We start from the raw sequence: 44,187 nt of genomic DNA, 5'->3' as shown, positions 1-44,187 counted from the left end.
GGTAACTGAAACCACGAATCTTGACATCCGGTGCCTGAAACCACGAAGCTCAGGCATGGACACTGAAAGCACGAATCGTCAGGCGCAGCTGATCCCCGACCGTCACCCGCAGCATGACTTGTTCATCTGCGACGTGTCCGATGCCGTGCTGAAGGACGTGATGCAGCACATGGAGCACCCGTTCTATTCGTTGTCGAAGAAGCCGGAGACCAGCGTCCGCCGCTACGAGCACAACGGCCACTGGCTCGAGATCACGCCGAGCGTGAAGGGGCTGGCGACGATCTACGACAAGGACATCCTGATCTACTGCATCTCCCAGATCATGCAGAAGCTGAAGCAGGGCGAGCCGGTCTCGCAGCGGGTGCGGATCAACAGCCGCGACCTGCTGGTCTTCTGCAACCGTGGAACTTCGGGCCGCGACTACATGGCGCTCATCGAGGCCCTGGACCGGCTGGAAGGGACGCGCATCCGCACGAACGTCGTGACCGGGGACGAGGAGCAGATCGACGGCTTCGGCCTGATCGATGCCTCGTCGATCAGGCGCAAGCACGGTCTCGACGGGCGGCTCCTGTGGTGCGAGGTCAAGCTCTCAGACTGGGTCTTCAGCGCCATCCGCGCGCAGGAGGTGCTGACCCTCCACCGGGACTACTTCCGGCTCCGCAAGCCGCTCGAGCGCCGGGTCTATGAGATCGCCCGCAAGCATTGCGGGCAGCAGGACAGCTGGAAGATCGGCCTCTCGCTCCTGCTCAAGAAGACCGGGTCACAGAGCCCGGAGAAGCGGTTCCGGCAGATGATCCGCCACCTGGCGCATCATGATCATCTGCCCGACTACCATGTCGAATTCGACGGCGAGCGCGACCTGGTGATCTTCACCAATCGCGGCACGATGAAACTCCCGGGCGACGCCCCTGCCCTAGCGCCGTGGTCGGGCCGGCTGAGTGGCGATGTTCATGCCGAGGCGCGCGCGGTTGCCCCCGGCTGGGACGTGTATGTCCTCGAGCAGGAATGGCGCCTGTGGCTCGCAGACAACGAGATCACGCCCAACCATCCCGAGAAGCACTTCCTGAAGTTCTGCGCGAGCTGGTACGCCAAGCGCGGCCGTCCGTAAGGGCTCAGGCCTTCGGGCCATACTCCCGCTCGAGCAGGGCCACAGCATGCTCAAGCGTCTCGCCAAGCCCCCAGCCTTGCCCGTCGGCGACCGCGCAGAAGGCCGCGATGGTCTCAGGGCGGGCCTTCAGGTTGAACTGCGTGTTCCGGCCGGTGCGCCGCCTGCGGGGCGCGCTACCCCCCTCCCCTGCCCTCTCCGGCACCCGAGCTTCGCGGCTCCTGAATCCCGAGGCCTCGGCGATCATCCGGCTGGCCGCCTGCTCCGGCTTCGACCGGGCCGGCTTGTCCAGCTTCGGCTGCCACTCTGCCGGATCGAATTCCTCCAAGGCATCTGAAAAGCCTAGATCCGCGCGCTCCTTTGCCATGTCAGGCCACCCTTGTGGCGGCGCTGCTGTCCCTGAGCTTCGCGATCACCTCGCCCGCGAACTCACCGGCATTCTCCCGCGCCCGTCCGATGTTGCTGACCTGATCGGCCGTGAGGTCGGAGAGCAGCCCGCCGTAGTCGAAGATGTCCCGGTACGCCGCCCGCTCCACGATCGACGTCGAGAACACCTCGATGCCAGCCTTGTCGAGCTGCTCGCGCACGTTTTTGAGCGACCGCGAGGTGACCGCGGCGCTTGTGCGGGTTAGCAGAACTCCATGCAGGATCGGTCGACGAGCCATCCGCTCCTGGTTGCGGATCAGCCTGATTGTCTTGGCGGCGCCCTTGGCATCCATCGATGCCCCCTGTGTCGGGATCACCACGAGATCGGACATGCCGATCGCGTTGGCGACCATGAGGCTGGCGGTCCCTTCGAGATCGACGATGACGAACTGCGCTTCGGCCGCGGCGGCCTCGATCTGGTCGACGATCGAGTCCTCGGTCACGTCGCTGATGATGGTGAGGTTGTCGGGCTTGCCGTCGAGCCTGCCCCACTGCGAGATCCATTTCTCCGGGTCGGCGTCGATGATGGTGATCTGCGCGCCGCGGCTGGCCAGTTCGGAGGCGAGCAGAAGCGCCGAGGTGGTCTTCCCGGCTCCACCCTTGGGGTTGGCAAACGAGATGGTCGGCATGGGGCGCTCCGATAAACCTTTCCCCTCCTATGCTACCAGATAGCTAGTAGATAGCGCAACGGGTTGTAGGCGATAGATGGTAGCTACTGGATAACCTATCGGCCTTCCGTCAGATAGCTGGTAGCTATGCGATAGCTATCCATATGACAGCACAACGAACAAAGCTTGGAGCGCTGCCCTCGTGTCCGAGGGGCGTCGCGTCCCACGCCGCGCGAACGACGTGGGACGCGACGCCCTAACCCGCCGGCAGGAGCAGCCGGCCAGGCCCGGAAGGATCGCAGGATGCGCCGCCTGGATTCGACGCCCAGAGGGCGCCCAAGCCGATGACTGCTGCGGGTCTGCACCACCATTGGAGGCCGCCGATCAACGGCGGTTGCACGAACACACGACAGCCGACTCTGATCTGGCCATCGGGCGATCGGAGCCATAAGGGTCCCGCAGGCCGCCGCGGTCGGCCTGCGAGGAGCACGGACTAAAAAGACCTTGAGCAGTAATAACTACGTTCTACGCCCGTGCATGAGTGACCTAGCACACAATCCAGACGCGTGCCTTCCTGTCGGTTTGGACAGGTCAGGACGGCAGCTCGACGAGGGGGCGCGAAGGCGGTTGTGGATTGACGCCCGAAGGACGCGGCTGGAAGCCATTGAAGTGTCAAAGGGAACCGCTTGATACGCGGTTCATTGGCTCGGACAAACCATGTTGCAGAGGCCGGGATCATGGCTACGCTGACCGAGATAATCCAGGCAGTTGCACCGCTCGACGGTCGGGACAAGGCCACGCTGGCCCGACATGGTCGAGCCCTGTGCCAAGCGGGCCTGATCCCAGTGGCTCCTGCGCAAATGACCGTGCGTCATGCGGCAGTCGTATTGCTGGGAATCTACGGCAGCCCGGTTCCCGAGGAAGCGCCCGTCGCGGTGGATCGTCTCGGCGATCTGCGGCACCAATTCACGGATGGGCCGCTTCGCGAAGGGTTCGACGGCCTCGTCGAAGGCACGCTGGTGGAGACGCTGGCAAACATGATCGACCGGGCGCCGAAAATCATCGGGTGGATCCTTCAGGCCGTGACCAGCACGCCGGATTGGGATCACGTCCATTTGAATGAGCAGCTTGAGCAGATGCGGCAAGGCACCGCCCTTATTGATCTCCATGTCGAGATCAGCAGCCTTGCGGCAGAGATCACGGCTGGCTGGGGCAGCGTCGAACTCCTGAGATGCATCTTCATGGTTGACGCACAGCGCTTCCAGCGCGGCGATTACAACCGCCGCGTGATGGCGGACCGCAGAGTGACGGTTGGCTTTACCCTTCGCACCATCCTGGCGCTCCATGAGGCGGTGACCGGCGCCCCCATGGAAGGGCGCGACCTCGGTGCGTCACACAGCCAGGGGGCCTTATACGACGGCGACGAGCGGTCAGCCGGGGTAGGGCAGGGGGCACACTCCTGACACGGCTGGCGCGCTTCTGGTCAGGGCAAGCCGACACGGCCATTCCGCTGTAGCCAGGCAAGTGCGCCGAGTCCCGCGATCCCCGCCATGCAAACAAGGACGATCAACCATTCCCCGTCTGGAACGTTGATCACGATGATCCCGAAAAGCGCCCAGCTGACGGCGGCCTGGTAGGCCCAGTTGTCGGGCCGTCTGGCCGATATGGACAGCGCGACCGCAAGAACTGCGACGATCATCAGGAGGGCGGCCATCCGCGCGTCAACCACGCCGTAGCCGGTCAACACGACCGACACCGCCACGCCCGAGGCGGCCGTCAGCCAGCCTCCGTAAAGACCTAGCGGAACTCCCTCGCGCCAGCCGGGTCCGGCCCTCTGCATTGCCAGAACCGCGCCTGCGGCCATTGAAAAAATCATTGCGGTGGAGACGGCGGGCGCGGATCTTGCCACCTCGATCCACGGTATCCCGACTGCGAGGCTGATCCCCAGCGGCCAGGCGCCGCGGTCCCACCCCGGCATCTCAGCGGGTCGCACGAAGGCCCAGCCCGAGGCGAGGATCAGGCTCAGATAGATCACGCCCCAGATCGAGAATGCCCAGCCGACAGGCTGCATGGGCCATCTCTCCACCTGCACCGGAAAGCTCTCCGGGTTGAACCCGCCAAAGCCGCGCGACAGCAGCGGTGACAAGGCAAAGGCAATCGAGAGCAACAAGACGGCAAGGCGTCGGACCTGGCTGTTCATGCAGTCTCCTATGCGCCGACCGGATCACGGCAAGAGTCCTGGGGGAATGCGTGCCTTCGGAGAGCGCCATCTGGGCAGGGCAGGGGGGGGCGTGCCGCACCTCGCCGACCCAGACCAACCTTTTGGAATAGCCGGCGCCGTTGTCGGCACCGGCCATCTTGATCTTCAGCCCTCCGGGGGCAGCAGCACCTGGTCGATGACATGGATCACGCCGTTGCTGGCGGCCACGTCGGTCGCGGTCACGCTGGCCTCGTTCACCTTAACCGCGCTGCCATCGACCTGAACGTCGATCATCTTGCCATTGACGGTGGGCGCCTCGTCGAGGCCGACCACGTCGGCCGCGGTCACCGCGCCCGGCACCACATGGTAGGTGAGGATGTCGATCAGCTGCTGCTTGTTCTCGGGCTTCAGCAGCTCCTCCACAGTGCCGGCCGGAAGCGCGGCGAAGGCGGCGTCGGTCGGGGCGAATACCGTGAACGGCCCTTCGCCCTTCAGGGTCGTCACCAGGTCGGCTGCCTGGAGAGCGGCGGCGAGCGTGTTGAAGTCACCCGCGGCGACCGCGGTGTCGACGATGTCCTTGTCTGCGGCCTGTGCCGGAAGGGCAGCGGCAAGGCCGATCAGGGCGGCAGCAAAAGCGCGCGTCAGTCTCATTGGGGGTTCTCCTCGATGAAGCATTCCGGCGTCACCTTGACCGGATAGACTTTCATGATACGCAAATTGTTTTTAGCGCTACTCAAGTTGTCGTGATGATGGAGTAGTTTTGATTGACAGTTAAAAACGTTCCTCAACAATGTCCCACCGCGAAAAGGAGTTGGTTCTGTGCTCTCGGAAACGCTGACGACAGAACTTGAGAGGTACCGGATCGGGCCGCGAATCAGGGCCCTGCGGAAGAAGAAGAAGCTCGGGTTGGTGCAGCTCAGCGAGCACACCGGACTCTCGCCGGCCATGCTCTCCAAGATCGAGCGCGGGCAGCTGTTCCCGACGCTCCCGACCCTTGTCAGGATTGCCCTCGTGTTTGGCGTGGACCTCGGTCACTTCTTCAACAAGGAAGGCCCCCGCATCGCGGTAACCCGCAGGGGTGAGCGCGTGCGCCTGCCGATCCCGGCAGGCGACGCACGGCCGTCCTATTTCCTGGAGAGCCTCGACTATCCCCTTGCCGAGCGGCGGATGGAGGCCTTCCTGGCAGACTTCCCGAGCGACGCCGTCGCGTCGGCGCCGCATCAGCATGGTGCGCAGGAGTTCGTCTATGTGCTCAGCGGCACGCTCCGCGTGGACGTCGATGGCGAGCAAACGACGCTTGGCGAGGGTGATGCCATCGCCTTCGACTCGGACGCCACCCACAGCTACCAGCGAGACGGCACGGACAGTTGCCGCGCGATCGTGGTGACCCTGACCTGACCACTCGGCCGTCCTACGACCGGACGCCTCCTGCGGCTCAGGAGGTGTCAGGGGCGATCCAGGGCTTTCGCCTTGGACGAACCCTGCCGACGATGCTCGCGCGGCGATGTCCTCCGGGCTCAGCGAGGACGCCCCCTCCCGTGAGCCACGGCAAAGATACGGGCTGCCAGAGCCCCGTTGCGTCGATGGGGCAGGAGCCGGTCCTCAGTAACGAGCCAAGGGCAGGGGGGTGATGGGCTGGCATGGCCTGGTCCTCCATCCACCGGCGCAACAGGGCGCTTGCGCCCGATCGCGCCGGTGGGCAGCGGCAGGCTGGCGTCGCCACGTTCACGAACTGGCCGGCCTCGCCCTTCTTCACCGCCTCGTCCCAGATCTCCTTGCGTGGCAATCCTAGGCTCCGAAGCAGGGCTCCTGGTCTGGGGGGCACGTTGGCCGAAGCTCGGTGTGAAAGCACGAAGGCATCGACCTTTCCTGAAACCCTGAGCCGGCGTATGTGTTCAGATGTACACATACTGGGGAGTCGATGATGAGCGTTGCCAGCACTACGATGACGATCCGGCTTGATCCGCAGTTGAAAGCAAAGCTGGGGAGACTGGCGGAGGGGACCCGGCGCAGCCGGTCCTTTCTCGCCGCCGAGGCGGTGGAGACCTACGTGGACCGCGAGCTGGCCATCATCGAGGGTATCCAGCGAGGGGTGGCGGATGTGGCCGCTGGCCGCACCGTCAGCCATGAGGAAGCGATGGCGGCCGTGCAGCGGGCCATCGACGCGGCATCGGGCGAGCCCGCGTGAGCCGACCGGTTCGCTGGTCCAGCGATGCGGTGAAAGATCTTGCCGACCAGATCGCCTGGATCGCGGCCGACAACCCTGCGGCGGCCCGGCGTGTGGTCGCGGTCCTTGATCGGACTGCCCTGGCCCTTGGCGACATGCCCACAGGCCGCCCCGGACGGGTGACAGGCACCTACGAGAAGGTGGTGACCGGGCTGCCCTACATCCTCGCCTATGTGATCGCCGGAACGGGCGAGCAGGAGGAAGTGGCTATCGTCCGGGTGATCCACACCTCCCGAGACTGGCCGGCGGAAGGGTGGCCGTCCTGATCCGGGTCATTTCCGCACTTGCGAAGGGTGCTTGATCCAGAAGGCGCAGTACGAGCTGCCATCATCGTTGGTCACCACCGTGCCGCCCGCCGCCTTGCAAAAGACCCCCGGACACTCCCCCGAAGGCGCGTGCATGGGCGCGCCAACCGCGGCTTCAGCGACAGCCGGGTGATCAGGTTGGTCGCCATCGCCATGATGCTGCGGACCCAGTCATCGACCGAGCCCCACTGCAGCTCGGCCACCTTGGGCGGCTTCATCTTCCCCAGGGTCTCGCGCAGATCGGTGTCCACCTGAGCCAGAGCCATGAACGACGCCAGCAGATCGGTGCGGTGCGCAGACCCTTCGCTCCGGCCAGTCTCGCCCTTCTTCCGCTCGCCATCCCAGATCTGCTTCAGGGTCTGCACCAGCGTGGTGTTGATCTCGTCGGAGATGTTCTCCTCGACGATCCGCCCGGCCCAGACCCCGAGCATGCGCCCCAGATGCGTGTCCTTCGGCAGCTTCGCCAGCTGCGCCGGATCCATCGGCCGCTCGTAGGCCACCACCTCGCCGTTCTCGTCGAGGATCGGCAGCAGGTGCATGGCGGGATCCTGTCCGTCATGGTTCCCCGGGTGGCGGTCGATCTCACGCGCCAGACGCGCCGCACCGGCGCCGAGGAACAGCCCCGCGGTCTTCCCCGGCAGGGACTGCCCGGTCCGGGCATCGACCCCCTGCCAGCTCTCGTGCACGGTCTGGGCGATGCCCTGGCGGTAGGCCGCCTTGCCGGCCACCGAGCTCATGTAATAGCCCCGCGGCGCCCGGCTGTTCTCGTTCGGATCGGAGGGATAATCCCCGACCCGGACGAAGCCCTTGCGGATGTAGTCTTCCGCATCCGCGTCCTTGATCACGATCAGGGCCGAGCCCTGCTGGGTCAGCGACGGCACATAGCCCTTCCAGCCGTTGTTGCGCGCCACCCTGTTGGTCTGGCCGTGCCGGTCACCGCCTGCATGACCCCTGCGCCTCAAGCAGGTTCTGACGGAGTTCAGCCTTAAAGACTGGAAGTTGAACAAGTTCAGCAGTTCCAGACGGATGTGGCGTTGCTGGACCTGAACATGACCTCAACCATGACAGCAGGAACTCACCTAAATCCTGATCGGCTCGAAAGGTGCGGGTTCGATCCGGAGACACCCTAAAGCTCAGATTGCTGTTGACGGATCTGAAATCCGGTGTAAAAGGGGTTCGCCCCCACCGGGGGCCATGATGGGTGTCAGTCAAGGCTCGCGGCTCGACGGAAATCCCTTCCAGCTCCCAGATCAGCATCTGCGGCGGTGGCACCTGCGCCGGGCGTTACTGGGTGAACTGGAGGCTGCGTCTGAACGGAAGCCGGCGCTTCGGTCACGTTGCCTGGACGATCCTGACGCCCTGTGCCGCGAAGTCGGCCACGGCTGCAGCATCGATGTCGGCAGGCAGCGGCCCATGTCGATGCCGGCCTGCCTTCTCGTAGGCCTGCAACGCCGGACCGTTGGGACCGAAGGTCATAAACACCGCGAGCCGGCTCTGCCTCTTGGCCATGAGCGCACGATAGTTTTCCCTCAGGCGGGTATAGGTAACCTCGGGATCCCCTCCGAGGGCCCTGGCGAACCAGACTGCCAGTCGGTGGGCGAGGCGCTCGCCCAAGGTCGGAAGCTGCCCTGCATGGTTGATGCGCACGTCGAAGACCGCGACATCGCCACGTCGAATGGGCAGCGCTGTGGCTGGCATCTCTTCGCCATCGGTTCGCAGATGAGTGCCCGGACGCACCTTCAAGGCCGACCGCGACCCTGCGGGCTGGTCTTGCAGGTAGATGGCGAGCTTGAAAACCTGGAAGGTGGCGTCGCGATAAATGGCTCCGTCAAGCCCCATGTCGCTGGTGATGTCCTTGTGCCAGCTTGAGGTGGTATCAGCCATGATGTCGCATTCGCCGGTGAGCACCGGGTCGTCGGGCGAGGTGCAGGACTTCATCACCTCGGCAATGGCGCTGCAGGACAGCAACCGCGCCAGCGCCGGATCGCGGTTCATGCTACGTAGCTGAAACCTGCCGCCGTATCTTGGCCGCCCATACCCCCCCAGGTGCGAGGCGACGATCCCTCGCAACTGGTCGATCTGTGAGGATGTCAGGACATTCGGGAAGATGGCATAGCCGTTGGTTCTGAGGTCCGAGACGACGGGGCCCGCCGGTTCTACTGCGACTTCTTTGGATGCTGCCATGGAGTTTTTCCAGAAGATATTGTTCGAACGGAAAGGAACTGGTCAACCCAAGGCTCACGGATACGCGAACAATAATGAGACGGTGATTGCGATGAGCAAGACAGCAGAGTTGCTGAACCACCCGTGAAACCTGGCTGTTTGCGCTTGGGGATACTTCAAACGAAGGGACCGCCTAGGCGTTTTGCTGTATTTTTTGCCTCGATGCGAACGGGAGCGCGGCGATGCACATTCAATCTGCAAGAGATCTGCAAGCCTATAAGCCTGCCGCGCAATCAGGATCCGCGCAATTTGTTCCCACCGGCTTCGCTCCCGACCGCTGACCAGCAAATCGTCGCTGAAGCCCGCTCGACCGCCGCGCGCAGCGAGGCCCAGCGTTGGTCAAGCGCAGCCCTCCGAGGCCTCTGCATCGCGGCGGCTGCCCGGTAGGCCGCACGACGGGCCCGGTCACGTCGCCGCGTGACCCTAGAAGGCTCTGGAGCCACTACCAAGGGCCAGGGTGGGGCTCTCGAAGGGCCAGACCACCGAGAAACCGACATGGCCGCGAGACGGCCCGCTGTGCGGCTCTGCGAGCGTCAGTGTTTTCGTAACCCTGCGGCGGCGGCATTGCTGGTGTCCGGGTAGAGCTTGCAAGCCGCGTCTTTTCCGTCACCCTTGCCGAGTTCGTAACTTATCCCGCTTCACGACCTTGACACGACGTGCTATCTTGATCTTCCTCCCCTTACCCTCAGTCAATCTTTAGAGTAGAGATACTGGGGGTATATATATATATCTCTCTTATATGATTCATTTGAGATTATTTATTTGAGATACGAGATTCCTTATATATAAGATTCATAGATTTTTATACTACTTGATTCACTTATCCTACTTCGTCTTACCTTTCCCAAAGAAAGAAGTCCCTTAAGGATAAGGGTTCCTTTGAGGAGGAAAAGGGCGTAGCCCTTTTCCGACGAGAGAAGGAACCCTTATCCGTTAGAGGAGAGAGAGAAGGGATAAAGAGCCTTCATGAAGTGTGACCTGAGACACCCTGAAGCTCAGGATTGCTGTTGACGGATATGGAACCCCGATGTGTAAAGGGCATGGCCCCCTGCAGGGGCCATGCCCAACAATCCCAGAAACGGCAGAGTTGTCGGTCTGTCGGTGGGGAGTCCCCCCCTCGGACCGCATCCGGATTCGAAGGAACCGACGAGCATGACAGCACTCCCCGAGCCCCTCCAGGAAGCCAGGGCCAAGGCCCGGATGATCGGGACACGGGCCCGCGCGATCGCGGACCTGGCGGACCGCATCGGCTATCCGGCGGACATGACGCCCGAAGAGTGGGATGGCCTCTCGAGGGGCTTCTCCACGCTCCTCGATGAGCTCGGGGACGAGGTGGAGATCTTCGCCCAGAAGGCCAGCCACGCGTCCTGAGAACGGGCCCGAGGACCCTGACTGCGCGCCTGCCGGCGCCCGGCAGCCGTGGGCGGTAAGGCGCAAGGACTTTCATCCAGCCAGCCCCAGAAACAGCGCCAGGGACCGGTTCACGGCGACCATCGCCGCATCATCGAGGCGGCCGAACGGGGCACCCATTCGGTCGGCCGCATCGTCATGGCCTTGTCGATCATCACCCAGGACGGCACGTGCAGCCCGTTGGCCGGCGTTGGCTCGACCCGCACGCGCAGCAGCGGCGCGTCGGCCGGGTCCGAGGTGAGCAGCAGCACGGTACGCGAGCACATGGCTCCGCACACGTCCGACTGGATCACAAGCGCTGGGCGTGGCTTGTCGTGGTCCCCCTGCAAGGCGACCGTCACAAGGTCACCGCGCCTCACTCCCGGCCTTCGCGGTCGTCCAGATCGTCAAGCAGCGCGGCCAGTGCAGCATCCATGAGGCGGGCCAGGTCGGGGGTCGCGAGCGCCGGCCTCGTTCACCAGCGTCGCCTGCCGCTTGGCCTCGGCCGCGAAGCCGGGGCGGCGGGTGTCGGACAGCAGCCGGTTGACAACGTAGGTCGAGAACGTCTCGCCTCGAGGAGGCCGAGGACGGCGGGGCCTGTTAGTCATAGCGCGCGCTGCATTCTCCTGGCTCCGCGGGGAAGAACACCATCCCCATCCCTTTGATCGTCTCGTGGGTCTGGGGCAGCTTCCGCCTCCCACAGGTTACATCGACCAGATGCCCTGCGCCGAAACGGGCCGGTAGCAGGACCGAGGCCCGCTCAGCACCGGGTGCAAGACTGACATCAAAGGTCAATGTATCTCCGTCCCAACCCACGTCCGTGAAACCCGAGGCGTTCCGGCCATCAAGCCAGTCCAGAATCTGCTGCGCGGTGATCAGAGCGACGCCGTTTTCCGTGCCAAAGCTTGCCAGCAGCTGCGCGAAATCGTCCGTATAGTCATAGTGCGTACCGAAGGCTCCAAAATACTGATCCGGGCCGAGCGCACCATCGAGCATCTGGCGAATTCCGTATGCTTGCGGCACTCCGGACTCATCCACGAGGTGGCTCGCCGCCTGGTAGATGTCGATCAGGTCGCCGTTCAGATCGGCATAGGGCATCGGCAACCCCGACCCGGTCAAAAATATCTGCCGCCCGTCGATCCACTCCGGCGGCCACAGATAATAGTTGAGATCAAAGCGAATGCCCAACTCACGCTCTTCCTTCGGCACATCGGCCCAGCCTGTCCAGGACAGGCAATGCATCCGGTGTGTGCGCTGCTGAGGCAGGTCCGGATAATGCTCGCGAAAGCTCTCGATCTGCGAGCGCAGCACCTGACCCAGAGAGTCCCGTGTGATCGGCGTCTCGCATCCGGTATCGACATGGACGCCGATCTCGAACCCTTTTCGGGCGTAGCTCGTCGCCGTCCGCGCCTCGAGTTTGGTTCCCGGGGTCAGATAGGCCGTCGCACGCAAGCACTCCCACGCGTCGAAATCGCAGTCCGGTGGGCTCAGCAGGTCAAGCCAGCCGAAAAGCCGAGGCGTGCCTCCGCCGGTCGCGTGATCGTCGCCCGTCATGATGATCGCCGCTCGCCTCTGGTCCGGAAGGTACCAGAGGCGCGGCAGCGGCATCGGTGCCTTGGACAGGATCAGATTGACCAGCAGGCGCTGAAGTTCATCTGCGGCCGGAACCCCGGCATGCTTCAAGTTTACGAAGTTAGGGTAGAACAGGTCGTTCGGACGCAGCGGTTCGGATCCGTCACGCTCTTCGTCGATCCACAGCGGGTTTCCCTGCCGGGTCAGGATGGTGGATCTGGCAACATCGAAGGCGAAACTGGCGACATGACCTTGCCCGAGCTCCGTCCAGGTCACGGTCTGACCGGCGATGGCTTCACCGGTCGGGCTGGCAAGGGATGCCAGGCTGTGCCACGACTCCGGCGATCCCGGATCAACGGAAATCGGGTCGATCGGACCGTGGATCTGGAACGGTGCGCGAGACAGCCCGACTGATATCGGGGAACGTCTGTCCGGCAGCAACAGGGCGGTGTCGAGCGGGCCTCCGACCTCTCCTGGCAAGCCAAATAGTTGTCGCAGTTCCGAACTCGGCCGCATGATGATCAGCAGCCCTCCGGCCCTTACCCAGGAAACAAGCGCGGCGTGCAGGGGCTGCGGAAGAGTGCCGCTGTCGAGGATCACCACGGCGCGTGCGGCGAGATCGGCTTCTGTCAGGTCGTCGAGTGAGATATTCGCGAAGGCGTTCATCCCCTCGGCCTCAAGGATCGCACGATAGTAACGACTGTTGGGCCGGTCGCGTCCCTCCGCAACGAGGATCGGAGCGTCGGCCGGGCCCTCGGCGGCACGCTTCGGCATCGTCCCGAAGGGCGAGCAGGAATGATGCTCGCCGGGGATTACCTTGAAGATCGAGTATCGCGCCCTGAAAATGCAGAGCTCATATCGCGTCTGCCATTCCAGCGGCGCACGCGGCTCGACGAGCAGCGACCTGTCATCCGATGTGATGCGGGTATCAATGGCGAGGCTTTGACCGTCAGGACCCCGGAGGGACACCTTGACCCCATCAGTCACGCGATTGGCGAACCTGATCGCAAACGGGCCACCGGGGTGAACTGCCGTTGCGCCCGGCTGCGGAAATACATGGATTGTCTGCTGCGCGCTTCCCAACAGAAGCACAGTAACGCCGACCAAGATCAAGATTTTACTTATACGGTTCATCGCTCATCCTGCTCAGCCTGCACAACCCCCCAATGCGCAACCGGGTTCAGCCCTGCGCTCTACCTTGCTCACCCCTGACATGTGGCACGCTCCCGGCAGCCGCATCGGCAGAGGCCGGATGTCCTTGGCGATGGCGCTCGAGCGCGCGACGGCTGAAGCCAGCGGCCGCAGACCTGTCGCAGACCTCGGGGGCCTCCCGGCGGGGGTACACACACATCCACCTCTTGCAGAACGCTGCCGGACATCCATATACCATCCACAGGGATGGCCTGATCTGGAGTGACCATGGAGTGACCATGACCAGCAAAGTGGTGCAGCTGCGGGAGCGAGTTCCCGAGACCGAGAAGATCACCATCAATCTCGGCTACGTCGATCTCGGGCGCATTGATCTGCTGGTTCATGAGGGCTTCTTCTCGAACCGGTCCGACTTCATCCGGACGGCGATCCGCAACCAGTTGCGCAGCCAGTCCGAGGAGGTATCGCGCTCGATCGACCGACAGAGGTTCGAAGTTGGTCTGCTGGAGCTTGGAGCGGCCGAACTGGAGGCCGCCCGTGACGCCGGGGAGATGCTTCACGTCAAGGTGGTCGGCCTCATCCGCATCAGCTCCGATGTCTCGCCGGAACTTGCGCTTCAGACGATCGGCTCCCTGACGGTGCTCGGAGCGCTGCAGGCGAGCCGTGAAGTCAAGGCCGCCCTGGCCACGAGAACCAAATAGCCGCCTGAGCGGCACGAAAGGCAAAGACCATGAACCCTGACCCTGTCGCGGAGATCCTTCGCGCGGCGAGCGCCTTGCGGTCCGGCGATCCGGCCGCCGTGACCGCCATCGTTCAGAACGCACTGGCGCTCGGGGGCCTGACAACGCCGACTGGCAATGGTGCTTCGGGCGAGCCACCCGCGACCGTCGGGCCGAAACAGGTGCCCGTGCCCGCCCTGGATCACATGGATCGTCATCCCTCCAGGGGAAGTCGGCTGCGCAAGCCGCTGGGCGAGGTCGTCCGGACCCTGCAAGCGGGCGGTCTGAAGCTTGACGGACTGCCGGGGCTGGGCCATCCGAAACACGCTCCCGAGCTGCCATTGCCCCAAGGTTCCCGGTTCCTCGATCAGCGCTACTCCTGCGCGGCCGGTGCGCGCCGCTACCGGCTCTATGTTCCCTCAACCTCTGATGGCGGCCTGCAAGGTTTGATCGTCATGCTGCACGGTTGCACGCAGAGCCCGGAAGACTTCGCCGCCGGCACCGGGATGAACGCCCTTGCCGAAGAGCACCGGCTGCTCGTCGTCTATCCGGCGCAGACCGGCGGCGACAATACCATGTCCTGCTGGAACTGGTTCCGACCGGGTGACCAGATGCGCGATGCAGGAGAGCCTGCGATCATCGCTGGGCTGACGGAGAACCTCCGCGACGAGTACCTGATCCCCGCAGACCGGGTCTTCGTTGCGGGCCTTTCCGCGGGCGGCGCCATGGCGGTGATCATGGGCGAGACCTACCCGGAGCTCTACGGGGCAATCGGCGTCCACTCAGGCCTGGCTTACGCGTCGGCGAACGACGCCATGTCGGCCTTTGCTGCGATGCGGGGGCAAGCCGGGATCGAACCACCGCCCTTCAGAATACCGGGCCTTGGGCCCGAGTCGGGACCGAGGGTGATCGTGTTCCACGGCAGCGCCGACACGACCGTCCACCCGTCCAATGGCGAACGGATCATCGCCGGCAAGGGCGGAAGCGCGAGACAGGCCACACGATCAAAGACGGGAGCGTCGGGTGAGCGCCGGGGTTACACGCGCCTCATCCTGAAACGTGACGACGGCACGCACGGTCTCGAGGGCTGGATGATCGAGGGCGCACCGCACGCCTGGTCCGGTGGGCACGCGAGCGGCTCTTACACCGATCCCCGCGGACCGGATGCCTCGGCCGCAATGGTGCGCTTCTTTCTTCATGGCACATCGGACGGGCCCGGCGCGTGACGGCCGCAAAGATCATCGCCCCGAGGATCCCCCTCGGGACGATGATCTCATCCCGCTTGATCCCCCGCCCAGTCACCAGCCCTGACTGCCAGGCCAGGAACTGGGCGTCACGCGGCAGTCTCTGATCAGGCTGTGGGTCGCCGAACGTCTTCAGCGAGCCAGTTGGCACCGAGGCCCTGGCGAGCCTCGGTGCCGCTTTTCCAGCCTGATCTTGTCACTCGCTCAGAAACCCGACCTGCATCGCAGGGCGGAAATCGATCTGCTCCTTGACGAAGCCCCGATCTGTCAGGAACGTCGCGATCGAGTCATAGGCCGCAAGATCCTCGTCGGTGAAATCACGAACGATGCATTCGGTTTCCCGGAGGAAGTCGAGCGTCTGATCGACGGGAATCTTCACCTGCTTCTGCACCGCCTCGGCCGCGACCTCGGGCTGGCTGGTAACCACCGCGCAAGCGTCCGCTAGCGCAGCCATCACCCGGTGAGCACTGTCGCGGTTGGCTTCCAGCCAGGGCCCGCTGGCAGACACCCAGAAAGCGTAGGTGTAACCGACGTCCTTGCTGTGTGCGAAGATCTGGCCTTGCTGTTCGGCCACCACCCGAGTGGGAAAGGGCTCGAACAGCCAGAACGCCTCGATGTCTCCCCGCGCAAGCAGCGCCGGCAGCTCGGGCGGACCGGCCCGGACCAGCTCGAGGGTCGATCTGTCGATGCCCAGCTTGTCGATCGAGATGTCGGTGAGGTATTCGAACACGCCACCAGGGACCACCCCGAGCTTGCGGATCTCGCCCGGCTCCGAGAGGTCACCGTCGGCAACGAGTTTGAGGTTGTCACCGGACTCTCCGACCAGCCCCAACGGACGTATGTCGGAATGCGGCATTCTTACGAGATGGGTGGTTTCCGTCGATGCCGTCATGTGCGCCTGGCCGGCCATCATGCCATCGACCATCGCTCCGCCCGGGCCGAAGGTCACGAGATCCACGTCGATGCCGTGCTGCTCGAACAGGCCGTTCTCCTCGGCGACGAAGAACGCGACAAATGTCGGGTCGATCCCGACGCCGATCTGGACCGTCTGCGCCTGTGCCGAGAATCCCGTCAGGACGAGTGCAGCCGAGGCTGCGACCGCCTGGGGTACAGTGAAACTGAAAGTCATCTTTCTTCCCTCCCGTTGCCTTGTTCAAGTAGACGTCACGTCTTCACGTCGTACCGCCGGAACAGAGAATGAGCGGCCCAGCGCAACAGGCGGTCGCACAGGAAGCCGAGCACCCCGAGCAGAATGAGTCCGACAAAGACCCATTCCGTCCGGCCGTAGTTGCGGGCAGTCCAGATCAGGGCGCCCACGCCTTCCTGCGCAGCCACGATCTCGGCGGAGACGACCGTCAGGAACGAGTTCCCCATCGCGATCCGCGATCCGGTCAGCATGGCAGGAACGCTCGAGGGAACGATGACGGTCAGCAGCGTCCGCATCCGTCCCGCCCCGAGCGTGGCTGCCGCGCGCAGCCGGTCAGGGTTCACTGCCTGCACGCCCGAGATCATGGAAACGATGATCACGAATATGGTCGCGTAGAAGATCAGCCCGATCTTCGACGCCTCACCCGGACCGAGCCAGATGATGGCGAGCGTCACGAACGCGATCGGCGGGATGAAGCGGAAGAAGTCGATGTAGGGGTCGAGCAGCCGGCGAACCGCCGGGAAGGTTCCCATCAAGATGCCGATCGGAACCCCGAGCACCACCCCCAGCCCCCAGCCGATCGCGATGCGGCTCAGCGATGCGAGGACCGACGACAGGAGCGTCCCGTCGTTCCAGAGTTCGACCGCGGCCGCCAGCGTGGCGCCGGGCGAGGGCAGAAACAGCGGCAGGACCTGGCGGCTGGCAAGCTCCCAGACCAGGAGACCAGCGGCAACCGACACGAATGGCGCCAGCCTGGTCCATCCCGAGGATCTGCCCCCCTCGCGTTGCCCAATCATCCTTCCTCTCCCTCCAGGCCCTGCATCCGCAGCACCTTGCTCACTTCCTCTCCGATCTCATCGCGCAGCAGCGCGTGCAGCCGGACGGCTTCCGGCGTGTCGGGATTCCGCGGACGTGGCAGGTCGACCGCATGGATGGATTTCAGGCGCGCTGCCGGGCCCGTCGTCATGGTGACAACCCGGTCGGCCAGCAGGATTGCCTCGGAAATGTCGTGGGTGACGAAGATGATGGTCTGCCCGGTCTTGCGCCAGATACGATCGAGTTCGCGCTGCATGACATCGCGCGTCTGAGCGTCCAGGGCCCCGAACGGCTCGTCCATCAGCACCACGGATGGATTGTTGATCAGCACTCGGGCGAGTTGAAGCCGCTGCCGCATGCCCCCGGACAGTTCTCTGGGGAACTTGCCAGTGGCGCCGCCGAGTCCGACGAGTTGAAGGAATTCGATTGCCCGGGATGCGCGCTCCTTGGCCGGAACGCCTAGGCATCGCGGTCCGTACTCCACGTTTTCCTGCGCGGTCAGCCAGGGGAACAGGACGTCGGAGCTCTGAAACACGACCCCGCGATCGGTTCCTGGCCCACTCACGGGCCGCCCGTCCACACTCAAGCGGCCCTGGACCGGAAGAAACCCGGCGATGGCGTTCAGCAACGTGGACTTGCCGCACCCGCTCGGCCCGAGCAGGCAAACAAACTCCCCCGCCCCGATCTCCAGGTCGACGCCTTCCACGATCCTGTTGCCACCCAGGGTGATGCCGACATCGACCAGGTCGATCCGTGCCCCGGAGATCATTTCGAGCGCCTCCCCGTGATGCACCCGATTACTCCCGCTCCAGAAGTCCGCGGATCAGGAACATCTCGGCCTCGTGGATGCACCCCATCTGCTCCCATTCAGCGTCGCTCTGGGTGGCCAGCCGCCAGGTCAGCAATGTGACCACACACTTGTCGGCGCCGATCTTGAGCAGATCGCCGGGAATGACCCGCGACATGTTGCGGAACTGCATGGCCTCGGGCGAGCCACCGACCTCGTAGTCGACCTGAAACCGCTCGGGGTCCGGATGCAGGCGGACCCAGGTCTTCTTGCCGGTGAAGGTCGAGGTGCCGACAAACAGGCCCGGCGATTCTTCGGTGCGGTTTGCGCTGCCCCAGGCCCAGGTGCCCTGACGGATGCCATCCGACATGATGGCGAAGGCAGTCTCGGCCGGACGATTCACGATGATGCTGCTGCTGTGGCAATGGTGGTCCTGCATCAAGCACCTTCCTGAGTCGGATCTTTTCTGGTAATGAGGATTGCCTAATATGTTATGACAAAGATCGTGTCAACGGTGAACGGCGGGGAGGAACGCACGATGACAGACCAGCCTCTCCCCGCCGCCGCTTCCGGGCCAGACGAGCCGCCGCTCTATGCGCAGCTCGCGGACAAGCTGCGCCAACAGATCCAGACCGGCGCCTCCCTCCCCGGCGAGCGCCTCCCCACCGAGGCGAAGCTCAGCGAGTCGAGCGGGCTGAGCCGGATCACCGTCAGGCACGCGCTCCGCATCCTGAGCGACGAGGGGCTGATCGAGCGGTTCCCCGGCCGCGGCACTTTCGTCACCGACCGGCTGGGCTCGGGCGGCTGGGCGCTGCGATCGATCAATGACCTGGTCCAGATTGGCAAGGACGTGAAGACCGAGGTTCTGAGCTGGCGGAAGGTCCCGCCGCCGCCAGCAATGCAGGCGCTCTTTGGCAGTTCCGGGCCGCTCTGGCGGCTCCGCGCGGTACGGACGCAGGGCGCTCTGCCCCTCTACTTCGTCGAGAACTATCAGCGCGGCGACGTGGGCGACCGGGTCGAGGTGTCGGACCTTGAGAAGCACACGATGGTGGAGGTGATCTGCCACAAGCTCAGGATTCCGGTCAGCCACGCGGTCGAAGACATCCGCGTGGGCCATACGAGCGCGCTCATGGCCCGGCATCTCTGGGTCCCCACGGGTCAACCGGTCGTGGTCCAGCAGATCGACATCTACGAGGCCGACGGCCGGCTGATCCAGAGCGGCAGCGGGTGGTGGCACAGCAACCGGCTGCGGCGCCGCTTCCAGCTTTCGCTCGCCTGAGCGGCGCATCAGGGAGCCTCATGGCCTCATGGAGGTGGGCCCCTCAGGCCCCCAGAGCCTTGGCCGCCAGAAAGCCCGACCCGCCGCCCAGACCGGGTCCCGGATGGGTCGAAGCGCCGATATGCAGCAGGCCCTTCAGCGGCGTCTCGCCGCCGCGGGAATGCTTGAAGGGGCGCCACAGGAAGAACTGGTCGATCCCGCAGGCCCCGCCGTAGGGGTCGCCGCCGACGAGGTTCATGTTCATCGCCTTGAGATCGGCGGGGGAATAGGCCCGGCGGGCCAGCCGGATCGACGCGAAGTCGCGGATATGGCGGGCGAGGATCGCCTCGATCCGGTCGGCGAAACGCTCGCGCACCTCGTCGGTCCAGACGCCATCGGTCTCGATCTCGCCCTTCGCATCACCCTTCAGCACGCGGGGTCCGTCCGGGATCTGCAACCAGAGGACCGCCTTGCCCTCGGGGCAGCGGGAGGAATCGAGGCGGTGCGGCTGGCCCACGCAGATCGTCGGCATCTCGGGCAGCATGCCCCGCTCGCCCTCGTTGGCGGATTTCGACACCGCGTCGATCCCGTCGGTCAGGTGGATCAGCGCCACGTCCTCGAGGCCCGGCGTCAGCCATTCGGGGGGCCGATCGAGCGCGTAATGCAGCTGGAAGTTGCCGCGGCCGTGCTGGAAGCGGCGCGTGGCCTCCTTCTCCCTGGGAAGATCGGCGTCGGCGAGCAGGCGGCCGTAGAGCTGGCCGGGCGTCACCGAGGCGAGGATCGAGGTGGCCGCGACGTGCTCCCCGCCGGCGAGTTCCACCCCCGTCACGCGGCCGCCCGCATGGACGATCCGCGCCACATCGGCATTCGTGCGGATCGAACCGCCCTTCTCCTCGATCAGCCGGGCAAAGGCTTCCACCGCCCGCCCGGCCCCGCCCTCCACCACCGGCGCTCCGGCGGCCTCGAGCGCGAAAGCGATCACCCGGCCCATCTGGCCGGAGGTCGGGGCCTCCGGCGTCAGGCCCGCATGGAGGCCCCAGGGCGCCCAGAGCGCCTGCACAAGCGGGCTGGTGTAGCCGGTCTCGAGCCAGGCCCGCGCGGGCGTCAGCGCATGGCCGAACCATTCGGCAAGCCCGCGGGGACCGCGCTTCCAGGCCTGCCCGCCGACCAGCTTCGCGGTCTGGCGGCTCCAGAGCGCACCGCCGAGAAGGCCGAAGAGGAACGGCGCATCGCGCTCGACGCGGCCGACGTCCTCCGCATGCCGGTCGCCGTCGCCCGGCGACAGCGCGTTCCAGGCGGCGATATTCGCCGCGCGGTCGGTGGCCAGCACCAGCGACGAGCCGTCCGGGCGCAGAACCGCCGTGGGATGCCGGGCGTGGCAGAGCTTCAGCCCGTGCCGCTCCAGATCCTTGCCGAGCGCGGCCCAGGCCGGGCCGGTCAGGAACAGCACAAAGGTCGTCGCCATCACATCGTGCCGGAATCCCGGGAGCGTGGCCTCCTCGGTCCGCATGCAACCACCGAGGGTCGCCTCGCGCTCCAGAACCGTCACCCGGTCGCCCTTGACCGCGAGCATCGCCGCCGCAACGAGCGAGTTGATCCCCGACCCGATGATCACATGGGATTTCCTGTCCATGTCCTGCTCCCTTGTTCCGGCGCCCGGATCGGCCCTCCGCTCCCCGCTCTGGGGGGCCCGCGCGGCCCTCCGGCTCGTCAGGTGCCGGGTGGCGACCTTACGGAAGATATATGCGTTTGCAACGTTTTGTTGTTCACGGGGCGCTGTCAGAGCAACCTGGCTTGCCGCAGAGGATGCTCGCTCGAAGAGCTGGCTGCGTGAGAGGAGACGGGCGCTGCCGAGGCCGCGCCCGTCTCCTCAGCCGCGCTCATCCGGGCAGATCAGCGCTACCTTGGGAAAGTAAGTCGCATAGCGGCCCCGGTCTCGTGAGAGCAGCCTGTAGCCGCGGATGGCGGCATGGGCGCCGATGTAGAAATCCGGCAACGGCGAGCCCCGCCCGCCGCCCCGGCGGCGATAGTCCAGGAAGGCCTTTCCGGCCAGGAAGGCTGCCGCCCAGGGGAGGGGCTCGCGCAAGAAGACCTCTTCCGGCAGCAGCGCATCAAGCGTCTCGATCCGGCTGTGGGAGACCGAGACGTCGGCGTAGATCAGCGGATTGATGATCAGCCGTGCATCCTGCCCCGCCCGGGCAAGAGCATCCGCCGACCACGGCGCCCAGGCCGGATCATCGGTGGCGATGTCGATCAGGATGTTGGAATCCACCAGGACCGCCGTCATTCGCGGGTCAGGGCCATGATCTCGTCGGTGGGGAGGGCCACGTCCGCACTACCGCGCAGTCGGGAAATCGCCCCCTGGAGGCTCGCCGCCCGCTCGCCCCGCAGCCGGTCAGAAGGAATTACCCGCACCAGGCCGTCATCGCCGATGACGAAATCGACCTCGGTTCCCGGCCCGAAGCCCGCTGCCTCCCGGATTTCCTCTGGGATGGTGACTTGGCCCTTGGTGGTGATGCGCATGGTTTCCCTTGCCGCACAGTAATACATGAGAGTGATACTCGCGACAGCCGCGTGCAAGGACTGGTTGGGCCTCGAGGCCGCCTCGGTAGCGCGAGAGCCATGCCTCGGACCAGCATCCGCGGTGGAGCCGGTGGACGGGGCCGCTCGTCGCAAGTCCACCGGGGCGTTCGTGATGGGAGCGACGTCTGCGCAGCAGACATGCGAACGACGTGACGCATTCCTGGTATCGGATTGACAACTTAAGATTGATTTTAATGTTGTTCACTTATCTTGTGCGTGTGTCCTCAAGGGGGAGCAACTTGCTGAACAATGTCCACCTGCACCCCGCTGCAGCTCGCGCCGCAGCCGTAGCGGTGCCAATGATGGCCGCGCAACTCTCCATAGCCCCAGTGGACTTGGACGACCGCGCGGCGTGTGAGCGCCACCTACTCGAGGAGTGGTGGCCTCCGATCGCCAGGCAGTTCTTGGACCAAGCAATCGCTGACGCGAGGGCGGTCAGATCAGGCTAAGAAAGTCCGCACCAAACCGCGCCTCCAAGAACTCGTATTGCTCGCGGAGTTCGGCACGGACATCGTCCATGATCGCCGGGGTTGGCTCGACACTGGGCGAGACGTAACGCGCCTCGCCGGGCTTCCGATATTCGCCGACCGGCAGCGAGCAATGTGCTTCAACCGCCGCCAGCACCGCACCAGGGTCTCGGGCAATCTGCCGGAACGGGATGTAGAGCACCCGGTCGCCCACCTTTGCGTCGAGACGCTGTATCGTGCCGCGGTAGGCAGATCGCTCGACCGCAACTGGAGCTCGCACCTGGGCCATCCAGAAATCGGCATCATCGGGCTTCGCCCCACGTCTATGGGCCAGCTTCTTGATAGACGAGATCACGCGGCTCGCAGGATCGCGGATCTGGTAGATCGCCTTGAAAGAGCCGCCCAGAAGCCGATGCATGTGATCCAGCCCGTCATCGCCCAGCAGGGCATAAGCGGGCGTGATGTCGTAAGACATCTTGCCTGCGGGGCATCCCGCATAAACCGCACGATACCACTCTTCCGACAGCACCTTTTCCTCGCGGACGCGCCCGATGTAGGCCGCCCTGGCCGGATGACCCTCAGCCTCGCGCGCTAGCCGCGCCATTTTTTCGCGGTGGCCTGCAAGCATCCACCGATGCCCGAGCGTCGCAAAGGTGAAGAAGTGCATCTCCTTCATCGGCGGCTCCCATACGCCGGGGTTCTGCGCCAAGTTTGCAGCGAGCCAGGATGTGCCCGCTTTCTGCGCTCCAAAGCCGATGATCTGTGGCTGCTGCATTCACCGCTCCCTTCGCCGCCAGCTCCATAGCAGCAACCCGGTTGCGATAGCGATCATGAGGCGGGGGTAGGGCTCCTTCTATCGTGATGAGCTTCTGGCCTATGGTTGCGGAATGAAACTGCTCGCCTCCGTGACTTGGCTCCTCGCCCTTCCTTGCGCGGCCGCGTCGATCAGCGGCACCGCAGCCGTGAGCGATGGCGACACCCTGAGAATCGGGCCGGTGATCGTTCGCATCCACGGCATCGATGCGCCGGAGACGGACCAGCCCTGTCAGGATGCGGCAGGAGCGCTGTGGAACTGCGGCGCCGCAGCCGCCAATCTCCTGGCCGACCTCGCTGATGGACGTATCGTGGCGTGCGCGGCCCTCGAACACGACCGTTATGGCCGCATCGTGGCCCGCTGCACGGTGGACGAGCACGATCTGGGGCGTGAACTGGTCGCGAGCGGGATGGCTTGGGCGTATCGGGAATACTCGCTGGACTATTCCAGCGAGGAGAAAGCGGCTCAGGCGGAGGGCAAGGGCGTGTGGGCGGCGCAGAATGTTCCGCCTTGGGAGTTCAGGGCCGGCCGTTGGGAACGAGAGGCTGCAAATGCCCCTCGGTCAGGCTGCCCGATCAAGGGCAACATCTCCGCCCGTGGTGAACGAATCTACCACACGCCCTGGTCCTCTAGCTACACGAAGACCCTGATCGATGAGGAGAAGGGCGAACGGTGGTTCTGTGACGAGGCCGAGGCGCAGGCGGCCGGCTGGCGGGCACCGCGAGGGCGTTGAGGGTCCGGAAAGCCCTGCTACGCTACATCACCATGGCGCAAGGCCTAGGGGCTTCGGTCCGCCCTCAAGCGTCACTCGACAGGACGACGGCTAAACGATCGAGAACCTCGATCGCAATTCGTTCGGGGTAGCCTCGCAAGGGCATGGCTGCCCGGCAGAAATCGCTGCTGCATGCAGCTCGCGCGAGAATACTTCCCACTCAGGCTGAAGCAGCTTGCCCCCCCGCGCTCGCACGCTCTCTTCGACGCGCCTGATCACAACGCAAGGCGTGTCCCCATCATAAACAATGCGGGCAGCACGATTTCGCACTTCCATGATCCAAGTCCGCTCCTTGCGGCCCTGAAATCTGGTGTTAAGTCCATGGCGGCAGCCGCAGGACGACGAGGGGGTCCTCGTAGTGTCTCGCCTTAGGAGTGACAACCACAATATGATGATGCTGCGGCCCGTTGCGAGCCGCCCCTTTTAAGAGCCGCACCAGTTGGCCTAAAAGGATGCTTGCCTGCCCCCGGAGACAAGCCGGGGGCGAAGACATATGCGTCCCTGTCATCTTATATCCCAAGGAGTTTGGACAGAATGAACAATCAAGAGTCCGATCTGAGCGGCATGGACCTCCCGGCCCTTAAAGAACTCAGGAAGAAGATCGACCGCGCCATCAGGAGCTACGAGACGCGGAGGCAGAAGGCAGCCCTCGCGGCAGTTGAGCAGCTGGCAAGGCAGCATGGTTTCAAGCTGGAGGATCTGCTCGGGGACGGGCCTTCTGGAAACGGCCGCCGGAGGACGGGCGGCGCCACGGGCGGCCCGGTGAAATACGTCAACCCCGACGATGCGCAGCAGACCTGGAGCAGCCGCGGCCGTCGTCCGTATTGGTTCAACAAGGCACTGGAACAAGGCCTCTCGCTCGAAGACCTGGCTGCGTGAGACAAAGATGGGCCCGTGTGGTCCGCGCTGCGTCGCCATGGCGCCAGGCGTGGACGGCCCTTGGCCTGCCTTCATGACGGTGCAACAAGGGTGACGCCTTGACGTGGGCCCCGCCGCGGCCGCCCCCCGCGCCGCTCCGGCTGCTCCGGCAGAAGATTGCCCGTTCGGCGGTGGCCGGACGGTTGGAGGTCGGTAGCATCGTCTCGCTGCATGCCGAACGGATCGTGGCCGAGGGCGCCTTTGACGGCAGGCCGTGCTTCATCAAGCTCTTCATAGCCGGCGATCCGGCCGCCCAGGCGCGGCAGGCAGAGACGGCCATCGCCTTTGCCCACGGGTATATGGCGCAGGGCGCTTTCCGGGTCGCCCCGGTACTGTTCACCGCGCGTCTGCGCGGCTTCATCGTGTTGGCGCCGGCGCCGGGTTTCCCGCTCCAGACAGCGATCGCCGAGGCCAATGCGGCCGGGCGGGCGGGGCTGATCGGCCTCGCCGGGAAGTGGCTCGAAGCTTACTGCGCCCCGCGGCGCGTGGTCCGGCGCTTCTCGGCCGGGCGGTTCGGCGCCTTTCACATTCCGCGAATGGCGAGGCCCGGCTGGAAGGGCGAACTGCGCGACTCCCCCCTCATCCGCGCGCTTGGTGAACATGTCGCGGGCCTCGCTGTCGCGGCCGAGGGCGCGCCGGTGTCGATCGCTTCGACGCATGGCGATTTCGTGGCCCGCAACTTCCACCACGACGCGGGAACGATCTGCGGCTTCGACCTCGAGGGAACGCGGTCGCTTCCCGTGGCCTGGGACATCGCGCTGTTTCTGGTGGAGATTGCGCAGCGCGAGGGAACGGCAGAGGGCGCCACCTGGTGCGGCATACGTGCGGTGGATGCAAAGGCGATGGCCGCTTCGGACGTGATCGGGGCAGAGGAGGCGGCGCGGGTGCTGCCCATCTACATCGGCCACCACCTGCTCAGGCGCTCGATCCGCATGGGACCGGGGTGGCCGCTCGACAACGTCACCGAAGCGGCGACCCGGTTCCTCAACGGTGACGCGAGCTGAGCCAGCCAGCTGACCAATGTCCAGGCAGCAGCGTGACTTGTGAAAGGCTCTGGGTCTCGAGCTTCCTTCCGGGCCTCCTTGCCCGGCTGCCCTGTCGACGTCACATGTAACGAAAAGGAGGGAACGTCATGCCGACACCCGCCTCCCACCGTGTCCGCAAGCGCCGTGATGCCCTGAGGGCCGCCGGGCTGCGCCCCGTCCAGATCTGGGTCCCCGATACTCGCCGTCCCGGCTTCGCGGCCGAATGCGCGCGCCAGATCGCCCTCGTGAACGAAGCCGACGCCCGTGATCCCGATCTGGACCGCTTTATCGAGGCCGCTGCCGCGTCCGTGGAAGGCTGGGAGTGAGGCGTGGCGATCTGGTGACGGGCGCCTTGCAGTACGTGTCCGAACGGCTATTTTGGTTGAAACGGTATAGTTTTTGAACCATAAATCTTCATGTCCTTTGAGTATGACCCCGCCAAGAGCGCCTCCAACAAAGCCAAGCACGGCATCGACTTCGAGGAGGCTCAAGCGCTCTGGGATGATCCCTGGCTGCTGGAGGCACCCGCCCGCACGGAGGACGAGCCCCGCTTTCTCACAGTTGGACGGATCGGGGAGCGGTATTGGGCGGCCGTGTGGACGCCCAGGAAGGAAGCCATGCGCATCATCTCGGTGCGTCGTGCCCGCAAGGAGGAGGTCGAACGCTATGAAGGCGCGTGAGTTCGATGAGAGGTTCGAGGCCGGCGAGGACGTGAGCGCTCAGGTGGACTGGTCGCGAGCTCGCCGGACAAACACCGAGACCCGTCGGGTCAATGTGGATTTTCCAGCCTGGGTCGTCACCAGCCTTGACCGCCAAGCCAAGGAACTGGGGGTCACCCGGCAGTCTCTGATTAAGCTGTGGATTGCCGAACGTCTTCAGTGAGCCAGATCGGCAACCTCCTCCGACGGTCTTGCCCGAAACAGGTTCGCCAGAGTCGCCGACGCGGAGCGTCATCACAGCCGGCCCGACGCCAGGAAGAAGGGGCCGCCCGAGGGCGGCCCCCCGATCATCAGAGGATGAAGTCGCTCGCCACGTAGGCGCTGGCGGCGAGGTTCCCGTCCTCGATCCAGAGCTGGAACTCGGCCGCGCTGTCGTCGTTGACGTTGCCGCTGACAAGTGTCCGGCCATCGACATCCGTGAGCCAGAGCCCGCCCTTGTCCTTGCTGCCGAAGATGAAGGCCTGGACGCCACTCTGGGAAGGGTCGGCATCCAACCTGGAGAGGTCGATGACGTCCCCGCCCGCCACACCGGCGCCCTCGAAGGCGATTGCGCCATCCCCGGCACGGATCACGTCCGGGTTCGCCGCATTCGATTCCGCGATGCTGCGGAACAGGAACACGTCGCTACCCTTGCCCCCGATCAGGACATCGCTGCCTTGGCCGCCGCGGAGCGCGTCGTTGCCGTCCTGGCCGCGGAGGACATCCGCACCGCCGCTTCCGAAGATCCAGTCGTTTCCTGCGCCGCCGAGGATCACGTCCTCGCCGTCCGTGCCTCGCAGGGTGTCGCCGCCCGTGGTGCCCTCGATGGTGGGCGCCGGAATCTCGGCGGCAACCTTGGCGTTGCTGGCGGTGAAGACGACATCGACCCAGTAGTTGCTCGCATTGTACGTCTGGGTCGGGACGGAGCTCGACGAGCCGTAGGAATAGACCCCGCCATTCTGCAGCGCGGTAATGTCGCCACCGGCGACAGCCTTGTCGAAGAAGCCTTCGGTGACGGCATACCGGCCCTGGGGGGCGTGGTAGGAGGCGATGTAGGTTTCGCCCGCCTGCACCTTGATAGGTTCGTCGAAGGTCACCTCACGCCAACCATCGCCGGATCCGCCAGTGAAGCTCTCCCGGGCCAGGAGCTCTCCGGTGGAACTCCACAACGACACCGGATGGGAGCCGCTGCTGGCAGCGGTCTCGTAGAACTGGATGGCCGAGATCTCGCCGTCGGCGTTCGCGCGGAACTTCATGCCGAGCTCGACCGGCCGCGTCTCTGCGTCGGTCGTGACCGACGCGGGTCTGGCCGCGTCGTCCCAGAGACCCGATGCGGCCGGCGTCGGGGCCGGCGTCGGAGCCGGGGCCGCATCAGAGGCCGCGGCGACCGTCAGGGAGACGCTGGCAGTATCCGTCCCGCCCTTGCCGTCGGAAACGGTGTAGCTGAACTTGGCCGCCCCGGAGAAATCGCCCGACGGCGTGAAGACTACGTTCCCGGCGCTGTTGATCTCCACCGTGCCGCCGCTCGCCGCGGACACGCCTGTCAGCGTCAGACGATCGCCGTTGGCATCAACGTCGTTGGCCAGAAGAGAGGCCGAGGTGATGGTGATGGGAGTTTCGTGGGCCGTGCTGAAACCGGAGTCGTTCCGCGCGTCCGGTGCCGTGTTCGCCGGGCCCGGGACGGGACCCGGCGCGGTGGGCGAAGTGGGCGCGGTCGGCGCGCTGCCATGCTCATGCGCGCCGATGTCGACATTGCCGATGGTGCGGGCGTCGCCGTCGACGTCGGTCTTGCCCAGGCCGCGGGCCGCGGTGCCGGCGTCGATCGCCGGGGAGTCCGAGCGCAGGCTGAAGTCCGTGCCGGGGTTGACGAAGCGCGGATCGACGCCGAGCAGGTTACCATTCGCCGCAGTCGGCGCCGCATTGCCACCGTCCGTCCGGACAGACGACTGGCCGGCCGTGCCATTGAACGTCAGGTTGTTTTCCCAGACGATGTTGGCGTTCCGGTAGCCGCCGTAGGACGTGCTGTCGATCGCGGTGCCGTGCGAGTTGATCGACGGATCCACCACCGCGATGTTGTTGACCCAGGTGTTGTTGCTGGATTGCGCGTTGCTGAGCTCGCCGCGCCAGGTGCCCGTGTTCTGCAGGTCCTGGTTGTTGTGATAGGCGGTGTTGTTACTGACGGTGACGTAGTCGCTCCACGTCACCTGGACCCCTTTTCCGCCATTCTCATAGACGAGGTTGTTGTCGACGAGCGTGCGGAACGTGTAGTTGGGGTGGCCGCTGGTCTGGGTACTTTGAAAATCATCGATGATGATCCCGTTCCCGTCCGTGTGGGCGCCGCCCTTGGTGACGTTGTCATAGGACACGTTGTTTCGAATGATGTTCCGGAACGAGCCATCATCGGGTTCACCGGTGATGTTCCGGTTCTGGTAGAGCGAAATCCCGGAGAACCATCCGGCACTGGCATTCTTGTAGGTCTCGTTTCCTTCGATCGTGATGAAATCGGACCACGCGAACGAGATTCCGGACTCACTGTTGTCGTGGGATATGTTGTTTGACACCGTTACGTGATGGACATCAAATCCTGCGATGCCATGAGCGCTGGCCCCATGGACTTCAAAGCCGTCGACGGTGACGTAGTCCGCCCGGATTGTGATTCCGTTCCCTGACGGCGGGCGAATCACCGCCCCGCCCGGCACCTCGGACCGCAAGGTGATATCGGCATCGGCCGAGCCATCCCTCGAGAAATTCACCGACTCGTTGTATGTTCCCGGCCGAACGACGACCTCGTCACCAGGCTGGAGATTCGAGGCCATCGCCTTGCCGATGCTTTGCCAAGGTGATGCTGCGCTGCCATTCCCGCTGTCACTTCCCGTCTTCGATACGTAGTAGATCGTCATAGCGTTACGATCGCTCCTGTCCCATTCATGGTTCGGATGTCTGGCTGATTGCGCTCAACAAAAGCTCATGCCATTGCTCGGCAAGGGGTAATTTATATAAGCGCGTCACCCCGGGCCGGCTTCTGACATCCCTCGATGGGCCGCAAGTGCCAGAACCAAGTGCTCGGACACTTTAGGCAGATTCACGCTGGTGAATGCGCAAGAGCCCGCCTCGCTTAATCTCAACCCCGGCGGGAAATGAGCGAAAACGTGCTTGTGACTGCCCGAAAGGCGCCGGAAATCGCTCGGCGGATTTCGCCTCCAGGCGGCGCGCTTGATCATGTCCCGGAGCGCGGTGTAGAAACACCGGTTTGGCTGACTTTCTCACCGCCGGTCTCATCCGGCAGCAGCGTGACCTAGAGTAACACTGGGTCCTCGGGCGCAGCTCCCCAGACGCGGCCTGGCCATCCCGAAAAGCTGTCGAGCTGGTCGAACGCCACATCCTTGGAGATCAGGGGGCAGCCGAGCGTGATGGCAGTCGCCGCGATCATCCGGTCGAAGGGATCCCGGTGGCTCCACGGCATCGCTCCCGCCAGGAACGCGATCTCGGCCGTGTATGGCGCGAGTTCGGTTCCCTGCTCGCGCCAGAGCGGCAGGAGCTGGTCGACAACCGGACCGAGCTCCGGCCATCTCCCGATGCGATGCTTCTGGGTGATCTCGTAGAAGCTGATCGGAGCGACATAGACAGCATCCGCAGCCTCGATCATGCCCCGCGCCGTGGCGCTGAGCTCCGAGGACATGACCAGGCTCCAAATGAAGCTGTGCGTGTCGAGAAGGACCCTGCTCACTCCCAGTCCTTCAACTCGTTCTCGGACATGGGGGCGAGGAAGTCCGGCACCCTGCTGACCAGCCCGTCACCCATCCCGATGCGGACGGTTGGGCGATGAACCGAGACCAGCCGCACGACCGGCTGGCCACCACGCGCGATGATGACCTCCTCGCCGCGCTCGGCGGCTGCGATGAGTTCCGACAACCGGGCCTTTGCCTCCGCCACGTTCATCTGCATGACATGCTCCTTGGTGTTGGACTAAGACTTAGTCCAGCCCGCAGGGATATCAACGAGGCGCTAAGCCGCGCATCGACGATCGGCTCGCCTGCACGTGTCCGAACGGCTAGGAAGGAAGCCATGGGCATCATCTCGGTGCGTCGTGCCCGCAAGGAGGAGGTCGAACGCTATGAAGGCGCGTGAGTTCGACGAGAGGTTCGAGGCCGGCGAGGACGTGAGCGCTCAGGTGGACTGGTCGCGGGCTCGCCGGACAAACACCGAGACCCATCGGGTCAATGTGGATTTTCCAGCTTGGGTCGTCACCAGCCTTGACCGACAGGCCAAGGAACTTGGCGTCACCCGGCAATCTCTTATCAAGCTGTGGATTGCCGAACGTCTTCAGTGAAAGTCATGCGTGTAGTCGGTGCTTTTGAAGCCAAGACCCATCTCTCGGAACTGCTCGCAGCGGCCGAGGCAGGTGAAACCGTCACGATCACCCGGCAGGGCACGCCTGTCGCCCGGCTGGTTCCGGTCGCGGGTTCTACTCGGGCCGAGGCGTTGCGGCGTCTGACCCGGCTGCGGGCACGCTTGGCCCAGCATGGTCGGGCCCTGTCGCGTGAGGAAATCCTGTCGGCGCGGGACGAAGGCCAGCGCTGACGGTGGTGATTGATGCGTCGGCGCTTTTGGGATGGGGCCTGGTTTGCCACTGACGAGGCTGCCCGATGAAGGTCGCCCGGACCGTCGCTGACCTCCACGTGGTCTCGGCTTGGCGCAGGGCCGGCAAGACGGTCGCGGTGGTTCCCACCATGGGAGCGCGCACTACCTTCGGGCTTGTCCTCACTCCTCGTGCGATTGCGCCTCCAGCGAGGAGCGGCCAATGGGAAACATGTCCTCGCCGTAATAGTGCAGCTTGACGTGATGGCGGCGGCACAACCACCTGACGTTCAACGGCTCCTCATACTGGTCGTGATGGGCATCGACCGCGTTGCTGCCACACACCTCGCAGCCCTGCTTTTGCAGCGTTCCCGACAGGAGCGCCCGCTGAACCGCCAGATGGGCCGTGTACTTGGCAATATTGGCGCGGCGCCAGCTTGATTGACGGGTCTGGCTTTTCAGCAAGGGCGGTCGTGGGGTCTTTGGGTCATCCAACATCATGACACCCCCCGGCGTGCCCAGGTGAGGCGGAAGCCGCGTCAATCAGCTGAATCCGCCAGAGCTTGTCGCTGATGTCGCGCTTCTCGGTCCAGAGGCACTGCTGGTCGCTCATGCCAGGCTCTGAACGCCTCGGACCTCGGGCAGAAGGCGGTAGACCGACGAGCGCGCGATTCCCAGCCGCTTGGCGATTGCTGAAGGACTGAGCTTCTCCTCCGTAGAGAGCCTGCGGATCTCGACGGGATCGATCCGGGGTTTGCGCCCCTTGTAGACGCCGCGCTGCTTGGCAGCGGCGATCCCTTCCGCCTGCCGCTCGCGCCGCAGACTGGTTTCGAACTCGGCGAATACGCCCAGCATGTCGAAGAAGGCCTTGCCGGCGGCGGTGGAGGTGTCCACGGGCTGCTCGGTTGCCTTCAGCGCAACGCCCTTCTCCTTCAACTCGTGGACAAGGTCCTGCAGGTCCTTGAGGCTGCGCGCCAGCCGGTCGATGCGGGTGACGACCAGCGTGTCGCCTGTGCGCAGGAACTGCAGGAGGGTGTCGAGTTCATAACGACCGTCGCGTCGAGTGCCGGTCTTCTTCTCAGCGCGGATCACCTGGCAGCCGGCAGCACGGAGCGCGGCCTCCTGCAGAGAGAGATCCTGGTCGGTCGATGACACGCGGGCATAGCCGTAGAGGGTCATGGAAGGACTGTTCTGTCCTGCAAGGGTCTAGACCCGCCCAGATTGTCGTCCGAAACACAAGAACGCAACCCTATTCGGACGCCTATTTGTGTCCGATCCACCTGTTCTTCTGGGGTATACCCAAACCGACGCGATGGGCAGCATCAAACGACATGTTGGTACCACTGCTCGACTCTGGCATATGCTGCCGATCTGACCTGACCGCCTACCAAGACGCGAAGGGAGATTGATACCCACGGCCTGCGACCGTTATCATGCCCGTGCAGTTCCTGAGAGGATCAGAGAGCCATGCAATCGCAACGGGTCAAGGTCGTGGAAGGGGGCAAGCTGGTCATCCCCGCCGCGTTCCGTCGAGCGATGGGCATCGCCCCAGGTGATACCGTCATCGTCGAGCTGGACGAGGGCGAGCTGCGGGTGCGTTCGCTGTCTTCGGCCATCCGCCGGGTGCAGGAGCGCATGCGGGAGCTGAACCCCGACGGCAGGATCCTGTCCGAAGAACTGATCGCAGACCGGCGGGCGGAGGCGGCTCGTGAGTGACACCACTGGGCCCGAGAGTGCCAGAGCGGCCGCGGGAGGCCAGCAGGCTTATGTCCTAGATGCCTCCGCGCTCCTGTGCCTCATCAACGGCGAACCAGGTGCCGACCGCGTGGCTGCTGTTCTGCCCTCCGCCGTGATCTCGGCCGTGAACCTTGCAGAGGTGGCGTCGAAGCTGAACGAACTGGGCGCCGATGCGGACACCGCCCGTGTCCTTCTCGCCCCGCTCCATCTTTCTGTCGTGCCCTTCGACGAGAGTGCGGCCCATACCACGGGAGCACTGCGAACTGCGACGCGAGGACAGGGGCTCTCCTTGGGTGACCGCGCTTGCCTGGCTCTATGCGTCAGCCGGAGCGCGACGGCCCTGACCACGGACAAAGCCTGGTCCCACGTCAATGAGATCGTCGGCGTACCTGTCGAAACGCTGTAACTTGAATTACTTCCCGACTGTCCAGTATACGAACGTTTACTACACCGAGTGACATGCCACGGGCGTTTTTGCTCCTCCTTCTCGTGCTCCGCCAGATGATGGCGCGGGCCGGTAGCGCGGGACCATCCCGCTGGTGCTGATGCCCGGGTGAAGCGCGAGTCTGTCGCAGTGCCGGTTTCGAGATCTCGCCAATGAGCGGCACCGGTTCGGCTACCGGCGACCGCACGCTCTGCTCAGGCGACAGAGGCGCGCAAGACCGTCAGATACTGCCGGCTACAGCCCGCAACAAAAGGCGCCTCCACTTCGGGGAGGCCAAATAGCGACACGCATCTCGAGCCGCCGCGCTTATTTCCTTGCAGCGAGCAGGGTTACTCCTGGCCCACTCGAGGCGCTCTTCTAGATCGTGGAGTCCAGGGGCGAGAGGGATATAGCTCTCCCAGGGCCGGAAGAGCGGCGAGTAGAACAACTCCCAGCCGTCCTCTTCTTTCAGCACCACAGAGTTAGAATTGGCGGCCGAGATAAAGTTTGACCCAGTGTCGTAGCCTCGCATGCTCAATATATAGCGGTGGCGCAACGTTCCACGACGCTTGGTGCCTCGTCCGCAAAGGGAAGCCGTGCGAGGATGCTTGCTGAGCCATTCGAAACTTGGCCCTGACACAAGCTTCATATCAATTCCGGCTACAGCACCATGTCGCTCCAAAACGGATACGCGCGTGCAGGTTGCAAACAGTTCCCACAGGTCTTCGCATTCCGGGTTGGTGGATAACGCGTCAGCTACCCTCCAGACTTCGTCTGTGAAGACTCCCTCAACCACGTTGCTGCAATGACCCGAAAGAGCGCCGCGCCAGAACAAGACGTCAAGCTTATCTTCGAAAGACACGTTATCGCAAGGACCCGCACCAACAAAATTCTCTGCACCGATGCTGTGGTATTCAGGCAGCGGCCACAGTACTACGTTCTTTGCCCCCCCCCTACGGCAGTAGGTTAAGACAGGTGCATCCGGGATGTCACCATGCTTGAGGCCGTAGAGGCGGCAATCTTGCATATCAATCCGGAGGGGTGATGCCGCGCCGCTAGATAACGCTTCGTTTATCACTCCCTCGACGCGGTTGGCCTTTTTGACTCCGGGCTGAGCCAGGCATCCGTGCCGCCCCTCTAGCTGACCAAAACGGACGGGGAATGGTGTTCCATCCTGTCTCGTTACCTTCTCGCCGCCATCCCATTCCGCATAGATATCCGAAAAAACAGCGCCACCTGTGCTGGCGGGATGCACGCTTCCAAGACAGTGCCGAGCTAACGCCGTGGTCCGCTCCAACGCGGTAATTGGCGAGCCATCTGGCGGAATAACTCTGTCCTTCCTGACGCTGCTTGCGGACAGAGTTGATACGGTTTCCCCATCCGGGACAATAGGAAGGTCGAACCAGGGGGAGAGCCTGTCCTGCCAGTCACTAAAGCTGCCGTCGGCATCCAAGACGACGACCCTTGCCCCGCTGTCCTGCGCCGTTTCCACCCTTGCGCGTTGTTTCGCGAATTGAGCGCACCAGATCGCAGGCAGCTCCTCGTGCGGTACACCCAACCAAGTCGCTTGGAAGGCAGCCGCAGCCCCGTTATCACGCAACTGCATGCTGCGGATCCAGATATCTTGATCAATGTCGTTAAAAACTAGGACCGCGTTGGCTGCACACTGCAACAAATACTCGAGCTCTGTATACCCCGTGAGAAACGGGCGCCCAGGACGCGGCTTGCCCTCCAAGCCAACAATTAGATCATAGCCCTCAAACAACCTTCCTAACGGAGAGCCAGAAAGGCGTCGAAATACCACTTCTTGAGCTAAGCGACCTCCGCTGTGCCCAGTAGTTGACAATCCGTTGATCTCAAACAAGGTGGCCAGTCTATCCTCTCCAGTTTGAGGAAGCCCAACATATAGCGCAAGCGGCTTCATGCACCTTTCCTCATATGCTCGGGAAGCCCGTGGCACTCCACGCGTAAAGTTAACAAGATCGTCACCCGCTGATGTTGGCAGGCGCACCCTCATCGTTGGAACGATCCCTGCTCATTCGCCGTGGACGCTTAGTACCTCTTCGACGGGATATCTAAGGGACCTCGCCACCAAAACGGCTGGATCATAATGCCCAACTGCCACAAAGGAGATCATGGCTTCTGACTCAGGAACCGATATAATCTCACGGATAGCGCGCTCCCGTCGCGCATCCATTGCCGCATTCAACGGACACGCGCCCAGTCCGACTTGCTCCAATCCAAGCAAGAGTGTCATCATAAAGAGACCGCCGTCTATATAGCCCTGATTGCGCTCGGTGTGGTAGATAAAAGCCGTCAGATCGCAGGTTACCAGCAGTAGTCCGGGTGGCTTTGGATATCCGCTAAACCCGCCCTGTAGATCCACCAGACGGCTGATCGTCTCTCGATCTCTGAAGTAATGGACTCTCGGTGCCTGCCGATTGCAGACTGAGGGTGCCTGCGAGGCAATTCGCACCGCCTGTTTGATAGCTTCAATGTCTACGGGATCGGGGGTGAACTCCCGAACGCTGCGCCGGCCGTAGGCCACTTCCATAAACGACTTACTGTTTTCGATTGGCGGAACTGTCTCACGATCCTGGCGCGCCCTTAACGCGCCTCCCTGCGAGCTATCCGACGATGCTATTAGATCTTGTATCCGCGGCGGGAACAGTCTCCAAAGATGCGCAACGTTGACGTGTAACGCCCTGTGACGTTCAAAGTAGGCACGAAGAGCAGCTGTTGCGGCCAAGAAAAATGGATCGTTTAGATCATTGCCCGAGTCCAGCCACAGAGTGGTTTTTTCAGCCAGGCGCGCCAACGGTCGCTTTCCAAACCCCGGTCTGAACGACGTATGGCTCAAACCTTTCTCGAGCGCATGCGCATCAAACATCAACACTGCACGAAGCTTTCCGGCCGGGTCGCCCCCTAGATAGGCAGCTGAGTATCTCTTGCTGTCGAGCAAAGCCAGCCTGCGGGCGTCGTCGACAAAACCGCCACTTGTTGAGACGGGAGCATTGTGCGCGATCTCTTGGGAATGAGTACGCGAGCGGTCTTGCGAGGAAGCGGCATGTTCTGTCTTTGGCGCGAGCGCCCGCTGTAGAAACTCCATTGAAGACTGCCGCATCCTGCGCAGCCGTTCGTCAACGTCGCGCCAATCGATAGGCTGCAGTGCCTGCTCTATACTCATGTCCGGCGCTGTCGTCACGAGCCGTCTCTCTAGTCCGAGTAAGCCCAAAAGGGAAGTAAACCGCGCCATCCCCCGGCGTGGGTTTGCATAGACAATAAATGGCTTTTTGAATATGATGGCAAAGACCATGCCGTGGAATGAATCTGTAACGACGAAGCGTGAGCCGTGTATCGATGCCAGCCAGCGTTCTACTGAGTTGTCGCCATGCTTATCCTTGAGCGGGTCACCGGAGGTGTACGGTCGCCCGTTCGTCGAATAAATGGGAAGGCCCAAGTGTTGCGACAGCGTCGCAAGAAGCGCATCCTTGTCGCTCGTCGGATCAAGGATATAGGTTACAAGTCGGTCTTCGGCATGGGGAGCGACAATCTCTGAGAAAACCTCGACGTAGCGGTCAGGCGAGACGAGCATCGTTGGGTCCAACACATGCACGGCATCCCGACCCAGATTTGTGCGGCACAGCTCTACGGCATTATCCTCTCGGACAGACACCGCGTCGAACTTTTGAAGAAGGGGGGCGACCGTCCGTTGGGCCTCGGGCCCGTACTCCCATCGATCTGCACCGAACGATGCAGCGTAGCTGATCCGTCGGATGTCACGTGGGAACCGATCTAGGAACCCTAAAAAGAAGTCACTAAGAAGCGTTGACGCGTAGTTTGGACGCCAGGTCTGATCGCTGCCGACGATCACGGCGTCGAGATCATAGCGGTCGATGTTGCGGGTTAGTTGCTGCGAGGAAACAAAGGCCGGTGTTGAGTGGCCAATGTGCCGATCGACAAACCTAGCATTGACCTTTGGCAGGTACCGAGGAGTCTGATCCGCATAATCAATGAATAGGGCCCGAGAACGGCTGGCCGTGATGGCGGCATCGTTCTCCACATAGTCCTTCGGCGGGCGCCGACGGTTGATGAGAACCGTGCGGTGTCCCATACGGCGGAGCGTGTCTATAAGAGCAAACGCCTGAAGGTTGTTGCCGAAATTGGCGCTAAGCGGGAGCGTCATAACTCCGACGGTCAGAGCGCCCTCGAGGTCTGTGGCCGTGTTCTCGACCGTTGTCTCTGTTACGCCGCGGAGGGGATTGTCTAGGTGCGGCGATTTTATTAGATCCTCGACCCTAGCTAGCTTCGACGCGAACGCCTTCAGCGCGATGTCAATGGGCGCTTCATCGATTACCCTGCGCTTCCCCGTGCGAGCTTCTGCATTGTAGGCGGCAGAAGTCGGACTATCTCCGCGCGGCACGAAGTCTAAGGAAACTGTGTCGTTTGCCGCAGGAACAAAATCGAAGGCGAACGCGGTTCCGTGGCAGTCGAAATCTACGGTATAGCACCTGTTCTTGAAAATACGTGCTCGCCGGGCATGATTTTGTTTGCCGGCGTCGCGGATAAAGTCATCTACATGTTTCGGCAGGTGCTTGAGTGCATTGGTTGTCAATGTGGTGCTCCGCAACAGGGTCGAGGGCGGCGCGTTCGCCGGAGTTCGCACTTGCTTCCGCCGTGACTAGTCGCGCCAAAAACAATTGCCAAGGCGCTCAGAAGTAGCTTCCATAGACATTGAAATCATCAGCATAGATTTCACGGACTACTTCAAGCTCCTTCGGCGAGAGAGCGTCAACCGTGATCTTAGGTCCTCCCGTCTGAAGCCTCCGCAGCTCGACATCTGTCCCGGTTCGTTCACAGACCATCTGAGCGAAGTCGCCGATCTTGGAGATCGAGTAAATACGCGTGTAGTATTCCGCGTTCATGCCGGCGAAGTCAACGAGGGGCCGGACGTGATGCTCGATCACTGGTACCGCCTTGCGATAACCAGCAATGTTAGTGACAAATTCCGACAGTGACGGACTGTAGGGAAGGCCTTCTTTCATCAAGGAGTTTCCCGCATATTCCACGGAGAGCTCGCCATGGTGAACAACTCGGTTGCTATAGGCCGAGAGGAACCGGGCCACTGGATCTCGGACGATCAGGAACCGATCCAACCCCTCGAAACGTTGGGGCCGCATCTCAGAAAACAGCACTGAGGGGTAGGCATGATGGATGTGGTACTGCTGGCCATTCCGCCTGAACGGCTTGAACCGCCAGCCGTTCTCCACCTCAAAGAAAAGCTCCTTGAGGGAGGTGCATCCTGTCTTGGGGACAGGGAAGTAAGCGATATTGTGCTGCCTGAGTATTACCGGCATCTTTCATCTCCTGACTTTCTGCCCCCCGCACCGGGATGGGTACATCATTGCTCAAAGTTGCAAGCTACTGGGTAGGGCGCGCGCCGGTTGATGCAGCAGCATCAACATACGACGGATCTCTCTAGGCGCTCTCTTAGTATGTCAGTATTGCCGACCTTGGCCTCGATGGAACGGCTCCCTTGACCAGAGCCGCTGACAAAGGAAAGAAGTCGAGGGTCATCCGATTGGATTTCTACGCCAAGCTTGCCAGCAATTTTCGCTGCAAACGTGCGGATGTCGAGGTCCGACTGGTACAATTCCTCAAACACCAGCCACTGGTAGTGGACTCTGCGATGTCGGAGAAGACGAACGGTCGTCCCCAGCTTGGCAGCATCCAGACGAGCGCGACGGATGTATTGATCCACCGAGATCGGCGGTACGCTAATCTCACCTGCCAATATTTGCGGATAGATCTGTTTTGCTTCAGCAACTCCCCAGACATCGGTCGCCTCCGCGAGGGCCAGGGAGACCAGCCGGTCAACCTCGTTTCTGCGCGTCAGCAGAAAGATTTCATAGCCCCGCCGAGCGCAGGCATCGATGAGACTAGACGTGATGCCGGCCGGAACAATATCCAGGCAATGTTTGATGTTGGGCCGTTCATGGAGCAAGCCGTCGACGCTCGCGTCCAAATTAGTAGTGTTGCCATCACTTTCGTAGCGTGTGGTGACCTTTCCCCAAACCCTGCGCCGATTGAAGGGCTCGTCCTCCGCCGCGGGGAACGGAGTGACACGGTACATAAAGTCAACCAGCGACGTTCCACCCGTCCTTCTAAGTGTAAGGACGAGAAATGGCTTGGGCGATCTTTCCATACCCTCAGCCTTTGAAATCACAGGGCTCGGAGGTGATGCATTCTGGGGCGCCATCATCTTGACCGTGTACGCCTTACCTTGGAGGTCCGGAGGCGCGGTTGTTCCGTATGCAGGATCTCTCGCACCATCTCCGCCTCGTCCCACGGCACCGAGACCGCCTCATCGAACAGCGTATCCCGGCCCTCCGCCAGCAGCGACAGGTAACGCTGGTATTCGGCGGCGTCGCCGAAATGCTGGCCCCGCTCCACCTCCGCCACGACCTTGCCCTTGAAGGCGGCGTGATACTTGAAATGCGCGAGGATTGCCATGCTCCGGCTGGCGCGGCGGTCGCCGACATAGTGGATCCCGGCCGACAGCTGCATCCAGGGCGCGTATTTCAGGATGCAGGCCTTCTGGGCCACGAACTCGTCGGGCTTCGAGTTCGGCATCAGCCGGTGGCGCAGCGCGCTGGTCCAGGTCAGCGAGTTGAAATACGGACCGTGACCGATCCAGGTGCGCCGGAACGGCTTGCGGTCGGCGTAAGCGGCGACCTCGAACGGGTTTTCCCCCTCGAAACTAGCGTTCTCCAGCAGCCCGCGCGGATACATGTCGAGCATCAGGCAGGTGACGGAATCCGCCCCTTCCGCGTCCACCGCGGCGAGGAACTCGGCCAGCGACTGCCGGTCGCTGTCCGGGTGAACCAGAAGCTCGTCGGCATCGACGACGATGCTCCAGCGGCCCATGCGGAAATTGGCGAGCATCGCCTGCTGCCAGGCAACCCCGTAGACCGATTTCCGGTACTGCGTGTCGCAGGAGAAGACGACGACATCCGGCTGCTCCAGCAGGTAGTCGAGCGTCCCGTCGGTGGAGCAGTTGTCCGAGATCAGGAAACTCTCGACCCCGAGCTTGCGGTAATGCGCGAGGAAGCTCGGCAGCATGAACATCTCGTTGCGCACGCAGGCGACGACGGCCAAGGGTGCCCGCGCCAAGCGTTCGCAGGTGGCGCGGCTGCTGACCAGTTCAAGCGCGTTGCTGTCGGCGCCGACGGCGACGGGCGTCCAGGTCGGCCAGATCTTTTTCGGCTCCAGCACGGGCCGGTGCAGCGTCGCGCCGACCGCCTCCTGCAGGGCGCTGCCGTCGATGTGGACCACCTTCGCCGGCGAGGCGTCGCTGCTGAAGAACGCGTTTTTGTACATTGAGACGGGCACGCGCGAGCCTGCCGCCTTGCGCAGCACGGAAACGTAGAGATCCTCGGAATGCAGGCCGATCCCCCGCAGGCGCAGCAGGTCGCCCACCATCTTGTCCTCCATGAAGGACTCGCGCACCAGCTCCGAGCCCTCGGGCGACGACACGGCATCGAGGATCGCGCCCATGGCGCGGCGGCTGAGGCTGTAGCCGGAGCCGCCATCCGCATAGACAGACGGCTCGGGCGACTTGTCGAGTTCCATGCGGCCGCGGGCGCTCGAGGACTTGGCCATGTGCCAGGTGCGGTCCATGCCGCCGATCGGCCGATGGATGCGGCGGCCGTAATAGTCGAACTTGCGATAGCTGCGGCTGAACAGGAACTCGTCCACATTCAGGAAGCAGTCGTCGTCGATCTTCAGCATGAAGGCGTGCGGGGTATTGCGGTGCACCCACTCGACGGCCTTCAGCGTTTTCTGCGGCAGATGCTCGTAGTCGTCGGGGCAGTCCAGGCGGACCACGTCCCCGGCCTGCGCCCCGTCGCCGCCGCCGACCACGAAGACATAGGGGATGCCCAGTTCCTGGAGCCGGGTGACGTAGCTCTTGCGGACGGCCGCGGCGCGATCGTCGAGGTAACGCTCGCAGGTCATGATGACGACGATGAGGTCGAAGAACGCCGCGGCAGGCGCCGCAACCGCCGCGTCCGCGGCCGGGACCACGGGAGCTTCGTCAAGGCCGACGGCCTGGCCGAGAAGCTTCAGCGTGGCCTTGCGCAGCGGATGGGGCTGGCGGGTGTCGGCAAGGCTGCTCCAGACCGCAGCAGCGCGGATGGCGGGCAGCCGCTCGCTGGCCGAAGCCGCCGACGCGGCGACGTCATGCAGCGCGGGCAGGAACCGCGCAATCGACCGGCCCGCTTCGAGGATGCGCCCGGCATCGGTCAGCGCGCTGAACAGCAGCAGCGCCATGTCGAGGCCGAGCCAGTGGTTGTCGGCGGTGTTCAGCAGTTCGAGGCGCCCCAGCAGGGCGTCGAACTGGCCCACCTCGAGCGGCTCGTTCCTGCGGATCCGCGCGAAGGTCTCGAGCGCCTCCCGCGAGGCCTGATGCTGCAGGCCGTAAAGCTCGGATTTCGGAATGTTGATGTGCAGCCGGCGCAGCTCCTCGCGCACTGCGGGGACCATGACGGGTGCGAGGTCGCCGCCGAAAGGCCCCGCGGCGATCCTCAGGATGTCTTCCGGATGCATCGCGGTATCGGGCGCGAGCCTCCGCTCCAGCATCAGCTCGCGCACGAGCCGCTGGCCGTCCACGGGCTGCTTCCAGTTCATCGCGGCCGCGGTCATCAGAGCGGGCAGCGCGCCGGGCTCGGGCGCCGCGGGCGGCGCCTCCGCGCCAGGAAGCGCCAGACGACGAAATGCGTCGAAGCTGTCCCGCGCGGTGCAGAGCTGGAGGCCCAGCTCCTCATCGGTGATGCCCTCGAACTGCTCCCAGAACTCCCGGCTGAGGCCGTAGTGGTGCGCCGCGAAGGTCTCGATCTCGCGCTGCAGGTAGCTCGGGAAGCTTTCCCGCCGGCGGACAAGCCGGGCGGCGACGGCGATCAGCGACGAGCAGCGCGCACGGCCCCAGTAGCTGGCGCTCATCCGCTTCACGACGTCGAAATAGGCGTAGACCGCGTTGTTGCGCCGCGACAGGGCCACCGGGTACTTGCCGCTGGTCTCGATCACCTCCGACAGGGTCCAGCCGATCGCCGGGGTGACGATCCAGTCCACGTCGGGCTCGAGCGTCCACAGCAGATCGCAGGCATGCCCGAGTTCGCCCCGCGCCAGCAGGAAGGGCAGCGCGATGCTCCGGTTCCAGTTGGGGTCGTCGCGGGTTGCGGTGATCGGCGGCAGGGGGCGCGCGACCTCGATCAGCTCGTCCATGACGCCGAAGTAGATGCACTCTTCGGTCAGTTCCCGCACCAGGGTCAGGGCCTGGGCGTCGGAGAGCGCGTATTGCGCGATGACGCGGCCGGCGACCGCTGCCAGCCCCGCGGTTTCGCCGCCCCAGAGAAAGTCGAGGATCTCGCCGCGGGCGCAGTCGAGGATCTTGTCTCCCAGCTCCTGAGCCGGGGCGATCACCGGCAGGGGTTGCTTCGGGACCGTGACCTCGCCGGCCTCCAGGCCCCCGCGCAGGAACTCCGCCAGATTGTAGCGGGCGGCGACATGGGTGCAGAACGCGCGAGCCGTCTCGGACAGGTCATTCCAGAAACCGCCGAAGCGGACATGCTCGAGCGCCGACAGCGCGAGGTGCGCCTCGTCGTCGATGTTGCAACCGGTCGCGGCCGCCTCGATGGACTGGAGGATCTCCGCCCGGCTGACAGCGACTCTCGCGGCAATGCGGTCACCGGAGAGCAGCCGCAGTGAGGCCGCCTCGTCCTGAGGGACAGTGCTCCAGATGCGGCCTGGGAGGGCGGCGGTGAAGTGCCCCCGGCTGCCGCTTTCGACATCCCTGTACGCCGGGGTCGGCGCGTCATCGGCCAGTGCTCGGCCTTCGGGCTCGTCCGTCCACGTCAGCACGAGAGGCTGCACCTCCTCGTCGCCCGGAAAACCTAGTGTGAACCGCGCCGGAACGTCCCTAGACCCCGAGAACCAGCCCCTGACCCTGAAGTCGCTTCCGACCCAGAGCTGGACGTCGGCGGCGGGGTCAAGCGTGATGGCGACGGTCTCGGGCACCACGGCGCTGTCGTGGCGTAGCGCGACAGCCTCTGCTACTCCCTCGAAGGCGCCGGTCAGCATGGAGACGACAGGCACTTGGTCGATCACGATCTCGAGCCCAAGGAGCTCGTCGTCATTGCGGACGAGGCCGATGCCGATCTCGGTCGTAGGCGAGAAGCCCGGAATTCCGATCCTGCACTCGTGCTGCCAGCCGTCGCTGCCAAAAGAGTTCGCGACCAGCGCCTTCTCGTCCTTGCGCACGGCGAGATGGAACGGAAGCAGGTCGCCTCCCTCGCTCACGAAAGAGAGGTTGGCGTGATCGTGGCGCGACCAGTCGGCTTGGCACGTGATCGATTCGACGTGAGGAACGGCTAGCCTCAACACTTGCGCTCTCTGTTTTTCGTGAAATCGCCGGTTGTGTATGGACCGCGGTAAGCACGGTCAAGGCTGTGGCCATCCCTCGGCTTAGCGCAGGGGAGCATTCGCGGCCCGCTCAGAGCAAGCCCGTAAGACTGGGCATCCCTACCCGCGTGCCGGGTGGGCTTGACGCTTGGTCATCACGATGGACACCAGCCCAGGCAAGCAGCTGGGGAGCTGGTGACGCCGCAGAGGCTGCCAGTCGAGGCAGGGGAGAGAGACTGCGACCAGACCGTGCTGCTGTGTTAAATATGTGTTAAATAAGGTGTTAAGCACCTCAAAATAGCTTACAACAGATTGAATTGGCTAAATTTTCCTGAGCCTTCGGTAACTGAAACCACGAATCTCGGTAACTGAAATCCTGCTGGCGGTAACTGAAACCACGAATCTCCCGGTGGTAACTGAAACCACGAATCTTGACATCCGGTGCCTGAAACCACGAAGCTCAGGCATGGACACTGAAAGCACGAATCGTCAGGCGCAGCTGATCCCCGACCGTCACCCGCAGCATGACTTGTTCATC

The 44,187-nt window shown here is 63.7% G+C and carries 46 protein-coding genes; 20 read left to right on the top strand and 26 right to left on the bottom strand.

Translation table 11 applies throughout. From position 1 onward, the window contains the following. The first annotated feature begins 55 nt into the window (after positions 1-55). On the top strand, positions 56-1,108 hold the full coding sequence (locus GI374_RS16925) for a replication initiator protein A (protein ID WP_154338216.1): 1,053 nt from the start codon (positions 56-58) through the stop codon (positions 1,106-1,108). Between the two features lie 4 nt (positions 1,109-1,112). Here the strand turns inward: GI374_RS16925 and GI374_RS16920 are convergent, their stop codons facing one another. Next, positions 1,113-1,472 (bottom strand): stability/partitioning determinant, encoded by a 360-nt coding sequence (locus GI374_RS16920; protein ID WP_154338215.1) that lies wholly within the window; start codon positions 1,470-1,472, stop codon positions 1,113-1,115. Between the two features lies 1 nt (position 1,473). Further along, positions 1,474-2,160 carry a ParA family protein gene (locus tag GI374_RS16915; protein WP_154338214.1) on the bottom strand — a complete coding sequence of 229 codons (687 nt, stop codon included), beginning with the start codon at positions 2,158-2,160 and terminating at the stop codon, positions 1,474-1,476. Between the two features lie 716 nt (positions 2,161-2,876). Here GI374_RS16915 and GI374_RS16910 point away from each other — a divergent pair. Beyond that, the gene (locus GI374_RS16910) at positions 2,877-3,602 is read left to right on the top strand and encodes a hypothetical protein (protein ID WP_154338213.1); all 726 of its coding nucleotides are present in this window, start codon (positions 2,877-2,879) and stop codon (positions 3,600-3,602) included. Between the two features lie 20 nt (positions 3,603-3,622). Here the strand turns inward: GI374_RS16910 and GI374_RS16905 are convergent, their stop codons facing one another. After that, on the bottom strand, positions 3,623-4,339 hold the full coding sequence (locus tag GI374_RS16905) for a hypothetical protein (protein WP_154338212.1): 717 nt from the start codon (positions 4,337-4,339) through the stop codon (positions 3,623-3,625). A 165-nt stretch (positions 4,340-4,504) separates the two neighbouring features. Then, a complete protein-coding gene (locus GI374_RS16900) occupies positions 4,505-4,990 on the bottom strand; it encodes a fasciclin domain-containing protein (RefSeq protein ID WP_154338211.1) in 486 nt (161 codons plus the stop codon). Between the two features lie 168 nt (positions 4,991-5,158). Here GI374_RS16900 and GI374_RS16895 point away from each other — a divergent pair, with 168 nt between their 5' ends. The 3 genes from GI374_RS16895 to GI374_RS16885 all read left to right on the top strand — a co-directional run bounded on the left by GI374_RS16895 (position 5,159) and on the right by GI374_RS16885 (position 6,832). Further along, entirely contained in the window at positions 5,159-5,737 is a 579-nt protein-coding gene (locus GI374_RS16895) for a helix-turn-helix domain-containing protein (protein ID WP_370515433.1), read from the top strand. Between the two features lie 526 nt (positions 5,738-6,263). Beyond that, on the top strand, positions 6,264-6,527 hold the full coding sequence (locus GI374_RS16890; protein ID WP_154338210.1) for a CopG family ribbon-helix-helix protein: 264 nt from the start codon (positions 6,264-6,266) through the stop codon (positions 6,525-6,527). Continuing rightward, positions 6,524-6,832, top strand: coding sequence for a type II toxin-antitoxin system RelE/ParE family toxin (locus GI374_RS16885; RefSeq protein WP_370515432.1), 309 nt, complete (start codon positions 6,524-6,526; stop codon positions 6,830-6,832). The genes GI374_RS16890 and GI374_RS16885 overlap by 4 nt, the downstream gene beginning before the upstream one ends. A gap of 71 nt (positions 6,833-6,903) precedes the next feature. On the opposite strand, the gene GI374_RS16880 is transcribed toward GI374_RS16885, so the two are convergent. Then, the gene (locus tag GI374_RS16880; protein WP_154338209.1) at positions 6,904-7,782 is read right to left on the bottom strand and encodes a hypothetical protein; all 879 of its coding nucleotides are present in this window, start codon (positions 7,780-7,782) and stop codon (positions 6,904-6,906) included. 421 nt (positions 7,783-8,203) lie between these two features. After that, positions 8,204-9,055: a phytanoyl-CoA dioxygenase gene (locus tag GI374_RS16875; protein WP_154338208.1), complete on the bottom strand. Its 852-nt coding sequence runs from the start codon at positions 9,053-9,055 to the stop codon at positions 8,204-8,206. Between GI374_RS16875 and GI374_RS19690 the strand changes: the two genes are divergently transcribed. Both GI374_RS19690 and GI374_RS16870 read left to right on the top strand, forming a co-directional pair. Continuing rightward, positions 9,054-9,182, top strand: a complete 129-nt coding sequence (locus tag GI374_RS19690) for a hypothetical protein (protein ID WP_255453742.1) — start codon at positions 9,054-9,056, stop codon at positions 9,180-9,182. The genes GI374_RS16875 and GI374_RS19690 overlap by 2 nt on opposite strands. 1,064 nt (positions 9,183-10,246) lie before the next feature. Continuing rightward, positions 10,247-10,465, top strand: a complete 219-nt coding sequence (locus tag GI374_RS16870) for a hypothetical protein (RefSeq protein WP_154338207.1) — start codon at positions 10,247-10,249, stop codon at positions 10,463-10,465. Between the two features lie 110 nt (positions 10,466-10,575). Here GI374_RS16870 and GI374_RS16865 read toward each other — a convergent pair whose 3' ends face one another. Together GI374_RS16865 and GI374_RS16855 are read right to left on the bottom strand one after the other, a co-directional pair. Continuing rightward, on the bottom strand, positions 10,576-10,845 hold the full coding sequence (locus tag GI374_RS16865) for a type II toxin-antitoxin system PemK/MazF family toxin (RefSeq protein WP_370515431.1): 270 nt from the start codon (positions 10,843-10,845) through the stop codon (positions 10,576-10,578). 238 nt (positions 10,846-11,083) lie between these two features. Next, complete coding sequence (locus GI374_RS16855; RefSeq protein ID WP_154338205.1) at positions 11,084-13,189, bottom strand: Ig-like domain-containing protein; 2,106 nt, start codon at positions 13,187-13,189, stop codon at positions 11,084-11,086. A gap of 296 nt (positions 13,190-13,485) precedes the next feature. On the opposite strand from GI374_RS16855, the gene GI374_RS16850 reads away from it, so the two are divergent. Then, positions 13,486-13,905 carry a CopG family transcriptional regulator gene (locus GI374_RS16850; RefSeq protein WP_154338204.1) on the top strand — a complete coding sequence of 140 codons (420 nt, stop codon included), beginning with the start codon at positions 13,486-13,488 and terminating at the stop codon, positions 13,903-13,905. A 29-nt stretch (positions 13,906-13,934) separates the two neighbouring features. Further along, positions 13,935-15,149, top strand: a complete 1,215-nt coding sequence (locus GI374_RS16845) for a PHB depolymerase family esterase (RefSeq protein WP_154338203.1) — start codon at positions 13,935-13,937, stop codon at positions 15,147-15,149. 214 nt (positions 15,150-15,363) lie between these two features. Here the strand turns inward: GI374_RS16845 and GI374_RS16840 are convergent, their stop codons facing one another. The 4 genes from GI374_RS16840 to GI374_RS16825 are packed head-to-tail and all read right to left on the bottom strand — an operon-like array spanning position 15,364 to position 18,356. Next, entirely contained in the window at positions 15,364-16,296 is a 933-nt protein-coding gene (locus GI374_RS16840) for an ABC transporter substrate-binding protein (protein WP_154338202.1), read from the bottom strand. A gap of 35 nt (positions 16,297-16,331) precedes the next feature. Beyond that, the gene (locus GI374_RS16835) at positions 16,332-17,054 is read right to left on the bottom strand and encodes an ABC transporter permease (RefSeq protein ID WP_370515430.1); all 723 of its coding nucleotides are present in this window, start codon (positions 17,052-17,054) and stop codon (positions 16,332-16,334) included. A 53-nt stretch (positions 17,055-17,107) separates the two neighbouring features. Next, positions 17,108-17,899 (bottom strand): ABC transporter ATP-binding protein, encoded by a 792-nt coding sequence (locus GI374_RS16830; RefSeq protein ID WP_154338200.1) that lies wholly within the window; start codon positions 17,897-17,899, stop codon positions 17,108-17,110. Positions 17,900-17,927: 28 nt separating this feature from the next. Next, positions 17,928-18,356 (bottom strand): hypothetical protein, encoded by a 429-nt coding sequence (locus GI374_RS16825; protein WP_154338199.1) that lies wholly within the window; start codon positions 18,354-18,356, stop codon positions 17,928-17,930. A gap of 99 nt (positions 18,357-18,455) precedes the next feature. Between GI374_RS16825 and GI374_RS16820 the strand changes: the two genes are divergently transcribed. After that, entirely contained in the window at positions 18,456-19,196 is a 741-nt protein-coding gene (locus GI374_RS16820) for a GntR family transcriptional regulator (RefSeq protein ID WP_154338198.1), read from the top strand. A 43-nt stretch (positions 19,197-19,239) separates the two neighbouring features. Here GI374_RS16820 and GI374_RS16815 read toward each other — a convergent pair whose 3' ends face one another. The 4 genes from GI374_RS16815 to GI374_RS16800 form a co-directional block, all read right to left on the bottom strand. Then, a complete protein-coding gene (locus GI374_RS16815; protein ID WP_154338197.1) occupies positions 19,240-20,808 on the bottom strand; it encodes an NAD(P)/FAD-dependent oxidoreductase in 1,569 nt (522 codons plus the stop codon). A gap of 237 nt (positions 20,809-21,045) precedes the next feature. Then, the gene (locus GI374_RS16810) at positions 21,046-21,462 is read right to left on the bottom strand and encodes a type II toxin-antitoxin system VapC family toxin (RefSeq protein WP_154338196.1); all 417 of its coding nucleotides are present in this window, start codon (positions 21,460-21,462) and stop codon (positions 21,046-21,048) included. After that, complete coding sequence (locus tag GI374_RS16805) at positions 21,459-21,698, bottom strand: AbrB/MazE/SpoVT family DNA-binding domain-containing protein (RefSeq protein WP_154338195.1); 240 nt, start codon at positions 21,696-21,698, stop codon at positions 21,459-21,461. The genes GI374_RS16810 and GI374_RS16805 overlap by 4 nt, the downstream gene beginning before the upstream one ends. A gap of 495 nt (positions 21,699-22,193) precedes the next feature. After that, the gene (locus GI374_RS16800; protein ID WP_154338194.1) at positions 22,194-23,000 is read right to left on the bottom strand and encodes a sulfotransferase; all 807 of its coding nucleotides are present in this window, start codon (positions 22,998-23,000) and stop codon (positions 22,194-22,196) included. 112 nt (positions 23,001-23,112) lie between these two features. Between GI374_RS16800 and GI374_RS16795 the strand changes: the two genes are divergently transcribed. The 6 genes from GI374_RS16795 to brnA (GI374_RS16770) all read left to right on the top strand — a co-directional run bounded on the left by GI374_RS16795 (position 23,113) and on the right by brnA (GI374_RS16770) (position 26,636). Further along, positions 23,113-23,772 (top strand): thermonuclease family protein, encoded by a 660-nt coding sequence (locus GI374_RS16795; RefSeq protein WP_154338193.1) that lies wholly within the window; start codon positions 23,113-23,115, stop codon positions 23,770-23,772. A 573-nt stretch (positions 23,773-24,345) separates the two neighbouring features. Next, a complete protein-coding gene (locus GI374_RS16790) occupies positions 24,346-24,690 on the top strand; it encodes an H-NS family nucleoid-associated regulatory protein (protein ID WP_154338192.1) in 345 nt (114 codons plus the stop codon). Positions 24,691-24,860: 170 nt separating this feature from the next. Then, on the top strand, positions 24,861-25,733 hold the full coding sequence (locus tag GI374_RS16785) for a hypothetical protein (protein ID WP_154338191.1): 873 nt from the start codon (positions 24,861-24,863) through the stop codon (positions 25,731-25,733). 128 nt (positions 25,734-25,861) lie between these two features. Further along, entirely contained in the window at positions 25,862-26,080 is a 219-nt protein-coding gene (locus GI374_RS16780; protein WP_154338190.1) for an antitoxin MazE family protein, read from the top strand. A 90-nt stretch (positions 26,081-26,170) separates the two neighbouring features. Then, complete coding sequence (locus tag GI374_RS16775; protein ID WP_154338189.1) at positions 26,171-26,434, top strand: BrnT family toxin; 264 nt, start codon at positions 26,171-26,173, stop codon at positions 26,432-26,434. Next, a complete protein-coding gene (gene brnA, locus GI374_RS16770) occupies positions 26,421-26,636 on the top strand; it encodes a type II toxin-antitoxin system BrnA family antitoxin (protein ID WP_154338188.1) in 216 nt (71 codons plus the stop codon). The genes GI374_RS16775 and brnA (GI374_RS16770) overlap by 14 nt, the downstream gene beginning before the upstream one ends. Positions 26,637-26,763: 127 nt before the next feature. On the opposite strand, the gene GI374_RS16765 is transcribed toward brnA (GI374_RS16770), so the two are convergent. The 3 genes from GI374_RS16765 to GI374_RS16755 form a co-directional block, all read right to left on the bottom strand. After that, positions 26,764-29,352 (bottom strand): DUF4082 domain-containing protein, encoded by a 2,589-nt coding sequence (locus GI374_RS16765; protein WP_154338187.1) that lies wholly within the window; start codon positions 29,350-29,352, stop codon positions 26,764-26,766. A 395-nt stretch (positions 29,353-29,747) separates the two neighbouring features. Then, complete coding sequence (locus GI374_RS16760) at positions 29,748-30,179, bottom strand: type II toxin-antitoxin system VapC family toxin (protein ID WP_370515429.1); 432 nt, start codon at positions 30,177-30,179, stop codon at positions 29,748-29,750. After that, the gene (locus tag GI374_RS16755) at positions 30,176-30,397 is read right to left on the bottom strand and encodes a type II toxin-antitoxin system Phd/YefM family antitoxin (protein ID WP_154338186.1); all 222 of its coding nucleotides are present in this window, start codon (positions 30,395-30,397) and stop codon (positions 30,176-30,178) included. The genes GI374_RS16760 and GI374_RS16755 overlap by 4 nt, the downstream gene beginning before the upstream one ends. Positions 30,398-30,566: 169 nt before the next feature. Here GI374_RS16755 and brnA (GI374_RS16750) point away from each other — a divergent pair, with 169 nt between their 5' ends. Further along, on the top strand, positions 30,567-30,782 hold the full coding sequence (gene brnA / locus GI374_RS16750) for a type II toxin-antitoxin system BrnA family antitoxin (RefSeq protein WP_154338185.1): 216 nt from the start codon (positions 30,567-30,569) through the stop codon (positions 30,780-30,782). A gap of 5 nt (positions 30,783-30,787) precedes the next feature. After that, on the top strand, positions 30,788-31,033 hold the full coding sequence (locus GI374_RS16745) for a type II toxin-antitoxin system Phd/YefM family antitoxin (protein ID WP_154338218.1): 246 nt from the start codon (positions 30,788-30,790) through the stop codon (positions 31,031-31,033). Positions 31,034-31,213: 180 nt separating this feature from the next. Here GI374_RS16745 and GI374_RS16740 read toward each other — a convergent pair whose 3' ends face one another. Continuing rightward, complete coding sequence (locus GI374_RS16740; RefSeq protein WP_154338184.1) at positions 31,214-31,495, bottom strand: hypothetical protein; 282 nt, start codon at positions 31,493-31,495, stop codon at positions 31,214-31,216. A gap of 144 nt (positions 31,496-31,639) precedes the next feature. Further along, a complete protein-coding gene (locus GI374_RS16735; RefSeq protein WP_154338183.1) occupies positions 31,640-32,209 on the bottom strand; it encodes a recombinase family protein in 570 nt (189 codons plus the stop codon). A 288-nt stretch (positions 32,210-32,497) separates the two neighbouring features. Here GI374_RS16735 and GI374_RS16730 point away from each other — a divergent pair, with 288 nt between their 5' ends. Both GI374_RS16730 and GI374_RS16725 read left to right on the top strand, forming a co-directional pair. Continuing rightward, a complete protein-coding gene (locus tag GI374_RS16730) occupies positions 32,498-32,746 on the top strand; it encodes an AbrB/MazE/SpoVT family DNA-binding domain-containing protein (protein ID WP_154338182.1) in 249 nt (82 codons plus the stop codon). Beyond that, positions 32,739-33,173, top strand: a complete 435-nt coding sequence (locus GI374_RS16725; protein ID WP_370515428.1) for a type II toxin-antitoxin system VapC family toxin — start codon at positions 32,739-32,741, stop codon at positions 33,171-33,173. Before GI374_RS16730 ends, GI374_RS16725 begins: the two co-directional genes overlap by 8 nt. Positions 33,174-33,432: 259 nt before the next feature. On the opposite strand, the gene GI374_RS16720 is transcribed toward GI374_RS16725, so the two are convergent. From GI374_RS16720 to GI374_RS19900, 5 genes are all read right to left on the bottom strand, one after another. Then, positions 33,433-35,115: a glycosyl transferase family 90 gene (locus GI374_RS16720; RefSeq protein WP_195759968.1), complete on the bottom strand. Its 1,683-nt coding sequence runs from the start codon at positions 35,113-35,115 to the stop codon at positions 33,433-33,435. Between the two features lie 111 nt (positions 35,116-35,226). Next, a complete protein-coding gene (locus GI374_RS16715) occupies positions 35,227-37,806 on the bottom strand; it encodes a polysaccharide pyruvyl transferase family protein (protein WP_154338180.1) in 2,580 nt (859 codons plus the stop codon). 97 nt (positions 37,807-37,903) lie between these two features. Further along, complete coding sequence (locus GI374_RS16710; RefSeq protein WP_154338179.1) at positions 37,904-38,548, bottom strand: sulfotransferase family 2 domain-containing protein; 645 nt, start codon at positions 38,546-38,548, stop codon at positions 37,904-37,906. A gap of 101 nt (positions 38,549-38,649) precedes the next feature. Next, entirely contained in the window at positions 38,650-39,396 is a 747-nt protein-coding gene (locus GI374_RS16705; protein ID WP_154338178.1) for a hypothetical protein, read from the bottom strand. Between the two features lie 53 nt (positions 39,397-39,449). Further along, positions 39,450-43,547, bottom strand: a complete 4,098-nt coding sequence (locus tag GI374_RS19900) for a glycosyltransferase family 2 protein (protein ID WP_154338177.1) — start codon at positions 43,545-43,547, stop codon at positions 39,450-39,452. Positions 43,548-44,187: the final 640 nt, after the last annotated feature.

Source organism: Paracoccus sp. S-4012, from assembly GCF_009674885.1.
Classification (GTDB): Bacteria; Pseudomonadota; Alphaproteobacteria; order Rhodobacterales; family Rhodobacteraceae; genus Paracoccus.
The sequence above is the reverse complement of the archived record's forward strand: the minus strand, read 5'-3'. Positions and strand labels throughout refer to the sequence as shown.

Coding starts and splice junctions, on each gene's coding strand:
- GI374_RS16925 (WP_154338216.1), top strand. CDS start 56: ATGGACACTGAAAGCACGAATCGTCAGGCGCAGCTGATCCCCGACCGT.
- GI374_RS16920 (WP_154338215.1), bottom strand. CDS start 1,472: ATGGCAAAGGAGCGCGCGGATCTAGGCTTTTCAGATGCCTTGGAGGAA.
- GI374_RS16915 (WP_154338214.1), bottom strand. CDS start 2,160: ATGCCGACCATCTCGTTTGCCAACCCCAAGGGTGGAGCCGGGAAGACC.
- GI374_RS16910 (WP_154338213.1), top strand. CDS start 2,877: ATGGCTACGCTGACCGAGATAATCCAGGCAGTTGCACCGCTCGACGGT.
- GI374_RS16905 (WP_154338212.1), bottom strand. CDS start 4,339: ATGAACAGCCAGGTCCGACGCCTTGCCGTCTTGTTGCTCTCGATTGCC.
- GI374_RS16900 (WP_154338211.1), bottom strand. CDS start 4,990: ATGAGACTGACGCGCGCTTTTGCTGCCGCCCTGATCGGCCTTGCCGCT.
- GI374_RS16890 (WP_154338210.1), top strand. CDS start 6,264: ATGAGCGTTGCCAGCACTACGATGACGATCCGGCTTGATCCGCAGTTG.
- GI374_RS19690 (WP_255453742.1), top strand. CDS start 9,054: ATGGAGTTTTTCCAGAAGATATTGTTCGAACGGAAAGGAACTGGTCAA.
- GI374_RS16875 (WP_154338208.1), bottom strand. CDS start 9,055: ATGGCAGCATCCAAAGAAGTCGCAGTAGAACCGGCGGGCCCCGTCGTC.
- GI374_RS16870 (WP_154338207.1), top strand. CDS start 10,247: ATGACAGCACTCCCCGAGCCCCTCCAGGAAGCCAGGGCCAAGGCCCGG.
- GI374_RS16855 (WP_154338205.1), bottom strand. CDS start 13,189: ATGAACCGTATAAGTAAAATCTTGATCTTGGTCGGCGTTACTGTGCTT.
- GI374_RS16850 (WP_154338204.1), top strand. CDS start 13,486: ATGACCAGCAAAGTGGTGCAGCTGCGGGAGCGAGTTCCCGAGACCGAG.
- GI374_RS16845 (WP_154338203.1), top strand. CDS start 13,935: ATGAACCCTGACCCTGTCGCGGAGATCCTTCGCGCGGCGAGCGCCTTG.
- GI374_RS16840 (WP_154338202.1), bottom strand. CDS start 16,296: ATGACTTTCAGTTTCACTGTACCCCAGGCGGTCGCAGCCTCGGCTGCA.
- GI374_RS16830 (WP_154338200.1), bottom strand. CDS start 17,899: ATGATCTCCGGGGCACGGATCGACCTGGTCGATGTCGGCATCACCCTG.
- GI374_RS16825 (WP_154338199.1), bottom strand. CDS start 18,356: ATGCAGGACCACCATTGCCACAGCAGCAGCATCATCGTGAATCGTCCG.
- GI374_RS16820 (WP_154338198.1), top strand. CDS start 18,456: ATGACAGACCAGCCTCTCCCCGCCGCCGCTTCCGGGCCAGACGAGCCG.
- GI374_RS16815 (WP_154338197.1), bottom strand. CDS start 20,808: ATGGACAGGAAATCCCATGTGATCATCGGGTCGGGGATCAACTCGCTC.
- GI374_RS16810 (WP_154338196.1), bottom strand. CDS start 21,462: ATGACGGCGGTCCTGGTGGATTCCAACATCCTGATCGACATCGCCACC.
- GI374_RS16805 (WP_154338195.1), bottom strand. CDS start 21,698: ATGCGCATCACCACCAAGGGCCAAGTCACCATCCCAGAGGAAATCCGG.
- GI374_RS16800 (WP_154338194.1), bottom strand. CDS start 23,000: ATGCAGCAGCCACAGATCATCGGCTTTGGAGCGCAGAAAGCGGGCACA.
- GI374_RS16795 (WP_154338193.1), top strand. CDS start 23,113: ATGAAACTGCTCGCCTCCGTGACTTGGCTCCTCGCCCTTCCTTGCGCG.
- GI374_RS16790 (WP_154338192.1), top strand. CDS start 24,346: ATGAACAATCAAGAGTCCGATCTGAGCGGCATGGACCTCCCGGCCCTT.
- GI374_RS16780 (WP_154338190.1), top strand. CDS start 25,862: ATGCCGACACCCGCCTCCCACCGTGTCCGCAAGCGCCGTGATGCCCTG.
- GI374_RS16775 (WP_154338189.1), top strand. CDS start 26,171: ATGTCCTTTGAGTATGACCCCGCCAAGAGCGCCTCCAACAAAGCCAAG.
- brnA (WP_154338188.1), top strand. CDS start 26,421: ATGAAGGCGCGTGAGTTCGATGAGAGGTTCGAGGCCGGCGAGGACGTG.
- GI374_RS16765 (WP_154338187.1), bottom strand. CDS start 29,352: ATGACGATCTACTACGTATCGAAGACGGGAAGTGACAGCGGGAATGGC.
- GI374_RS16755 (WP_154338186.1), bottom strand. CDS start 30,397: ATGCAGATGAACGTGGCGGAGGCAAAGGCCCGGTTGTCGGAACTCATC.
- brnA (WP_154338185.1), top strand. CDS start 30,567: ATGAAGGCGCGTGAGTTCGACGAGAGGTTCGAGGCCGGCGAGGACGTG.
- GI374_RS16745 (WP_154338218.1), top strand. CDS start 30,788: ATGCGTGTAGTCGGTGCTTTTGAAGCCAAGACCCATCTCTCGGAACTG.
- GI374_RS16735 (WP_154338183.1), bottom strand. CDS start 32,209: ATGACCCTCTACGGCTATGCCCGCGTGTCATCGACCGACCAGGATCTC.
- GI374_RS16730 (WP_154338182.1), top strand. CDS start 32,498: ATGCAATCGCAACGGGTCAAGGTCGTGGAAGGGGGCAAGCTGGTCATC.
- GI374_RS16720 (WP_195759968.1), bottom strand. CDS start 35,115: ATGAAGCCGCTTGCGCTATATGTTGGGCTTCCTCAAACTGGAGAGGAT.
- GI374_RS16710 (WP_154338179.1), bottom strand. CDS start 38,548: ATGCCGGTAATACTCAGGCAGCACAATATCGCTTACTTCCCTGTCCCC.
- GI374_RS16705 (WP_154338178.1), bottom strand. CDS start 39,396: ATGGAAAGATCGCCCAAGCCATTTCTCGTCCTTACACTTAGAAGGACG.